Raw genomic sequence first — 57671 nt, forward strand, 5'->3', positions numbered from 1 at the left:
GATTTCAGTCGTTTCAACGATTTCGACTTGGTTTTCATCTTGTAAGTACTGACGGATTTTTTGTCCATCACCAAAAAGCATAAATTCAAGATCAGGGTAAAGTTTTTTTGCTTCGTTGACCCCTTTTACAATATTTTCAGGTGCAAAATCGCCACCCATTGCATCAATCGCTATTTTCATGATTTCCTCATTTCTTTTATCTTAACTTACATCAATTATACCAAAGATTTGGTTTTTTAGTGATGACTGCGAAGTGAGAAGACAAAGAATAATAAAAAAATAGTCAGAGACTACTTTTCGTTGATGATTTTTTCCATTTGAACGAGAACAGCATCGTCATCATTGCTTAAAATCACTTCGTCAGCAATGTCCAAAATATCTGGGAAAGCGTTACTGACAGCGTAAGCAGTACCAGCGTATTGCAACATCTCGTAGTCGTTCATTTGGTCACCGAAAACTGCAAGATTTTCAGGGTGCCATTCAAAATGCGCCAACAAATGTGCCAATCCAGATGCCTTACTGATCCCGTGTGAACCGATGTCAATGCTTGTAAAACCAGTTGTTGTCGCACGAGCAAAGGCCAGTTTTTCAGTGATAAATCGTTCGCATTCGGCTGTTTTTTCTTCCGGGAAATTAGTGGTTACTTTAATCATTTCATCATCAATGTCAGAAATGGCAGCCACTTTTTGCATATTTGCATAATATAATTTGGCTTTTTCCCAAAACGTATCACTAACTCCGTCAAGGCAATATGAGCCATTTATTCCAGAAATCAGGAAATCCATTTTCGGAGAATATTTCATTGACAAAAGCAAATCACAAACGGCTTGAACTTGTTCGTGTGAAAAAGTCTGTGCAAAAATCGTTTCGCCTTTGTAAGTTACAACGCCACCATTTTCAGCAACAAAGGCAATCCGTTCCTTGTAATCATGGAACAGCATATCCTCAAGTGCTAAAAGTTGGCGACCAGATGAGGCGCAAAAAATCCAGCCCCGTTCGTCAAAAGCGTCAAGAACGGCGGTTAATTTTTCATGGTTAAAACTTCGATCGGAACGTAAAAATGTTCCGTCCATGTCTGTTGCAAATAATTTTAATTGTTTTTTCATTTTTAAATTTCCCTTGCTGTCAGTTCTGACAGCTTATTGTGCGCTGAGTTTCACGAAATCCAGCGCTGTCAAGGCTTCTGTCACTTGCATTGCCTGAAGTCCGACTGCACGTGCTGCTTCAACATTTTCCAATTTATCATCGATAAAAAGACATTCATCGGCAGTAAGTCCTGACAAACGCAAAACTTCATGAAAAGCCTTGGTATCAGGCTTTCGCATACCAATTTCCCAAGAATAATAAATCTTAGTAAAATAACTTTTTAAAGGCTTGCCACATTGTTGAAGGCATTTGCTTTCAAACGCTTTGGTGTGAATGGAATCCGTGTTAGAAAAGAGATACAAGTTATAAGTATCTGCCAGTTTTTCAAGTCCAGTAATACGCTCTGTGTTAAAGTCGCAGAGCAGGGCACACCAAGCCTTTTCGATGTCCGAATTTGACAGCGACAAACCCGATTTTTCACGTAACAAATCAGCAAAAATTTCAAGCGAATAACTGCCTTGAGAATTATCTAATGTCTCCCAAAAATCACTAGAAAAGAGAAATTCATCAATATCAATGCCTAAATGTTTGAATGCCTGTTTTGTTTTTGACCAATCATTGTCCAAAATCACTCCGCCGAGGTCAAAGATTATATTTTTTATCATGATTTTCACATTTTCTACTTATCAAAAACTCTGTCAGTAGTGACAAAGCTGCAAAAGCAGGGCTATCAGTGCTGACAGAGTCAAATTTTCAACAGTTGATTAGAAAAATCAAATTTCATTTTCTAAATTGGAAGATTAGTCAGCCCAAAGTGCTTTAACTTTAGCTTGCACGTCATCGTTAGCCAAAAATTCATCATATGTTTCGCCGATACGGTCGATGACACCATTTTTAGAAAGTACAACGATGTGGTTGGCAATGGTATTGATGAATTCGTGGTCATGTGAGCTAAAGACGATTGAGCCTTTGAACGCTTTAAGACCGTCATTGAGTGCAGAAATTGATTCCAAGTCCAAGTGATTTGTTGGGTCGTCAAGAACAAGCACATTGGCACGTTGCAACATCATTTTAGACAACATGACACGCACTTTTTCTCCCCCTGACAAAACATTGACAGGTTTCAATGATTCTTCACCCTTGAAGAGCATGCGACCGAGGAAACCACGAAGGTAAGTATTATCGTCCTCTTCTTTAGTCAATACAAATTGACGGAGCCAGTCCAAGATACTTTCGCTGCTATCAAAATCACGCGTGTTATCTTTTGGCAGATACGAACGAGATGTCGTAATTCCCCATTTGATGTCGCCCGTATATTCAATATCGCCCATTAAAGCACGAATCAAGGCTGTTTGTTGAATGTCGTTTTGTCCAATAATGGCCGTCTTGTCGCCAGGCGCCAAGATGAACGAAATATTGTCAATTACTTTTTCGCCGTCAATTTCGACAGACAAATTATCGACACGAAGCAAATCATTTCCGACTTCACGTTCTTGATCAAATCCAACAAATGGATATTTACGTGATGATGGCACGAATTCTTCAACTTCGATTTTGTCGAGCATTTTCTTACGTGATGTCGCTTGTTTTGATTTAGACGCATTTGCAGAGAAACGAGCGATGAAGTCTTTCAATTCAGCGATTTTTTCTTCAGCTTTACGGTTTTGGTCATTTTGCAAGCGCAAAGCGAGTTCAGAAGATTGTTTCCAAAAATCGTAGTTCCCTGGGTAAAGTTTGATTTTACCATAGTCAAGGTCAGCCATATAAGTACAAACATTGTTGAGGAAGTGACGGTCATGGGATACAACGATGACCGTATTTTCAAAGTTAATCAAAAATTCTTCCAGCCAAGCAATCGCTTGAATATCAAGTCCGTTGGTTGGTTCGTCCAAAAGCAGAACATCAGGTTTACCAAACAAAGCTTTGGCAAGCAAGACTTTAACGTGTTCGCCAGAAGTCAAGTTCGCCATTACATCCAAGTGTTGTTCAACTTTGATGCCCAAATTTTGCAAGAGGCGAGCTGCTTCAGATTCAGCTTCGTAACCGCCCATTTCGCCAAATTCGGCTTCAAGCGTTGCAGCACGCATGAAATCATCGTCTGTTGCATCAGGGTTCATGTAGATAGCATTTTTTTCTTCAGCAATGGCGTGAAGTTTTTCGTTACCGCTCATAACGACATCAAGTGGTGTTTGGTCTTCATAGTCAAAGTGATTTTGACGCAAAACAGACATACGTTCGTTTGGTCCCATTGAAATATGACCTGTAGTAGGTTGGATTTCGCCGTCCAAAATCTTGAGGAATGTTGATTTACCAGCACCATTGGCACCAATTAAACCATAACAGTTGCCCGGTGTGAATTTGATGTTGACTTCGTCAAAAAGTTTGCGATCAGAAAATACAAGTGAAATATCAGATACAGTAAGCATTTATCATCCTTTTAATAAGATACAAAATAATTTAGCCAATAACTAAAAAATTTGTTCATATATGTGTAGTTACTTCTATTTTAACATAAAAGAAGCACTTAATAAAGCGGGTATCGCTTTGTCAGCTCTGACAGAGTAAAAAATTTTTTCAGTTTGGCTTTAGTCTTGTTTTAGTAACTTTTAAGTTGTTTGGTTTATACTGTATTTATTTCAAAATAAATTTTTCATAAAAACTCCTAATAAAAAATATCGACCTGAGCAGTCGATTTTTTTTTGACAATTTTAAAGCATAAGAAAAGCTCCGATGGAGAGTCGGAGCTTTTAGGAGTAATTTATGAAAAAGTTTATTTAGGAGTATGGAAACATTGTAGCTTAACATGCTGAAATGAAACTTAAATGAAAGAGATAAAAACGATAAAATTTTAAATAGTGTTTCACATGTAATACATAGACGCTTGTTCATAAAAATATTCGGGTAAAGTATCAAAGTGTGCGGTGTAATTTTGGCGGAACCGTCCATCTTCGCCGTACATTTTGATAAGGGTCAAATGAGCTTGAGGCGTAACCTCCTGCGACCAAAAATGTTGAAGCCAAGTCCGATGGAGTTTGATGGCTTCGAAGGCCAAAAAATTATCCTGCGTGTTATAGGCATCTTCAAGCATTTTGACAACTTTACTGTGCGTTTCTTTGGCCCAGTCATGCTCGTTTTGCCCTTGTTCTTGATACTTTTTATTGCTGTCATCGATGACAGTCGTTCCGTATTTCTGCCGAATTTCCTTGCCATACTTGGCTTCGTTCTCAGCAATTTCTTGTTTTTTCAATAATTCGAAATCATTATTGTTCATAAAATAATCACCTTCTTCCAGTTTGTTTTCAAGTTGATTGATCAACTGGGACAACTCATTTTGAGTGCGAATGAGCCGGCTCAAATGGTTTTCAAGCATCATTTTTTCATCCATTTTTTCATTGAGTAAGCCATCAATTTCCGAAATTGGTAAATTTAATTTCCGGAGATTGTTGATATAAAAAATCTTATTTAAGTCTAATTCGTCATATATTCGATAACCATTTATATCGCGCTTTGAGGAAAGTAAGCCCATTTTTTCCCAATGTCTTAATGTTTTAGAGGTTAGCCCAGTTAGTTTTGTTAGTTCATTTATTTTCATTTTTATGCCTCTGTCAGTACTGATGATATTATTATATACCTTTACCTAAGGTAAAGGTCAAGTGAAATATAGTTTTCTTTTATTTTATTTTCTAAAGCATAAATAAAACTAAATTTAAGATTTATAAACCTAAGATTTTCTTGTAAAATAGAAGTGTGCTAAAATGTGAACATAAGTTATTAAAGGAAAGATATGATGAAAGAAGAAAAATTTAATCACCTTAAAACGCTATTTGAAGATGAAGATGAAGATGAAGAAAAAATCATAAAAGCAACAGAGGGAATTGAAGCATTGCTTGACCTTATTGGCGAGGACAAGGATCGTGAAGGCCTTCAAGATACACCCTATCGCTTTTTGAAAGCTTTTGCTGAGTACACACAAGGATACAAAATTGATCCAAAAACTTACCTTGAGACTCAATTTGAAGCTGAATCACACGATGTTGTTGTTGTTCGTGATATTCCGTTTGAATCAGCCTGCGAACATCATTTGGCACGTTTTCATGGTGTGGCACACGTGGCTTACATTCCGAGCGAAAAAATCACAGGACTTTCTAAATTTCCACGCATGATTAACGGATATGCTCGCCGTTTGCAAGTTCAAGAACGCCTGACAGCGCAAGTTGCGGATGCCATTTATGACGTGCTTAATCCTGAGGCCTGTGCGGTCGTTATTGAAGCAAGTCACAGTTGCATGACTGCCAGAGGGGCGATGGCACATGGTTCGTCAACAAAGACCTTTGCTGTCCGCGGTGACAAGAATTTGCTTGATTATCTAAAATAAGGAGAATGGTTTGAAAGTAACGATGGTTATGGTTTCCAGTATTGATGGCGTTGTTTCTCGCCATTCAGAAGAAAGCGTCAAAGCTTGGACTTCAGAGGAAGACCAGCGCCATCTTGCGGTGCTTGTCAATCATTGCGATGCAGTGATTACGGGGAGAAAATCGTTTACCAAAAAGATTGCACCTGTGCCATATTATGTGTTTTCAAGGCAACAAAAATCAAGTCCGAAAGACAACCAAAATCAAGTCTTTTATACACAAGAGAAACCAAGTCAGCTCCTAGTTCGGTTAGAAAAAGCCATTGACAATGTTCTTTTACTGGGAGGTCCTGAAATAAACAGCTTGTTCTTGAAAGAAAATTTAGTTGATGAGTTGATTTTAACGCTTGAACCAAAATTATTTGGAGCGGGAAAACACCTTGTTCAAGAAGAAATCGAGCAAGATTTGGAACTTGTAGAAGTGCAGCAGTTAAATAGCCAAGGCACACTTCTCGTAAAATATAAAATTAAAAAAACTGTTGAGTAACAGTTTTTTTTATTATTAAATGGCTCCAGCTTTTTCAAAACCGACCAACAAGCCACCTTTTTCAGCATAATAGCTACAAAGTCCACGTGTTGGATAAATTTCAATATCAATATTCTCAAATTTTGAAAGCAACAAATCTTTCAAAGTGCGTGCTGCATTTTCATTGCAGACATGTCCGATTTTGACTTTTCCGCCCACAAAACCAAGTTTTCTCATATTTTCAGTGATACTAGCCAGTGCTTTTTTCTCGCCACGGCATTTATCTAATGGTTCAAGGTCGCCTTTGTCGCTCGCTTTTCCAACGACACGAATACCGAGCAAACCAGCTGCTTTAGCTGAGAAAGGACTCACACGACCGTTGTTGGCCAAGTTTTTCATTGATGCCAACATAAAAATCAAACCTGTTTTTTCTTTATAAGCAGCGATGTGCTTATTGATTTCATCAAATGTCTTACCTAGATTGACTTGTTCTTTGATTTTCTCAATGATGAGTTGCAATTCAGGCCCGGCAGAAAGTGAATCAATGACTGAAACATGACGGTCTGGATATTCTTCTTCATAGTCTTCTTTTGCAATTCGAGCAGAATTAAAGCTACCAGATAAGGCGCTCGTAATGGAAACACAAAAAACATTTTCAGCATCTGAAAAAGAATCTTTCCAATCAGAAGGAGAAGGACAAGCGGTACGAGACTTCCCACTATAATTTTGCAAGTCTTCAACCATTTCAGCAACGTCCAAATTGGCGTCGTCAATATACTCTTTTTCGTCGGTGTTAATTTTGAGAGGTGCTGACGCAAAAGGAATGCCTTCGAATTCGTTCAGGTCTGCAGCCGAGTCGGCGATAATTTTAAATTTCATGTTTGTACCCTTTTTAAAAGGTTCTTTCATTTGTTTTGAACGATAATTCTGTTCTCTTTTATTTTAACATACAAATCATTATATTTGTAAAATAATTTAATAAAAATCGTATTTCATTTAAATTTTTTTTGAAATAAAAAACATCGCTCAAAAGTGCGATGTTTTAATTATCATAAATGTGAAAACTTATTTTACTTCTTTGAAAACAACGTGTTTGCGAAGTTTTGGAGAGTATTTTTTAAGTTCAAGTTTGTCAGGTGTGTTACGTTTGTTCTTTTGTGTAAGGTAAAGACGTTCGCCTGATTCTTTGTGTTCAAGAATTACGTGTGTGCGTACTCCAGCTGCCATATTGAGTTACTTCCTTTCCTATTAAATTTTACTTAGCGTCGCGGACTTGACGGCCTTTGTAGTAGCCTTTCAATGAAACGCGGTGTGAGCGACTGTAGTCGCCTGTTGCTTCGTCAAATTTAACAGTTGGAGCTGTCAATTTGTAGTGTGTACGACGACGATTTTTCTTTGCTGATGAAGTGTGACGTGCAGGTACTGCCATGAGTTTTTGTCCTCCGTAGAATTTTTTTGCGTTTTTAACTAATGTCAAAAACATACTTAACTATAATAACATAAGATTTTTTATTATGCAAGAATTGTAAAGTAAAAATACTTGACAAATTTTGCTATTCAAAAGAAATCTTGATATGCTTGCATTTAAAGCGATGTAAAAGTTGTTTGACGTTCAAAATAGGAGAACTGCAACTTGTTTTATGGTAGAATGAACTTCAATAATCATTGAACTTCAGTGGCTCAGTTCGAAAGAATCAAAGTGCGGGCGGAAGCTATTTTTGTAAGTTGAATAAATCAGTATTCAACAAAAAAGAGCAACCAATCAAACAGGGCAATGTTACAGAAAAAATTTTTTAAGAAGAATGGCTCAAGTCTATTCTTTGTAGAAAGTATTGAGGTTTATTATGAAAAACTGGCAAAAACTAATCCTTGTTTTCCTAATCGCAGCAAGCGCGTTGATTTCGTCGTTTGGATTAGGACAAGACGCTATAGCTCAACTTATTGTTACTGTTGCAGGGGGAATTCTCGCGATTTCGATGTTTATTGAAATGGTGAAAACCTTGCGTAGTGGTTCATACGGGGTTGATTTGTTGGCAATCACAGCCATTATTGCAACTTTATGGGTTGGCGAATACTGGGCATCACTCATCATTATATTGATGTTGGTTGGTGGTGAAACGCTTGAAGACTACGCTGCAGGGCGCGCGCACAGAGAGTTGTCCGCCTTGTTGCAAAAATCTCCCGAAGTTGCACACGTCAAAATCGGCGATAAATTAGTAGAACACGCCATTGATGATGTCGAAGTAGGCTCTGTTCTTTTGATTAAGCCAATGGAAGTTGTTCCTATTGATGGTGTTTTGGTTTCTGAAGCGGCTATTTTGGATGAGTCATCGGTTACTGGTGAAACCAAGCCAAACGAACTTGTCAGAGGTGACGAAGTCATGTCTGGTGCAATCAATGGCAGTTCTAGTATCGAGATTAGAACAAATGTTGTCGCTAGCGAATCACAATTTCAAAAAATCATCAATTTGGTTCTTGAAGCTGAAAAAACACCTGCTAATTTCGTGCGCTTGGCTGACCGTTACGCAGTTCCTTTTACCATCGTGGCTTATATCATTGCGGGTATCGCTTATGCGGTCTCAGGCGACCCTGTGCGCGTTGCAGAGGTTCTCGTTGTTGCAAGTCCATGTCCATTGATTTTGGCTGCTCCAATCGCTTTCGTATCTGGTATGAGTCGGTCATCAAAAAATGGTTTCCTGATTAAAAATGGTACGGTCATTGAAAAACTGGCAACAGCGAAGGCTATTTTCTTTGATAAGACAGGAACGATTACTGACGGAAAAATTCAAGTGGATGCGATTGAACCTTTTGGTGAAATGACAGAAAAAGAACTGCTTGAAATTGTCTATACGCTTGAAAAATCAAGCGGTCATGTCTTGGCAAAAGCGATTTCTAGCTATGCTCAAGACCGCGATGTTGCAACATTGCCCCTGTCAGAGCTGACAGAAGTTGTGGGAATGGGTGTGACAGGACAAATCAATGGGCAAGAAGTCAAAATTGGTCGTAAAGCATTTGTTGGCGCACCTGATGGCTTACAATTTGAAACAGCCTTTTATGTCAGCCGTGACGGAGAATATTTGGGGGCTGTTACCTTCTCTGACAAAATCCGTCCTGAAGCCAAAACTGTTATGACCACTTTAAATGAGCTTGGCCTTCAAAAATTGACCATGTTAACGGGCGATAATGAACGCGTTGCTGAAAAAGTGGCCAAAGAAGTTGGCATTTCTAATGTCTATGCAAGCTTGCTTCCTGGCGAAAAATTAGAGCATATTAAAGCGTCTGCTGAACACCCTGTTATCATGGTTGGTGACGGCGTGAACGATGCACCAGCATTGACTTTGGCTGACGTCGGAATTTCCGTAGGTTCAGGAAATTCAACAGTAGCGAGTGAAGCAGCCGATATTGTCCTTTTGAGAAATGATTTGTCGAGTGTGACAAGAGCTATTAGTATCAGTCGTGATACGATGAGAATTGCTCGCCAAGCTGTATTGATCGGGATTGTGATTTGTATTATCTTGATGGTTGTCGCAGCAACAGGGATTATTCCAGCGGTTATCGGGGCTTTGTTCCAAGAAGTCATCGATGTGGTCTCTATCTTGTACGCACTCAAAGCATTGCGTGATTAAAAAAGAAAAATCTCGTGAGAGATTTTTTTTATGAGAATATCTCATTAAACCGTCAGTAAAAGCTTGTTTTTTTCTAAAACCAAGAAGCATAAAATAGGAGAGGAACTATTTTATACTATTGCAAAGTCTTGTTTTTGCTTTAGTCTTGGAAATGAGAAAAAATGTTTAAAAAAGAATTCAACTGGAACAAAGTCCCAGCTATTGGTTTGTTATTTTGGTTGACAAAACTTGTCTCGACAGGGCAGGGAGAGTCAATTTCGGATTGGACATCAAAACTTTTTGGTCTCCAAAATATCGTTATTGGTGCTGCATTTACGCTGACTTGGTCCTCTATCCTGTTTGCTTTTTTCCTCTATAAACAAATGCGTTCGGAACGTTATCGGCCTTTCTACTATTGGATGAGTGTTGCGCTACTTGCTGTGTTTGGAACAGTTGTTTCAGACGGTTTGACGGCTGTATCAGGGCTATCACACTTATTTTCAACAATACTATTCGCTATCCTTATGCTCCTTTCCTTCTATTTTTGGCATAAAGAGACGGGTTCTCTGTCCATTCATCAAATCAAAACTTTTAAAGCCGAATTCTTTTATTGGTTGACGGTAGCCTTTAGTTTTGCTTTGGGGACAGCCATGGGAGATTGGTTGGCAGACGGAAATACTGGCGTCAACCCGGACCCTTACGGATTAGGCTTTGGCTTGCTCAATACAGGTTTGATTTTAGGTGCGGTTTTCTTGATTATCTTGGCTTATCGCATGCTTGTCAGACCAGCAGAAAGTTCATTTTCTGAAATCTTGACCTTTTGGCTTGCTTATATCTTGACACGTCCGATTGGGGCAAGTTTTGCGGATTATTTTGGCTATGATTGGAAGTCAGGTATGCTTGGAAATTGGGGCATGTCAATCATCTGGTTAGTTATTTTTATCATTTTGATGACAATAATTGCTTTTCAATATCGCCGTCAGAATGGGCTTCGTGGCCAATCTGAAGCTTAAAAGTCCAAAAAATATCAATTATGTTAACATTTTTCATGGCAATTATTTCAATTCTTTATTATAATTAAGCTATGAATAAGATTGATATGATGGATACATTGAAAAAATGGGGACGAACTTGGCCTTTTTGGCTAGTGATTTACTTGGTTTTATCCAATTCTGTCGCCGTAATTCTGACAACAAAATGGGACGTAGATCATTGGATTGGCTTGCTTTTAGGGAACCTTGTTTTAGTTGCCACATTTTTGTTTTTACTTGCATTTTATCGACTGACGAAAAAACTTTCTTTTTCATCTGCTGAGTTAAAAAATCAAGCAGGATTGGTTCAAGAAGAAACGAATGAAAAAATTGCTCGCTATTATCGCTGGAGCTTTTGGTTTTTAGGACTTTTGATGTTCCTTGTACCATTACTTTTTATCATTCACGTTCCAGACTCAGCACATAATTGGGATTATTTTGTTATTTTCAATGGAACGTCTGCCTTGCAGGGTTCATCATTTGAAAATCTCCCAATGGGTGTGGGGGCGCTAGGCTATTTCTTACGCTATCCCAATAATCAATTTTTTGCGATTTTATTTAACCATGCTTTCGCGGGGCTGACAGACGTTTCTGTCAAAGCTGTTGTCGTTACTTTAGTTTCGTCAGCGCTGACAAGTTCAGCCTTACTTGCGACTTCCTTGATGGTTAAAAATTTACAAGGAAAAAAACTGGCGCTTTTATTTAACGTAGCAGCAGCTGGTTTTTTGCCATTCTACGTTTATGGTGCGCAACTTTATACAGACAGTATGACCTTGCCCTTTGTCTGTTTCGGACTTTTATTCTTTATCTATGCCATCAAATCTTCGTCAGTGCTGACGAAGATTGCTTGGTTCGCACTAGCGTCGCTCTTCCTCGTTTTTGGTTATGAATTTAAGCCGACCGTTGCCATTATTTTCATTGCAGGCTTGCTTTATTTGATTGTCAATAAAAACTGGAAAAATCTGTTGATTGCCTTGCCTTTATTTCTTGTCATTTTTGCTGGAGGTAAGGAAGTGGTCAAGCTGACAGTTGCAACTGAGCCGGCTTTTTCTGAAGCGGCCAATGAGCGTTATAACTTACCAATGATGCACTGGGTTGCCATGTCTTGGGACCCAAGCAACACAACAGGTGGATTTAAACGAGAAATCAGAGAATACTCTGAAAGTTTCACAACTTATGAAGCAAAGAAAAAAGCAGATACGGATTTGTTTTTGAACAACATGAAAGAGATGGGCCTCCCTGGAGTCCTACGTCAAATCGGACGAAAATTGGTTTATACATGGCTTAATCCCGATTTAAGAAGTGAGTTTTATACTTATCGACATGAAAACCCAATCATCAATCGTTATTTTGATTATTTGCCCGCTCAAAAGGCTGGAAATATCACGGGTTGGGTCTTGTTAAAAGCAGCGCATGTACCATATTGGATTGCTTTGGTTGTTTTTATGTGGAAGGCGTTGTTTAATCTGTTGTTTAAAGCGAAGAATTGGAAGAGTTTGTGGTTTATTCCAGCATTATCACTTTTCGGTTTGTTTGTATTTTTGGTTTTGTGGGAAGCCAATTCACGTTATTTGTATAATTTTGCACCGTTAATGATTGCTGTCGCAACCTTAGGTTTTGCAAAATGGTCAACAAAAGGAGAAATAAAATGAGTACAGTACTCTACATGGTTGTTCCTTGTTACAACGAAGAACTTGTTCTTGATGAAACATCTTCACGTCTTAAAAAGAAATACCAATCACTAATTTCCTCAGGGAAAATTTCAGAAAAAAGTCGCGTTGTCTATGTAAACGACGGTTCAAAAGATAAAACATGGGAAAAAATCATGGAAAAACATGACGAAGATGTCATGTTTAGTGGAATCAATCTCTCACGCAACCGTGGCCATCAAAATGCACTGTTGGCAGGCCTGATGACTGTCAAAAATATGGCAGATTGCGTCATTTCAATGGATGCTGATTTGCAAGATGACATTGACACGATCGATGCCATGCTTGAAAAATACGAAGAAGGCTATGATGTTGTTTATGGTGTGCGTGACAATCGTGACACTGATACTTTCTTTAAACGTAATACCGCAGGTGTCTTTTACAAGGTCATGCAAAGTTTAGGTAGCCAAAGCGTGCCAAACCACGCCGATTTCCGTTTGATGAGTGAACGTGCTTTGGACGGATTGGAACAGTTCCAAGAAGTGAATTTATTTTTGCGTGGAATGGTTCCAATGGTAGGCTACAAGTCAACAAACGTCTATTATAAACGTGGGGAACGTTTTGCTGGAGAAAGCAAATATCCTCTCAAGAAAATGTTGAGCTTTGCCATTGATGGTATCACTTCAACATCAGCAACACCCATGCGTATGATTTTTTGGACGGGCTTCGTTGTTTTTGCCTTGTCAATTATTATTGGAATTTATGTTATTGTGAGTCACTCTATTCAAGGGCGCACGGTTCTTGGTTGGTCATCAACAATGGCTGCCATTATCGGCTTTGGTGGATTGAACTTGCTTGCGCTTGGTATTATTGGGGAATATATCGGAAAAATATTCCTTGAAGTTAAACAACGTCCACGATTTATTATCGAAAATTTTGTTAACGATAAATAATCTGAAAATTTATCATAAAACTATCAGAGAAAATCTATCGTTCGCAAAATCAGTTTTTGCTAAAATGAAAGATAGTTAAACGAGAATAGGGAGTGATTGTAAATGAAACGACAGGTTTTGATTGTTGAAGACGAACGGAGTATTTCAAGCTATGTCAAAAAAGAATTGATGTTTGAAGACTATGATGTTCAAACGGCTTTTGACGGCGTTGAAGCCTTGGAAAAATTTGAAAATGCCAATCCAGCAATTGACGTTGTTTTACTTGATTGGATGATTCCTAAAATTGATGGCCTGGGCGTTTTGAGACGGATGAAAAAAATTCAACCCAATACCCCGATTATTTTCTTGACGGCGCGTGATTATGTCGGAGACAAAGTTGCGGGGCTTGATGCTGGGGCTGACGATTACATCACGAAACCTTTTGAGATTGAAGAACTCCTTGCTCGCCTGCGTTTGATTTTTAGAAAATGGTCTGCTGAACGCGCAACAATTTATCGCGTCGACTATTTGTCACTTGATACGACAGCTCATGTCGTGACTGCGAATGGAAAGCCAATCAGTTTGACTCAACGTGAATATGCCTTGCTTTTATTTTTCATGCAACATCGTGGCGAAGCGATTTCTCGTGCCGATTTGCTTGATGAAGTTTGGGGGATGAATTTTGATGGGCAAGATAATACAGTGGATGCTTATGTCCGTTATCTGAGATCGAAAATTGATGAGCCAGATACAGCGTCATTGATTGAAACGGTACGTGGCGTTGGCTATCGAATGCGGTAAAAAAAATATGAATAAAAAAAGAGTGAAACAAGAAAAACAACGGACAAACGCGAGTTACTTGACTCGAATTTTTGTTCGTATTTTTTTAGTGATAACCATTTTGAATGTGGGAATTGTTGCTGGCGTTGTAACCATCAGTGGCTTGCGTGTCCGAGAATCAGAAGGCGCAGCATTGATTTCTTCAGTTCAAGAAGCTGCAGTCAATGGAAATATCAACTGGAAAGAATTCGAACAAGCGCATGATGAAGGTCGCTGGAGTGATTTTATAAGAGTCACTTGGACTTCTGGCAAAGTTGACGAAAGTCATGGTACAAGTGAATTTATCAAAGGTATTGAAAAAATTCATCTTGATTATTTTTATCTGTCTGACAAAGGTGTTTATTGGCATGACAAGCTGAAAACAGACAAGGTAACTGTCGAATTATGGCTTAGTGTCGAAGAAGTGATTGAATCTGTATTGCAGACCATCTTTGCCATTATTGTGGTCATGTTTGTCAGCTTGGCCGCTGGCATCTATGTCATTCGAAGTTTTGCCAAAAAATTGAGCCGACCGCTTGCAGAATTATCAGAAGCCGCCGCAAACAATAACGGAAAACCATTACCAGTGCCTGAAAATCCAGTTGAAATTAATCAACTGGCGAAAAATTTCAATCAGTTGCTCAATCGACTCAATCTGAAAATCTTGCAAGAACAGCAGTTTGTCTCGGACGCTTCACATGAGTTGAGAACACCAGTTGCTGCCATTCGTGGTCATGCCACCTTGCTCAAACGGCGCTGGAAAGAACACCCAGAGATTATCGACGAATCACTTGATTATATCGACGAAGAATCTCAGCGCATGAAGGTAATGATTGAAGAACTACTCACCATTTCGAGAGGAAATCATATGAAAATTGAAAAGGAAAAAATAAATCTTTCAGACTATATTGTTCAGTTGATTTCTGAGATTCAGCCCGCAATTACTCAAGATATTACTTTATCCGTAACGGAAAATCTATTTGTCAGTGCTGACAAACAGGCACTGCGTCATATTTTGGTTGCATTTATCGAAAATGCCGGTAAATATTCACCAACAGATGAAAAAATCACCGTCAAATTAAAAAAATCTGGCGAGTCAGTTGATTTGTCCGTAGCAGATAAGGGCTTGGGGATTGCTAAAGATGAAAAAGAGAAAGTTTTTGAGCGCTTCTATCGCGTTGACAAATCTCGATCGAGTGAAATTCCAGGCACAGGCTTAGGACTTTCAATCGCCAAACAATACGCTGAGATGATGGATGCATGGATTTTTATCTCGGACAATGTGCCAAACGGAAGCATTTTTCACTTGGTTTTGTCGGAGGAGGAATAAATGGCCAATAAAATCATAAGAATAGGACTTCTGGTTTGTCTTGCAATGGCAAGTTTTGGAATGCTTTTTGTTTCCATGACAGAAACTGGTTTCATCGAACCTATTTCAGTTCTTTTCCTAATGATATTCCTTTATTTTGCCTTTCGTTTTTTGTATCAAAAGTTGTCAGCTCTGACAAGAAGACAACTTAAAATCATCTGTATCGTCTTTTTGATTTTATCTGCCTGTTTGGCGACGGCGATCATTGCTACGGTTCGCATTCAAGTTTTTGGCGATATTTGGCACTCGCAAATTATGGCGGGAAAACTGGTTGACAACAATTTTGAATGGGATCAATGGATTTTACAATATCCTCAGCTTGTTCCGTTGACAGCACTTTACAGTTGGTTTATGCGACTTGGTGCTTGGCTTGGTATTGGCTTTTACCCGATTTTCTTTACCTATAATATTTTGCTTCTGGTTGGCGTTCTCATTTTGATTGTGCGCTTGTTGTGGCGAAGAAGTCCTGTTTTAGGTGCCTTTGCAAGTATATTATGCCTTATCAGTCCATTTTTCTACAGTTTCATCATTCAAGTTGGTTACACCGACGGTGCCAGTATCTTTGCATTGCTGCTTTTAGTTGATCTTTTTGACCAAGCCGAGCAGATGAGTATTTGGAAATTGGGACTTTCGACTCTTGTTTTTGCTTATGCTTATCTGATGCGACCCAATGTCATTATTTTACTGGTCGCACTTGTCATCATTGCTGGCTTTTCATTCAAGAAGAATAAAGTCCTATTTCATAAGGCCAGTCGGTTATTTTTAGCTTGTCTGATTGGGATTGTGATTGCCATGTCGGCAACCAAAGCACTGGATTCAGCTTATCATTACAATCCACAAAATAAGGATGCCTTCCCGACGGTACACTGGATTTATATGGGACTAAATGAAAACTCAGTCGGAAAATATAATCGAGCAGATCGTTATTATACACTCAATCATACTGGCTATGCTACCGCCAAAGAAGCGGACATCGCGGGGATTGAAAGGCGGATTGAACAATATAATCCATGGACTTTAGCCAAGCAGTGGGTCAGTAAATATTTGATTCTCTGGGAGAGCGGAAGCTTTCAAACGTTAGTTGATTATCAGGGCTCTTATATTTTTGCACCTGCTTGGTTATTGGAGTATAATGGGGTCATCATTTTATGTTTACAAATGTATTCCAAAGCACTCATTGGCTTGCTACTGTTGGCAATTTTCGCTGATTTGTGGCGGAAGAAGCAACTTAAAATGGACACCGAAATGCTGTCATTGCTGACGGTATTTGGGATTAGCTTGTTCCATGCTTTGATTTGGGAAGTGAAAAGTCGTTATCAGTTCATGACAATCGGCCTCTTACTTTTTGTTGGAATTCTGGCTTTGAGCAGGCAGTTTGAGCGTCAGCCCAACCCTGTCATTGCTGACAGAGCAAAAAAAATTGGTCTGTTGAGTTTTCCGGTGCTGCTATTCGTTTCGTCAGCACTGATGATTCAATATAGTGGACAAAAAGCACCTATTCAAATTACAGGGAATAATAATGGCAGCAATTATAATCAAAGTCTGCCAAGAATTACCATTCCAGCTCACCAGTCCTTGCGGCAATCGGTGCAGCTTAATGCTAGGGCATTGACGATGGACATGTCACTTGCGCCAACGGCTAACGTGACGCTTAACATTTATTATGATAATGCTGGAGATAAGGATTTGATTATTTCACGTCCCATAACGCCGCTCCAAACTTACTTAACATTGGACAATCTTTCTGCCGATGGTATAGCTTCAGGAAATTATATCATTGAGGTCTCAAATCGACAGGATTATCCTGTTTCGATGACAGGGCAAAGTAAAGTGTATGTCTCACTTTATCCCTCGCTCATCGAGCAGAAAAAGCAAACCAGCTCATTTGTTTTCCATTTTTATGGAGACCAAATTGACGGCTCATATAACAAAGCTTTCATCATTACTTATGTGATTTTGTCAGTTCTGGGCGTATTATTTTTGCTTTTAAAGAAAGGAAAATTAAGTTGAAACGTTCAACACACAAAAAAACAAACGCAAAAGCGTTTTACACCTTAGGAACAATTACTCTCATTTTGTTCTTACTTTTGACCATTCTCGTCAAAACAAGTGGCATTCACAGCGGACTTCTCTTTGACTCAAGCGTTCAAAGTTTTGCTTATCATTTGCAAAGTTCAGCCGTTCTCGTCACGTTTTTTAGCCATTTTACTAACCTTTTTGGTGATAAAATCGGTGTCGTCGTTGCCGCAGTCATCTGCCTCTTCTTATTTTTCCTTGTCAAAGAAAAAATCGGTGCCATCTGGCTTGGCTTATTAGTTGTTGCGAGCGTTTTGTTTAACACTGTCCTCAAGTCTGTCATTGGGCGTGTACGCCCTGACACTAACCGTTTGACTGGGTTTGCCAATGAAGCGGGATTTAGCTTTGCCAGCGGACATTCCACATTTACAGCGGTTTTATTTGCTAGTCTGTTCTTGATTTTTGTCGTTAAAATGACAAGTAGTGCGTCACGTTTTGGCTGGGGCTTGCTTGCACTTATCATGATTTTACTCGTCATGTTTTCTCGTATTTTTGTTGGGGTGCATTATCCAACAGATACTGTCGGTGGTTTTCTTGAAGGAATAACTTTTGTACTCTTTACGTATCCAAGTTATGTCAAATACCACGCCAGAAAATATGCTTGGAAAATATTAAACTAAAAAAAATCCGTCAGTTCTGACGGTTTTTTTTGAGCTGTAAAATCAATTGTTCAAGCTCATCAAGACTATCAAAATTGATTGTCAGTGAGCCTTTATAAACTTTATTGGACTTTATTTTTACGGTATTTCCGATTATTTTCTTTAATTCTTCTTCCGTTGCTTTGATGAAAATATTCTTGTCAATGCTGACATTTTTCTTAATGACTGCCGGTTCGGATTTTTTTGGTGGATAAATCAAATGCTCTAGCTGACGCACACTCATCTTTTCATTGATTACGAGTAGGGCTAAACGCTTTTGTTCAATGGGGTTTTTCTCAGCCAAGAGTGTCCGCGCATGAGCCAATGACAACTTTCCGTCCTCAACCAAGCCCAGCAACTCTTGTGGCAAGGACAAAATGCGAATGGCGTTGGACACGTAAGAACGTGATTTTCCAAGCCGCTGTCCCACTTCCTCGTGTGTCATCTGCAACTTTTTAACCAATATGTCCAAGCTTCGAGCTTCTTCAACAGGATTGAGATTTTCTCGTTGTAAATTTTCCAAAATTGATAAAGTCATCATTTTTTCATCGGAGTAAGCTCTGACAATGGCGGGAATCGTTTCCATTCCTGCCATTTTTGACGCCAAAAATCGTCGTTCTCCGGCCAATAACTCATAACCAACAAGGGCTGATTTTCTGACCACAATCGGCTGTAAAACACCATTTTCTTTGATTGAATGTGACAACTCTTGCAATTTATTTTCGTCAAAAACCAAACGTGGCTGATAAGGATTTTTCATGATTTCAGAAAGTTTCAGTTGTTCAATTTTTTCTTCCACGTTTTTGCTCCTCAATCCAGTGTTTTCGCATGTTTAAGGCTTTTTCATATTTGCCCATGTCATCAGGTTTGAAATAATCAGCAGTTTTGATTTTATCAGGCAGATACTGCTGATCAACCCAGTGATTTGGGAAACTGTGCGCGTACTGATAAGTAACCGATCGTCCAAGTTCTTTTGCACCAGCATAATGTCCGTCTTGCAAGTGGGCAGGAATAGGCAGATTGCCATATTTTCCTAAGTCTGCGATTGCTTCGTCCATCGCGACATAAGCTGCATTTGATTTTGGAGAAAGTGCCAGATCGATGACAATATTAGCGAGCGGAATTCGTGCCTCGGGAAAGCCCAGCTTTTCGCAGGCCTGTAAAGCAAGCATGGTGTGAACAGCAGCGTCAGGATTGGCTAAACCAATATCCTCGTAAGCCATGACAGTCAATCGTCTAGCTAATGACGGCAAATCTCCTCCTTCAATCAATCGAGCGGCATAGTGTAAACTTGCGTTGACATCAGAACCTCGAATTGATTTCTGCAAGGCAGAAAGTAAGTCATAATGCGCATCGCCATCTTTATCAAAAGTTGCAGCTTTACGTTGTAAAGAGTTTTCCATGTCATCTAGTGTAATGTGATGCTCTTGTGAGGATAAAACCGCCAGTTCAAGCGCATTAAAGGTACTTCTAAGGTCTCCATTTGTCGAATGCACAAGAAAATAAAGCGCATCTTCATCGATTTTTACATCAAAATCAAAACCACGTTCATGGTCTGACAGTGCTAGAGTAACCGCCTGTTCCAAATCTACCGGCTCCAGTGCTTTCAACTCAAAAATTTGGACACGGGAGCGAATGGCGGGAACAACTGAAAAATAAGGATTTTCAGTCGTTGCACCAATTAAAATGATTTGTCCATTTTCTAAAAGAGGAAGTAGGAAGTCTTGTTTGGGCTTGTCTAAGCGATGAATTTCATCGAGCAATAAAACAAGTTGACCAGAAAATTCGGCTTCAGCAGCGATTTCTTGAAGTCGTTTTTTTGTATCCGTGGTGGCGTTGAAAGTCCTGAATGAAGCATTCATCGTCCCAGCAATAGCTGACGCAATCGAGGTTTTTCCAACACCAGGAGGGCCATATAAAATCATGCTCGAAAGAAGACTCGTTTCAACCATTCGACGAATAATTTTTCCTTTTCCTACCAAATGTGTTTGACCAATGATTTCATCAATGTTTCGAGGTCGCATTCTTCGTGCAAGATTTTGTCCCATTTTTTCTCCATTTCAGCAAAGTTTACAACACTGTAAACCAAGTTTACAACAAATTTTTATCTAGATAATAGACGAAACTGTAGTCATCAACATAGTTGCCATTGATATAGAATTCCTTTTTCAAGTGAGCTTCTTCAATAAAACCAAGATTTCGGTAAAGCTGAAGAGCTTCAGGGTTTGACCCCATGACTTGAATGGTAATTTTCTTAAATTTTTCAGATTTGGCAATATCAAAAAAATGTTTAATCAAACTTGAGGCGACACCTTTATGTCGGGCTTCTTTGACGGTCATGACACCAAAAGTAGCAACGTGCTTACCGTACTTTGAGCGGTGGCGCACTGAATAATCAAGAAAGCCGAGGATTTTATCATCTTCAACGGCGAGTAAGTAAGACTCACCGTCTAATATCTTTTTCATGACCTTTTCGACAGTCGAGTCCATAACGTGAGGCGTTGAAGCAAGTGTCCAGTTTTCGTTTTCTAGTTTTGCGACTTCAGCAAAATCACGTGGCTCAATTTTTCTAATTTCCATTTAAAATCACCTTTTTTAACTTTGTTAATCCCAATAATATAATGAATTTTGATATAATAATTTTAACATAATTAGGCAAAGGTTGGCATCTTTTATGAGTCCAATAGACTAGAGACCTAAAAAAGGAGAAAAAATGGCGAAATACGGCTTTTTGGATGTCTTGCAAGACGAATTAGAAAAAAGATTTACTTACAACTTCGAAATGAACTGGGACAAACGCAATTTTGCAGTTGAAGTAAGCTTTTTGTTGGAAGTTGAAAACACTGCGGGAGTTGCACTAACGGATGTGGAAGGCGTTGAGTCTGCTGAAAATATCGAATATGAAGATACGGTCATTTTTTACAATCCTGACAAATCACACTTCGATGAAGAGGACTATTTGGCTGCAATTCCTTATACAGATAAAGGCTTGTCAGCTGAATTCTTAGCTTACTTTGCAGAATTTTTGCAAGATACCGCAGACCAAGGCTTGGATGACTTGATGGATTTCTTGGCTGATGAAACAGCTGAAGAATTCACTGTAAACTGGCAGGTTGACAAGTTTACACAAGGTCTGTCAGAGCTGACAGAGACGGAATTCTACAAATATCCACGCTACTAAAAACACCCAATGGCTTTTCGAAGCCATTTTTTTGAAGTGACTAAAATCAAAATGGAGAATGCTATGAACGAAAAACTGAAAAGTTTTTATGACCAGCACGATACACCTTGGATGCAACTGTTTTATCAACTTGTATATGCACAACTTCCTGACCTTGATGGACAAAAAATATTGGATTTTGGCGCTGGTTTTGGTTGGACTGCTAATTATCTGGCTGGAAAAGGTCAACACAAAAATCAACTTTTAGCGCTCGAACCAAATGCTGAAATGTTAGCAAATCATCTTTCTGAAAATGATTATGAAATGAGAATGGGCGGACTTTTATTGCTTGAAAAGCTACCAGACGCTACTTTTGACTTCATCGTCTGTCATAATGTGTTAGAGTATTGTCCTGACGAGCGTTCAAAAATTCTGTCAGAGCTGACACGTGTGCTAAAAAAGGTGGGACATTGTCAATCGTTAAGCATCATTTTACAGGTTCAATCATGCAACGCATTGTTTTTGAAAATGCACTTGATGAAGCATATGATTTGCTCGAGGGAAGCAAAAAGCATCACTCTGGTTTTGGAACGATTGATTATTATGATTTAGAAAAATTGGTTAAAAATCTCCCTCTCAAACTTGTTAAAAAATATGGGATTGGGGCTTTCAACCGGCTTCAGCCCAATGCGTTCAAGTTTTCAGATGACTGGAAAGAGAAGATGTTCAAACTCGAAATGGCTTGTGCGGAACGGTCTGAATATCGGGATATTGCCTTTTTTCATCATGATTTACTAATAAAAAAATAATGCGCGCCTAAAAATAGAAAAAAGCTACAAGCAAGTAGCTTTTTTGATATAATAAGAAGGTCTGTCAGAGCTGACAGCATGCAAATCATCAAGTGCTCTGACAAAAAAGTTAAAACTGGAAAGAATTAGATTAAAATGAGTATTTTAGAAGTAAGCAATTTGAGCCACGGTTTTGGCGATCGTGCCATTTTTGAGGATGTTAATTTCCGCCTTTTACAAGGGGAACATATCGGTTTTGTCGGTGCAAATGGTGAAGGAAAATCAACATTCATGTCAATCATCACAGGAACTCTGCAACCTGATGAAGGTAAAGTGACCTGGTCAAAGAAGCACCGTGTGGGTTACATGGATCAGCATGCGGCACTTGGCAAAGGAAAAACGACACGTGAAGCACTGGCTGAAGCCTTCCAATATCTGTTTGATGTCGAGGCTCAAATCAACGATGCCTACATGAAGATGGCTGAGATGGATGCTGACGAAATGACAAAGGCGCTCGAAGAAGTGGGTGAACTTCAAGAAGAATTGGACAACGGCGACTTTTATTTGATTGATGCCAAAGTTGAAGAAACAGCTCGTGGGCTTGGTTTGACTGATTTGCTTGACAAAGATGTTGCCGAACTTTCAGGTGGACAGCGGACGAAAATCTTGCTCGGAAAACTCTTGCTTGAGAAACCAGATATTCTTTTGCTCGATGAACCAACCAACTACCTTGACGAAGAACACATTTTCTGGCTGAAAAATTACCTCAAAAATTACGACAATGCCTTCATTTTGATTTCTCATGATGTGCCATTTATGGACGAAGTGGTCAATGTGATTTATCATGTAAATCAACTTCAAATTACACGTTATTCAATGTCTTATCACGAATTTGAACGTGTATTTGAAGAAAAGAAGAAACAACTCGAAGCCTTACATGATGCACAAGTTGCAGAAGCAGAAAAATTGAAAGATTTCATTGCACGTAAGAAAGCCAATGTGGCAACAAGTGGCCAAGCCAAAGCACGTGAGAAAAAACTTGCGAAAATGGAATTTGTCGAAACAATCACTGAAAAACCAAAACCACATTTTGACTTTAAATTCAGCCGAAATCCAAGCCGTTTGGTTTTTGAAGCCAATGACTTGGTCATTGGATATTCAGAAGAAAATCCACTTTCATCAGCCATCAATTTTAAACTTGAAAGCCGCCAAAAAATCGCATTTGTCGGTTCAAACGGGATTGGTAAATCAACCCTGCTCAAGAGTCTAATGGGCTTAATTCCAGCGCTTGATGGAGAAGTTGAACGTGGGAATTTCCAAGATATTGCTTATTATGAGCAAGAAGTCAAAGAACCAAGTACAAAAACGGTTCTCGATGATTTGTGGGACGAGTATCCCTCTTGGAACCAGGCCGAATTGCGTGCAGCACTTGCCCGCGTTGGCTTGACAAGCAAGCAGATTGAAAGCCGTGTTCATGTCCTTTCAGGTGGAGAACAAGCAAAATTGCGTTTTGCTAAACTCATGAATACTGAATCTAACATTCTTATTCTTGATGAACCAACAAATCACCTTGACGTTGACGCAAAAGATGAACTCAAACGCGCCCTTCAAGCTTATCAAGGAACAATTTTGATGGTTTCACATGAACCTGAATTTTACGAAGGCTTGGTTGATGAAATCGTCAACTGTGAAGAATGGACAACTAAGATTTTATAATGCTACTGCGATTTTTAGGAGTTGAAATACGATAAAATGTAAAGCTGAGGTCAAATGGAAGATGAAAGAAAAGCTATTGCCGTGGGAAAATCCGAATCAAGATTATCGACGAACCCTAATTAAACGGCATTCAGAGCGGCGTTATCGTACATTGCAACTGGCTAAAACTTTGCGAATTATGCTGACGAAATTCAAGACGCTCAATATTGAACGCTATAATTCAGAAATCATCACGCAAATTAGTTTTTTAGAAGGCAATTCTGATGTTTTAGATGATGAAGATTTTTCTGAAGCAAAAAAATTTGTCTCCAAAATGAAGCGAAATCTTACGAAAGCTGAGAAAGAAAAGGAACAAAAATGAACAACTGGAATAGTATCACAGTGAAAATCCCGTGGATTGCTCAAGAAGCAGTTTCTGAAGTGCTGATTGCAGCAGGTGCTGCGGGTGTGGAAATAAAGGACAGCTCTGATTATTTGACACATGAAGACCATTTTGGCGAAATTTTGCCAGAAGTGACTGCGTCCGACGAGATTGAAATGACAGCCTACTATCCAGAAAATCTTGCCTTGTCAGAGCTGACAGCTGAATTAAAACATCGGTTAGACAATGTGACAGCCATTTTCTCAGTCACTTATGAACTGACGACGAATAATTTAGCAGAAGAGGACTGGGCAGACAGTTGGAAAAAATATTTTGCACCAGCTCGTGTCACGCATGATTTGACGATTGTGCCAAGCTGGACAACGGATTATGAAGCTTTACCAAATGAGAAAATTATTAAGTTGGATCCAGGAATGGCTTTTGGAACGGGAACTCATCCCACAACAAAAATGTCACTTTATGCCTTGGAGCAAATTTTGCGTGGGGGCGAAACGGTGCTTGACGTAGGAACGGGTTCAGGCGTGCTTTCAGTCGCTTCAGCATACCTAGGTGCTAAAAAGATTTATGCTTATGATATTGATGAAGTCGCAGTAAAAGTAGCACTTGAAAACATTCAACTCAATCCAGGACATGAAGAAATTCAGGTGTCGGCAAATAATCTTTTGCAAAATGTGGAACAAGAAGCAGATGTCGTTGTGGCCAATATTTTAGCAGATATTTTGGTATTGATGACTGAAGATGCATTTCGTCTTGTCAAACAAGAAGGCTATTTGATTATGAGTGGTATCATCGCTGACAAAGCTGATATGGTTATTGAGTCAGCAGAAAATGCAGGATTTTTCCTTGAAACAAGAATGATTCAAGGTGAATGGAACTGTGTCATTTTCAAAAAGACAGACAATCGCGAAGGCGTGATAGGCGGTTAATATGGCAAATCAATATTTTGTATTTAGACAAATGCCTGAAGTTGACACCGAGTTTACAGTAGAAAATGAGACAGCAGTGCATCACATTTTTACTGTTATGCGTGCAGAACGTGGAGAAAAGCTCCAGTTTGCCTTTGATGAAGGTAAAGTGGGAATTGTTGAAGTAGTTGACCCTGTCAATCATACTGTCAAATTAGTTGACAGTACTGTAAATCCAACTGAACTCCCCGTCCATGTAACAGTGGCTGTAGGTTTTCCCAAAGGCGATAAACTTGACTTTATCACAGAAAAAACAACCGAACTAGGTGCTTCTGAGATTTGGGCTGCACCTTTTCAATGGTCTGTTGCCAAGTGGGATTCGAAAAAGCTGGCAAAAAAACAAGAAAAACTTGAAAAAATTGCAAGAGGGGCAGCGGAACAATCCAGACGCCAACTTATTCCAAGTGTAAACTTGTTTGACAAGCTGTCAGAGCTGACAGACACATTTTCAGAATTTGATCATGTTTTGATTGCTTATGAGGAATCAGCAAAAGCAGGCGAGCGTTCTATTTTGGGACAAACACTTGCTTCAATGACTGCTGGTCAACGTATTTTGATTATTTTTGGTCCAGAGGGTGGAATTTCGGCTAACGAAATAGAACTTTTTGAACAAAATGGCGGTCAAAAAATTGGACTTGGACCACGAATAATGCGGGCGGAAACAGCTCCATTGTACGCATTGTCAGCTATTTCAACTTATTTTGAGTTACTAAAATAAATAAGACATTAAAAATCAGGAAAAAATTCTGATTTTTTTCTTTTTAAAATGACTATAAATCAGTGCTTTTGGGCGGATTTGTGATAGAATAGGGTAAATAAAATTAAGGAGGAAAGGCTGAATACAAGCTGTAAAGCTCAAAAATACCTCAAGAACTAGTATTCAGTCATTATGAAAAATGCCTTCAGAACCCGTATTAACTGGCGCTCAAGTAGTTTCCATGACAGAAAAGTACATGAACGAAAAGGATGTTTTGCTTGTAAGAAAAGCACTCGATTGCGCAGCGATTGCTCATGCTGACCAATATCGTGCTTCAGGCGAAGCCTATATCGTTCACCCTACTCAGGTTGCAGGAATTTTGGCGAAATTACAGCTTGATGCTGTAACTGTTTCGTGCGGTTTTTTACATGATGTCGTGGAAGATACCAACTTTTTGTCGAGTGATTTGCGTGAACTTTTTGGGGATGAAATTGCTGATATTGTCGAAGGTGTTACTAAAATTGGTAAAGTCGAATATCTTTCGCGTGAGAAACAACAAGCTGAAACACACAGAAAACTATTGATGGCAATGTCTAAAGACATTCGTGTTATCTTGGTAAAATTGGCTGACCGTTTGCACAATATGCGCACGCTGAAACATTTGCGTCCAGACAAACAAAAACGTATTTCACGTGAAACAATGGACATCTATGCTCCTTTGGCTGATAAACTCGGGATTGCCAATATCAAATGGGAACTTGAAGATTTGAGTTTCCGTTATCTTGAAGAGCAAGAATTTTATCGCATTCGTGGCTTGATGAATGAAAAGCGTGCTGACCGTGAACATTTGGTCAATGAAGTCATTGATAAGTTAAATGATCGCTTGGAAAATGCTGGTGTGACAGGGGACGAAATTTATGGTCGTCCAAAACACATTTATTCGATTTATCGAAAAATGCACGACAAGAAGAAACGTTTTGATGAAATTTATGATTTGATCGCCATTCGTTGTATCACCGAAACAACAAGTGATGTTTATACGACTTTAGGTTATATTCATGACCTTTGGAAACCAATGCCAGGGCGGTTTAAAGATTATATTGCTAATCCTAAAGCAAATGGTTATCAATCTGTTCATACGACGGTTTATGGGCCTAAAGGGCCGATTGAATTCCAAATTCGGACCATGGAAATGCATCAAATCGCTGAATATGGGGTTGCAGCTCACTGGGCATACAAACAAGGAGTCAAATCAAAAGTTGATGTTCATGAAATCTCTGAAACATTGAATTGGATTCATGAAATGGTTGAACTCCGTAAAGATACGGGAGATTCAGCCGAAGATTTCGTTAAAGCTGTTCAGGAAGATCTCTTATCAGATAAAAAAATATACGTGTTTGCTCCTGATGGCGCAGTTCAAGAATTGCCTGCTGGTTCAGGGCCGATTGACTTTGCCTACAATATTCATACTCAAGTTGGTGATCATGCAACAGGTGCCAAAATCAATGGACGAATGCAACCATTGACTTATGTTTTGAAGACGGGTGATCGGGTTGAAATCATCACAAGCAAGTCAAGTTTCGGGCCAAGTCGCGACTGGGTAAAAATTGTCAAGACAAATAAAGCACGGAATAAAATTAAACAATTCTTCAAAAATCAAGACAAAGAAAATTCCGTCAATAAAGGACGTGAATTACTCCAAGATACACTTGAAGAAATGGGCTTTGTTCCAAATCAGTATTTGGATAAAAAGCATTTTGATGAACTTTTCAATAAAACCAGCTATCGTAACCCAGATGCTTTATATGCTGCGATTGGTTTTGGAGAAATCTCTCCTACAACGATTGCCAATCGTTTGACAGAAGATGAACGTCGTAAAGTTGAACGTGAACGTCAAAAAGTTGAGTCAGAACAACTGATGAATGGCGAAGTGAAGCGCGAAGGCAAGAATGTCATGAAAATCCGTCATGACGGTGGAGTGAGTGTGGCTGGAATTGACAGCTTGCTTGTCCGCATCGCTAAATGCTGTAATCCTGTACCAGGTGACGACATTATTGGTTACATTACCAAAGGACGTGGCGTAAGCATTCACCGGTCTGACTGTCAAAATGTTCGCAATCAAGAGGATTTTGAACATCGACTTGTTGAAGTTGAATGGGACGATGAAGATACAAATCAAAAAGAATATATCGCAAACATTGATGTTTATGGCTTCAACCGCCCAGGATTACTCAATGATGTCATGCAAGTCTTGTCAAATGCGACAAAAAATTTGATTTCCATTAACGCTCAACCAACAAAAGACCGTAAAATGGCTAATATTCATATTGCTTTGGGCATTAAGAACCTGTCAGAGCTGACACAAATTGCTGACAAAATCAAGATGACACCAGATGTCTATTCAGTTAAAAGAACAAATGCATAAAAACCTGTCAGTATTGACAGGTTTTTATTGTAGTGTTCAATATTCAAAAAATATAATTTTTGAGAGAACAGCGTCTTTGTCGCTTTTTTGCTATAATAAACTTATGAAAATAGTAATCCAACGTGTAAAAACAGCCTCTGTCAGTATTGACGGAGCCATCTATAATGAAATCAAACAAGGCTTTCTTCTTTTAGTCGGCATTGAGGATGCAGATACTGATTTTGACCTTGATTATGCCATCCGAAAAATCACTCAAATGAGAATTTTCTCAGATTCAGATGATAAAATGAACCTTTCTATCCAAGATATTCAAGGGGAAATCTTATCTATTTCTCAGTTTACGCTTTATGCAGAAACGAAAAAAGGCAACCGTCCAAGTTTTAGCTCGGCGGGTAAACCTGATTTTGCGAAAAAAATGTATCAAAATTTCAACGAAAAATTAACTGCAATCGTTCCAACGAAAGCAGGAATCTTTGCGGCAGATATGCAGATTGAACTTGTCAATGATGGCCCAGTTACAATCATCTTGGATACAAAAGATGCTAGAAAATAAATCACTATTTACAGAAAAAATGAAATGATAAATGAGGAAATCTGATGATAAAGAATATTATTTTTGACCTGGGCGGAGTGATTATTGACTTAGGTTTTGATGAGATGACACGCAAATTTGAAGCGCTTGGCGTTGAAAATTTTTCAGATTATTTTAATTTTAATGCGCAAAATGCTTATTTTATTGACTTAGAACTCGGCAAAATCACGCCGGAAGAATTTTACGAAAAACTCCGTCAACAGAGTCAAACACAACTTTCTGATGCCCAAATTAAAGCGAGTTGGAATTTGATTTTGAAGGAATTTAATCCAGAACGAATGGCATTGCTTGAAAATTTGGCAAAAAAATATCCCCTTTACTTATTTTCAAACACGAATGCGATTCATGCGGAATGTTTTGAAGCCCGTTGTCTGTCAACTTTTGGTAAACCGTTGAGCGCTTATTTTGTTGATGTTCATTATTCACATGACTTGCATTTGAGAAAACCTTCTACGCAAGCGTTCGAACAGGTTTTGAAAAATTCAAATCTGAAAGCGGAGGAAACATTATTCATCGACGATAACGCGGATAACATCGCTGGTGCCAAGCAAGTTGGTCTTCACACCTATCATTTGAAGCCTTCTGAAACAATTTTGGACCTTGATTTTGAAAAAATGATGCAAGGAAATGTAAAATAGTATAATAAATTCTTGCATTTATATGCAAAAAGCGTTATAATCATTAAAAAGTTCGGAAAAAAAGGGAGAGAAAAATCAGATGCAAACAACATATCAATCAGTCTTTTATTTTTGGCAAAGATAGTTGTGTGTAGCTGAAGCTAGATACAACTTTTGTGTATCCTAGCCAATGATTTTTCAGAAAGCTAGGTCAAATTAGACCTAGCTTTTATTTTCGAGTTTTTAATTTTATCTTCGACAAAACTAATCAACCTAGACTCCAAGCAGGGTTTTGTCATGTCTTAGACAAAGATAAGAAAACTAATAGAAATGAGGAATTTTAATTGGAAAATTCTGATAAAAAATTAAAGTCTGCCTTAAAAACCAGACACGTTGTCATGCTCTCACTTGGGGGAGCCATTGGCTCTGGACTCTTTTTGGGATCAGGTCAAGCCATTGCTGCTGCAGGACCTGCAGTCTTAATCTCTTATGTCTTAGCTGGTTTGATTTTGTTTGTCGTGATGTATGGCGTTGGCCGTATGGTCATGCATGAAGATGTTCATGGTTCAGGAATGTCAGGTATTATTAGACCTTTTGTCGGAGAGCGGATGGCTCACTTTACCGACTGGGTTTATTGGGCAACTTGGATGGCGGTATTGATTGCTGAAGAAGCAGGGGTAGCTACTTTCCTTGCCATGCTCATTCCGGGTGTTCCACTGTGGGTCTTTTCTTTGATTGTAGCGGTTCTTGGGACTGCCATCAATCTTTATTCTGTCAAGGCTTTTGCCGAAACGGAATACTGGCTCGCATTTATCAAAGTTGCAGTTATCATTATCTTGATTGCTCTTGGTTTGGTTCTTCTCGTCATGAATGACAGCCATCTTGGCTTTACAGCTTCAGAAGCACATCGTGCTTCAACAAGCGTGGCACCAAGTTTTGCACCGAATGGGCTGAAAGGAATTATACAGTCTCTCTTGATTGTTATTTTCTCATTTGGAGGGTCTGAACTCGTTGCTGTAACGGTTGCTGAAACGGAAAATCCTAAAGAAGCTCTTCCAAAAGCAATTCGTGGTGTGTTATTCCGTATTATTTCATTTTACGTGATACCAATTTTCCTCTTTTTGCAACTTTTGCCATGGACAGAAGTTTCTGATCCCAATGCAGCAAGTCCTTTTGCAACAATTTTCAATAAAATTGGTATTCCAAACGCAGATAAAATCGTTATAGTAATCATCATCATTGCCATCTTCTCAGCAGTCAACTCTGCTATTTATGCAACTTCTCGTTCATTGTATTCTCGAATGGAAGGTTCAAATGGTAAGATTGGAAAAAGTTTGAGCAAATTGAATAAAAATCAGGTTCCTGTACGTTCGATTTTGGTCAGCTCTGCCATTTTATTTGTCGGCGTAATATTATCAGCGATTTTTGGCTCTGGTTTCTGGAATTTTGTGGCAGGCTCAATCTCATACACAATCACGATTGTTTGGATTATGTTGCTGGTTGCAGCCTTGATGATGTACTTTAAGTTCAAGGAAACAGGAAATTTATTCCTTAAAATTATTACTTCACTTGTTTTAGTCATCTTAATTGCGGTTTTAATTTCTCAAATCATAACAAATCCGAAAAATCTTTTCATCTTTGCCTTTATTATTTGTCTGCTTTCTTTCTTTAGTTATCGCAAATCAAAATAAAAAAATAGCATGAAGTGTTTAACTTTGTGCTTTTTATATGCTATAATCATATCAGTTTAAAAAATAGGAGAAGCTATGTTTTACGCATTTTTACGCGGATTAGTTCAATTTTTGCTGTTTATTTTCAACGGCAATGCACATTATCACAATCTTGACCGTATTCCTAACCGCGAGGAAAATTATATTTTAGTTGCGCCACATCGCATGGCGCTTGAGCCTGTTTATTTTGCCTTTGCCACACGTCCAAAGCAATTTATTTTCATGGCCAAAAAGGAATTATTCAAAAATAGATTTGCAGCTTGGTGGATTAGACACTGTGGTGCTTTTCCTGTTGACCGTCATAAACCAGACCCAAAAGTTTTGAAATATGCCGTTAAGCAACTGAAAGAATCAGACAAGTCGTTGATTATGTTTCCTTCTGGAAGCCGTCATTCGTCAGAGCTTAAAGGTGGGGTCGCTGTAATTGGGAAAATGGCGAAAGTCCGTTTGGTTCCAGCAGTTTATCAAGGTCCAACAAATATGAAAGGCATTTTTAAACGCCAACGTGTTGATGTCAATTTTGGTGAACCAATTGACATTTCTGACATCAAAAAAGCGAATGCCGAAGGTATTGAAGAAATCAATCGCCGTATGGAAGAAGCCTTTGCAAAAATCGACAAAGAAATCAATCCAAACTATAATTATGAAGTAAAATAAAAGCTGTCAGCACTGACAGCTTTTTAATTGTCCAAAAATCATTGCTGGCTTAATTTATCAGTATTTTTATCGTCTAAAAAGTCTGTCAGTTCTGACAATTTAGCTAAATTAAAGAGAACAAATCATTAGGAAAGCATTTTCTAGATTGAAATATAGCTATGAAAATGCTAAAATAACAATAACTGTAAATGTGGGCTTTTGACTCAAAGCCACGCATGTTAACGAAAGAGAATATATGGCTAATAATTTTATTAAAAAAATTGTCGAAAATGACAAGAAAGAATTGCGTAAGCTTGATCGCATGGCGAAAAAAGTTGAAAGTTTTGCTGATGAAATGGAACATCTCTCGGACGAACAACTCAAAGCGAAAACGCCTGAATTGAAAGCACGTGTGCAAGCTGGTGAAAGCTTGGACGATTTACTATACGAAGCTTTTGCGGTTTGTCGTGAAGGCGCCCGTCGTGTCCTCGGACTTTATCCATTCCATGTGCAAATCATGGGGGGGATTGTTCTGCACAATGGTGACGTTCCCGAAATGCGTACCGGTGAAGGTAAAACCTTGACAGCCACAATGCCTGTTTACCTTAATGCACTGTCAGCTCAAGGGGCACACGTTGTTACAGTTAACGAATACTTGGCAACACGTGACATGACCGAAATGGGTGAACTTTATAACTGGCTTGGTTTGACTGTTGGTCTGAATTTGAATTCAAAATCACCAGAAGAAAAACGCGAAGCTTATAATTGCGACATCACATATTCGACATCTGCAGAACTCGGTTTTGACTATTTACGTGATAACATGGTAACACGTAAAGAAGACATGGTTCAACGTCCATTGAACTACGCATTGGTCGATGAAGTTGACTCGATTTTGGTCGATGAAGCGCGGACACCTTTGATTATTTCTGGTCAAGCTGAAAGTTCTTCTGCCCTTTATTATCGTGCAGACCAATTTACTAAAACATTGACAGGTCAAGACTTAAACATTGTTACCAGCGATTACGAAGAAGGCGACGATTATAAGATTGACTTGCAATCAAAGACCATTTCATTGACTGAAGAAGGAATCGACAAGGCCGAAAAATTCTTCCAAATCGAAAACCTTTATGACATGGAAAATGTTGCTTTGACTCACTTTGTGGACAATGCGCTCCGTGCCAACTATATCATGCTTCACGACATTGACTATATGGTTGATGAAAATCAAGAAGTTTTGATTATCGACCAATTTACAGGACGTACCATGCCAGGACGTCGTTATTCTGACGGACTTCACCAAGCAATCGAAGCAAAAGAAGCGGTGCCAATCCAAGACGAATCTAAAACAATGGCATCAATCACAATTCAAAACTACTTCCGTATGTACAAGAAACTGTCAGGGATGACAGGGACTGCCAAAACGGAAGAAGAAGAATTCCGTGAAATTTATAACATTCAAATCACACCAATTCCAACGAACCGTCCAATTCAACGTTTAGACCACCCAGATTTGCTTTATCCAACATTGGAAACAAAATTCAATGCTGTTCTTGAAGACATCAAACGTCGTCACGCCGAAGGACAGCCTTTGCTGATTGGTACAGTTGCCGTTGAAACATCAGAACTGATTTCTAAAAAATTGGTTGCGGCTAAAATTCCGCATGAAGTTTTGAATGCTAAAAACCACTATCGTGAAGCGCAAATCATCATGAATGCGGGCCAACAAGGTGCAGTTACGATTGCGACAAATATGGCTGGTCGTGGGACGGACATTAAGCTTGGTGCAGGCGTTATTGACCATCCAGATCCCGAATTCCGTGGACTCGCTGTAATCGGTACAGAACGCCACGAAAGTCGTCGTATTGATAACCAACTTCGTGGACGTGCCGGCCGTCAAGGTGACCCAGGTGTATCACAATTCTACCTTTCACTTGAAGATGAATTGATGAAACGTTTCGGTTCAGAACGTGTTTCAATGTTCCTTGATAAAATGCGTATTTCTGGCGATGACGCAGTCATCAAATCAGGTTTGATTACACGTCAAATCGAAAGCTCACAAAAACGTGTCGAAGGAAATAACTACGACAGTCGTAAACAAGTCTTGCAATACGATGATGTTATCCGCGAACAACGTGAAGTGATTTATAAACAACGTCACGATGTTATCGTTGCTGACAAAGATTTGACACCAGAACTGATGGGAATGTTCCAACGTACTGTTGAACGTCAAGTTGACGGTCATGTTTTGAATGATTTGAAGAAAGAAGAAACACTTCTAAACCTTCTTCAAACAGCTCAAAATACCATGTTGCCTGAAGAAAGTCTTAGTCTTGCAGATTTAACTGATAAATCAGCACAAGAAATTAAAACTTTACTTTTCGAAAAAATCAAAGCACAATACGCAGCTCAAATGGAACGCTTGGCAGATCCAGAACGTCAATTAGAATTCCAACGTGCCGTTATCTTGCGTGTGGTTGATAATAACTGGTCTGAACATATTGATGCGCTTGACCAAATGCGTCAATCTGTTGGACTTCGTGGTTATGCCCAAAATAATCCAATTGTTGAGTATCAAGAAGAAGCATACAACATGTTTAAAAACATGATTGGTGCCATTGAATTTGAAGTTACTCGTTTGATGATGAAAGCTCAAATCCACCCACAAACAGCTCAAACAGCTCAAGAAGGCCCTCGGTCAGCTGTGACAGCCTCAACGTCAAACATGACAAACAATGCGACTGGTGAAAATCCATTTGCAAACGTTGGCCGTAACGACTTGTGCCCATGTGGTTCAGGCAAGAAATTCAAGAATTGCCACGGACGCGCTCATATTGCATAAGAAAATAAAAGGATCACTGACAGCATTTGTTGTCAGTGATTTTTTCTTTTGTCAGCTCTGACAAAATTTTTGACAAGACTGACTTTAAGTTGTAAAATATTCTATAAAATTAAAAAAATATTGTATTCTTTGCATGGACAATATTCTGAGAAGAGGAAATGAATGGTATTCAAAGAATTAAGCCCTAAAATTGATATTGACGCAGTGAAAAAGCTTGGGCACTTGAGCGATGCGGAAAATCAGCTTAAACAAAAACGTGACCAAGAATTAGAAGCGATTATCAAAGGTGATGATGACCGCCTTTTGTTGATTATTGGGCCATGTTCGTCAGATAATGAAGAAGCTGTCTTGGAATATGCGCGTCGTCTCGCAGCATTGCAAGAAGAAGTTAAAGATAAAATCTTTATGGTCATGCGTGTTTATACAGCCAAGCCAAGAACCAACGGGGACGGCTATAAAGGGCTTATTCATGAACCAGATGCCGATGGTCGTGTTGATTTGATCAATGGTATCAAAATGGTGCGTGATTTGCATTATAAGGTCATCACACAAACAGGCTTGACGACCGCAGATGAAATGCTTTATCCAGAAAATCTCCCTTTGATTGATGACCTGGTGTCTTACATCGCGGTTGGTGCTCGTTCAGTTGAAGATCAACAGCACCGATTTGTTGCTTCAGGCTGTGATGCACCAGTTGGAATGAAAAATCCAACTTCAGGAAATTTGAAAGTCATGTTCAATGGCATTTATGCGGCTCAACAAGAGCAAGATTTCCTTTATCGTCGTGCAGAAGTTAAAACTTCAGGAAATCCATTGGCGCACGCCATTTTACGTGGTGGTTTAGATGAAAATGGGAAAAATCATCCCAATTATTATACAGATGATTTGCTAGATACTATTGCATTGTACGAAAAAATGAATTTGAAAAATCCATTTATTGTTATTGACACTAATCATGATAACTCAGGCAAGAAATTCATGGAACAAGTTCGGATTGTTCGTCAAACCTTAATCAATCGTGATTGGGACGAAAAAATCAGAAAATATGTTCGTGGCTTTATGATTGAGTCTTACCTTGAAGATGGCCGTCAAGACAAGCCAGAAACATTTGGTCAATCAATCACTGATCCTTGTTTAGGTTGGGATAAAACAGTGGATTTGATCCAAGAGATTTACAAAAATGAACAGAAAGTTCAAGGAAAATAAAGATGTCATTTAAAGAAATTAGCCCTAAAATTGATATTGATGCCATAAAAAAGCTTGGTCATCTCAATCAAGAACAGCTTGAACGAAAAGTAGCGCGTGATAAAGAGCTTGAGGCTATTATCAAAGGGGAAGACCAACGGCTTTTGTTGGTTATTGGCCCATGTTCGTCAGATAATGAAGCCGCTGTGCTTGATTATGCGCACCGTTTGGCAGCATTGCAAGAAAAAGTCAAAGAACGGATTTTCATTGTCATGCGTGTTTATACAGCCAAGCCAAGAACGAACGGCGATGGCTATAAGGGTATGTTACACGAACCAGATGAAGATGGTCACACAGACCTTATCAACGGCATCAAAATGGTACGTGACTTGCATTATAAAGTTATCACACAAACAGGTTTGACAACCGCAGATGAGATGTTGTACCCAGAAAATGTGCGTTTGGTTGATGATCTCGTTTCTTATCACGCCGTTGGCGCCCGTTCGGTTGAAGACCAACAGCACCGCTTTACAGCGTCTGGTATTGATGCGCCTGTGGGCATGAAAAATCCAACTTCAGGAAATCTGAAAGTTATGTTCAACAGTATTTATGCGGCTCAACAAAGTCAACATTTCTTGTTTGCGCGCGCAGAAGTTGAAACTACTGGAAACCCATTGGCTCACGCTGTTTTACGTGGTGGACTTGATGAAAATGGTAAAAATCATCCGAATTACTATACAGATAATTTGTTAGATACGATTGATTTGTATAAAAAAATGAATTTGAAAAATCCGTTCATTATGATTGATACCAATCATGATAATTCAGGTAAAAAATTCATGGAACAAATCCGGATTGTCCGCCAGACCCTCATCAATCGTGAATGGAACGATGAAGTGAAAAAATACGTGCGTGGCTTCATGATTGAGTCTTATCTTGAAGATGGCCGACAAGACAAACCTGAAGTCTATGGCAAATCAATTACTGACCCTTGTTTAGGTTGGGATAAAACGGTCCAGTTGCTTCAAGAGATTTATGATGCTTTGGAATAAAATTAAGGAAAGACCTCAAGGTCTTTTTTTGTATTTTATAAAATTATAGTAGGCGATTTTGAAAACACTTTAATTTTTTTGAAATTTTTTTTAACATAAGCTTAAGGTGCATGAAATAAGGCTTTGTCACAAATTAAAAGCTTGTTTTTTTTCGCCCAAATAAACAGAAAACATTGCAAACTAATTCACTTTATGGTACAATTTGTAAAGTGATAGGTATATATCTGATATAAGATACTATCAGTAAATGAAAAACACAAGGAGAACCATTAAAATGGCATCTAAAGAATTCCACATCGTTGCAGAAACTGGTATTCATGCACGTCCTGCTACATTGCTCGTACAAACAGCTTCAAAATTCACTTCAGAAATCGCTTTGGAATACAAAGGTAAATCTGTAAACCTTAAATCAATCATGGGTGTTATGTCACTCGGTGTTGGTCAAGGCGCTGACGTTACTATTTCAGCTGAAGGTGCAGACGCAGATGACGCTATTGCAACTATTGCTGATACAATGACAAAAGAAGGACTTGCTGAATAAGATGACAACTATGCTAAAAGGTATCGCTGCATCATCTGGTGTAGCAGTAGCAAAGGCATACTTGCTTGTTCAACCAGATTTATCTTTCGAGACAAAATCTGTTGAAGATTCAGAATCTGAGAAAGCTCGCCTAGATGCAGCATTGACTGCCTCAATTGACGAGCTTTCTTTGATTAAGAGTAAAGCAGTAGCTAGCCTTGGAGAAGAAGCAGCATCAGTATTTGATGCACATATGATGGTTCTTTCAGACCCAGAAATGACAGGTCAAATTAAGACTGTCATTGCTGACAAGAAAGTAAATGCAGAAGCAGCCCTCAAAGAAGTGACTGACATGTTCATCGCTATCTTTGAAGGAATGGACGACAACAAATACATGCAAGAACGTGCAGCCGACATCAAAGACGTTACTAAACGTGTGATGGCTAACCTTCTTGGTGTTAAATTGCCTAGTCCAGCTTTGATTAACGAAGAAGTTATCATTGTTGCCGAAGACTTGACACCATCAGAAACAGCACAACTTGACAAGAAGTTTGTTAAAGCCTTTGTTACAAACATTGGTGGGAAAACATCTCACTCTGCTATCATGGCAAACACACTTGAAATCCCTGCTGTTCTTGGAACTAAAAATATTACTGAACTCGTTTCAGACGGCCAAATGCTTGCTGCAAATGGTTTGACTGGTGACGTAATCGTTGACCCAACTGACGAACAAGCAGCTGAATTTGTAGCTGCTGGTGAAGCATACGCTGCTAAAAAAGCAGAATGGGCTGCGCTTAAAGACGCTGAAACTGTCACTGCTGACGGAAAACATTTCGAATTGGCAGCAAACATCGGTGCTCCTAAAGACGTTGAAGGTGTTAATGACAATGGTGCAGAAGCTGTCGGACTTTACCGTACAGAATTCTTGTACATGGAATCAGATCACTTCCCAACGGAAGAAGAACAATACGCAGCTTATAAAGCTGTTCTTGAAGGCATGAATGGTAAACCAGTTGTTGTTCGTACAATGGACATCGGTGGAGACAAGACATTGCCTTACTTCGACCTTCCTGAAGAAATGAACCCATTCCTTGGATGGCGTGCACTTCGTATCAGTTTGACTGCTGGTAAAGGTGAAGAAATGTTCCGTACACAATTACGTGCGCTTTTGCGTGCCTCTGTACACGGTCGTCTTCGCATCATGTTCCCAATGGTTGCACTCGTTACTGAATTCCGTGCTGCTAAAGCGATCTATGAAGAAGAAAAAGCTAAACTCATCGCCGAAGGCGTTGCAGTTGCAGAAGGTATCGAAGTTGGTATCATGATTGAAATCCCTGCAGCCGCAGTTTTGGCAGACCAATTTGCCAAAGAAGTTGATTTCTTCTCAATCGGTACAAACGACCTTATCCAATACTCTATGGCTTCAGACCGTATGAATGAACGCGTATCATACCTCTACCAACCATACAACCCATCACTTTTGCGTTTGATTAACCACGTTGTTAAATCAGCACACGCCGAAGGTAAATGGGCTGGTATGTGTGGAGCAATGGCGGGTGACCAAAAAGCTGTTCCACTTCTTATGGGTATCGGACTTGACGAATTCTCAATGTCAGCAACTTCAGTTCTTGAAACACGCTCATTGATGAAACGTTTGGATTCTAAACACATGGAAGAACTTGCTAACAAAGCACTCACAGAAGCTGCTACAATGGAAGAAGTTCTCGCCCTCGTTGACGAATACACTAAATAAAAATATAGAAAAACTGCTTACACAAAATTGCGTATCGCAGTTTTTTTCTGTCTTTTAAAAAAAAGAGTATAATGAAATCGAAAAGAGGGCGCAATGAAAAAATTAAGTTTACTACAACTATGGATTGGGCTAGAGTTGCTAATAGCACTCGTCCTGCTCCTCGTTTTGCCTCAGCAGATTCATTTGAATTTTTGGTGGCTGATGACCAACCAAAATAAAACAGGTGCCAGCTGGAATATTTTTGCCTTACCTGTGCTTCTAATTATCGTTCAAATCCTTCAAAATGCTGTGGATAAGTATGATTTGCGGCTGTCAGGGTTGATGAAACTTTTGACTTTGCTTGCGATTTTATCCACAAGTTTTCTCCTTTTACAAGTTCCTTTTGTCCAATAAACTTATCCACTGTGGAAAAATAAAAAGCACATCGAAAGATGTGCTTTGTTGATAAGTCTTAGAAAATTAGAAAGGAAGTCCTTTTGTGAATTTACCCATCTTGTCTTCAGTCATTTTTTCGATTTGACCAAGTGCATCGTTGACAGCAGCGATGGTCATTTCTTGCAATGTTTCTGGATCTTCAGGGTCAATCACGTCAGCGCTAAAGTTGATTTTGCGCATTTTTTTGTCTCCTGTAAATTCAACTGTAACAAGATCTTGAGCTGATTTACCAGAGAAAACAGTTGCATCGATTTCTTCTTTAGATGCTGCCATTTGTTTTTGGAGTTTTTGCGCTTGACGCATCATATTTTGCATGTTCATCATGATGAAATATACCTCTTTATTTTAGTATTCGCTTTATATTTTATCATATTTTCTTCGTCAGTGCTGACAGAATTACATTATTTCTTTGGATTGTCTTTTTTATTTAGTTCATTTAAGGCATGGATTTCTCCAGCCGTTTTTTCTTCATGGCTTATATGACGACTTGCGCCACGATTGAGCAAGAACATGAGAACTAATAAGATTAAAACTATTATCAATAGTAACACAAATAACCTCCGCTTTTTAATCTATACCTATTTTCTCATTTTTATCTTATATTTCAAAATGATTTGATGGCGTGGAAAAACAAAAAAATGCTGAACAATCAGCATTTTTTAAATAGTGCGGTGGAAGGGACTTGAACCCTTACAGCCTAAAGCGGCCACAGGATCCTTAATCCTGCGCGTCTGCCAATTCCGCCACCACCGCAAAGCAGTACTTATATATCATACCACTTCTGAGTATCATTTGCAAGTTTTAGCTGCTTTATTGGACGGGATTATATTTGTCCATAAAGGCACTGACAGTGTTTCGGTAAAGTGTTGGGTCAGTTTCAAAAGAACGGGCGTGTTGGGCTCCCTTGACCACCAGTAGTTCTTTTGGTGTACCAGATTTGACTGCGTCATAATTTTCATAAACCATTTTTGTTGGCACATAAGTGTCTTTACTTCCGTGAATCAACAAAATAGGAAGTTTATCTTTTTTGAGGGCATCCGTTGATTTCGCATCTTGGAAATACCAGCCTTGTCTTATTTTATTTTCTAATGAAACACCATAAACGAGCGGAAATGCGGGGATATTATACGAGGCTTGTGCTTGATAAGTAATTTCTTCCCAGACACCACTGTATCCACAGTCCTCAATGATATTTTTTACTGAAGAAGGCAGATTACTTTGATCACTTGCCATCATTACTGTTGCTGCACCCATCGATAATCCAAAGAGAGTGATATTGCTGCTTGGTTCTTCTTTAGTTAAGAGATTTGCCCAAGCAATGACGTCTTCCTTGTCATAATAGCCATAACTGATGAATTTGCCACCAGAAGCGCCAGCACCGCGATTGTCAGGCATAAGCACATTGTAGCCAAGCTGATGAAACAATTCGCCATATTGTCGCATGTTGCTTTTGTCTTGGCGGAAGCCATGAACAACAATCACTGTTTTATTTGTCGCCACTTTAGCTGGGACATACCAGGCATCCAGTTTAATGCCATCGGTTGTAATCGTACGTTTTGTTTTGGTCAATTTATCAAAGTCAAGAACGAGCGGATAATTCTTGCTTGTTTTAGCCACTTGACTGACAGGTTTGTCATTTCTGATGGCGGCCACATTATAGAAATAAAGCGTTGCACCAGTGTCAATAACAACGAGTAAAAGAAAGATTCCAATAATCCATTTGATTAACTTATTTTTCATGTCTTCATTATACTCCAAAATCTAAAAAATGTGCTAGTTTTACACAGCAAATAAAAAACAAAAAAATAAAACCTCCAACAAGAGTGTTGGAGGAAAAAGGAGGACATTCAAAATAATTCGATAAAATACTTCAAGGAGTCAAGGGGATTTGAACCCCTGCACCGCTTATCACGGTTCGACGGATTTCGAGTCCGTTGCATTACCACTCTGCCATGGCTCCAATGCTTTGTAAATATATTATAGCACAGTTCAAAAAAATTGGTTAATATTATAGATGACATGAATTTATATTAAAATGATGAATAAATATTAAATATTTGACTTTATTATAATTATGCATTACAATGCATATATATAGAAAAAACAAAGGAATAAATCAAATGGAAAACAAAAAAGTTGTCTTAGCATACTCTGGCGGATTGGATACGAGCGTTGCGATTAAATGGTTGGCAGATAAGGGCTTTGATGTCGTTGCGGCATGCATGGACGTTGGAGAAGGAAAAGACTTGAATTTTATTCATGACAAGGCTTTGCAAGTTGGCGCAAGTCAATCCATTGTTTTGGATTGTAAAAAAGAATTTTCAGAAATTTTTGTCGGGGCGGCACTCAAAGGTAATTTGATGTATGAAAATAAATACCCTTTGGTTTCAGCTTTATCTCGTCCATTGATTGCTAAAAAACTGGTTGAGGTGGCTAAAGAAACAGGCGCGTCTGCGATTGCACATGGTTGCACAGGAAAAGGAAATGACCAAGTCCGCTTTGAAGTCGCTATTCATGCGCTCGCACCGGAGCTTGAAGTGATTGCACCCGTCCGCGAATGGCACTGGGCACGTGAAGAAGAAATCAATTATGCTGTAGAAAACAATATTCCAATTCCAGCTAACTTGGATAATCCATACTCAATCGACATGAACCTTTGGGGACGTGCCATTGAAGCAGGTGTGCTTGAAAATCCATGGAATACCTGTCCAGAAGATGCCTTCTTTATGACCCAATCTGTTGAAGCTGCACCAGATGAAGCCGAATTTATCGAAATCGAATTTGAAAATGGACTTCCAGTTGCCTTAGATGGCAAAAAAATGCCATTGGATCAGTTGATCAAGCAAGCGAATATTCTTGCAGGTAAACATGGCGTTGGTCGAATTGACCACATTGAAAATCGATTAGTAGGAATTAAGTCACGCGAATTCTATGAATGCCCAGGTGCGATAACTTTACTTAAAGCACATAAAGACTTGGAAGATTTGACTTTTGTTCGCGAATTGGCACATTTCAAGCCAGTGATTGAAAATGAATTATCAAATTTGATTTACAATGGGCTTTGGTTCAATCCAGCGACACAAGCATTAATTGCCTATCTTGACGAAACTCAAAAAGTAGTCAACGGCATTGTCAAGGTAAAACTATACAAAGGAAATGCAACACCAGTTGGCCGTAAATCATCAAACTCTTTATACGATGAAAAATTGGCAACTTACACCGTAGCAGATGAATTCGATCAAGCAGCAGCTGTCGGATTTATCAAGCTTTGGGGTCTTCCAACGCAAGTCAATGCACAAGTCAATAAATAAGAAACTTCAATTAAGGTAAACAGTGAGTTGCTATTGAAAAATGAGAAGGGCTAAGAATTCTGTGATTTTAGTCATTCTATAAAATGAGCTGTGCGTCAGCTCTAACCAACTAAAACAAATTTAGTTGATTCGGTATAATAATGGATGAGCGAGGTCAGAGAGCCCCGCTACCGTTTTTTTTAGACAATTTAATCATAACGAGGTAAAAATGGTAGAAAAACTTTGGGGCGGTCGTTTTGAACAAGCCCTTGATAAACAAACTGAAGAATTTGGTGCCTCTATAAAATTTGAACAAAGATTGGCTCCGTTTGATTTGCAAGGCTCACTTGCCCATGTTAAAATGCTTGGGCAAACGGGAATTGTCAGTAAAGATGAAGCTGAAAAAATTGCAAGTGGCTTGAAAGTGGTAGAAGAAAAACTGGTTGATGGTGCAATCGAATTTAAGATGGAAAATGAAGATATTCATATGAACATGGAGTCTTATTTACACGAAGCGATTGGACCTGTTGCTGGGAAATTGCACACTGCACGTTCTCGAAATGATCAAGTTGCAACGGATATGCACTTATATCTCAAGTCAGTCTTGAATGACGTTCTGTCAGAGCTGACAGCACTTCGTCAGACACTTGTAAACTTAGCTGTCAACCAAGTTGACACGATTATGCCAGGTTATACGCATTTGCAGCATGCACAACCCATCAGTTTTGGACAACACTTGATGGCATATTATCAAATGTTTACAAGGGATTATGAACGTTTTGAGTTCAATGTCAAGCATACGGATATGAACCCATTAGGCAGCGCAGCGCTTGCAGGAACAACTTTTCCGATTGACAGAAAGTTGACAACAAGTTTACTCGGCTTTGCAAAACCATACGCTAATAGCATGGACGCAGTTTCTGATCGTGATTTTATCTTGGAATTTCTTTCAAATGGAAGTCTCTTGATGATGCACTTGTCTCGTTTTTGTGAAGAAATACTCTTGTGGTGCTCAAATGAATTTAAGTTTGTCAGCTTGTCAGACGCCTATTCAACCGGATCGTCTATCATGCCACAAAAGAAAAATCCAGATATGGCAGAACTTATTCGCGGAAAAACAGGACGCGTTTACGGGAATCTGTTTGGACTTCTGACGGTCATGAAAGGTTTACCATTGGCTTACAATAAAGATTTACAGGAAGATAAAGAAGGCATGTTTGACACAGCGGATACGATTTTGACCGCTTTGTCAGTGATGACAGGAATGTTGTCAACCATGACTGTCAACGCAGAAATCATGGAAAAATCAACGCAAGAAGACTTTTCAAACGCGACAGAGTTGGCAGATTATTTGGCGAGCAAAGGGCTTCCATTCCGTCAGGCTCATGAAATTGTCGGCAAATTAGTGCTTGATTGTACGAAAAAAGGCATATATTTGCAGGACGTCAGTTTGGCTGAGTACAAAGCCTTGTCAGAGCTGATAGAAGCGGATATTTATGATGATTTACAATCCAAAACAGCAGTCGCAAGACGAACGTCTTTAGGCGGCACTGGATTTGAGTCAGTCAAGTCTCAAATTCAAGCAGCGCAAGCAGATCTTGATAAATAAACATCGTGTGAGTGGACTTTTGTCTGCTCATTTTATTTTTTAGCGGGTCGAATTGACAATTTACTAACTTCTGTAGTGGATTTGTTATCAAAAATAGATTGAAAAATAGTCCAAATAGTTTTATACTTAAGGTATTATTCAAAAATTAAAATTTGTTTGCTATTGATTTTACATCAAACGAAAGAAAGATTAAAATGACTAGAATTGCATTAACTCAAGAAAAAATAGTCCTTGCGACGATTGATTTAGCAGAGAAGATTGGCCTATCAAATGTTAGTTTTCCAAGATTAGCAGAATATTTTGATATCAAGGCGCCATCGCTTTATAATCATTTCAAAAACATGGAAGAAGTGCGTGTGGCGACGGCTGTTTATGTCCACCGTATTCTTAATCATGAATTGACACAATCCATGATTGCTAAAAATCCCGTTGATGCTTTGCGGGCTTATGCAGAAAGCTACAAGGCGTTTGCGGATGAATACTCAGCGGTTTACGAATTGATTAACATGATTCGTCAAACAAAAAATGAGGAATTGGTAAGTCTTTCTGATGAAAATATTAAATTACTTATCAGAAGTTTAGAAAATCTTAATTTGCCAAAAGACGAAATACTGAATAAGAGCAGAATGTTCCGTTCATCATTGCACGGTTTTATTACCTTGTCCCAACTTGGCTACTTTATAAATGGGGCAGCTACAAAAGAAGAATCGTTTGATTATATGGTTAACGAATTGATTTCGCCACTTAAAATGGACAAATCAGAATAAGAAAGCACTTGATATTAAACCGTTTTCATTTTAGCTAGTGACATTTGGCTAACTTTATGATAAAATTGAATACGGTAATTTCAGGATGGAGGAGAGTGGCTTGGCTATAAAAAAAGAATATCGTGTAAAGCGCTCAAAGGATTTTGACCAAATCTTTACAGCAAAACATAGCTTCGCCAATCGTAAGTTTGTTGTCTATACACTGAATACAGAACAAAAACATTATCGAGTAGGGATTTCGGTCAGCAAAAAGCTGGGACATGCGGTTGTACGCAATCGAGTTAAAAGATTGATTCGACATGCTGTTGCAGAGTTTTCACCAAATATTGAAAAGGTGGATTTTGTCATTATTGCAAGATCCGGTGTTCAAGACTTAACCTTTGAAGAAGTAAAGAAAAATCTCAAACATGTTTTGAAATTATCAAATATCTACGTAGATGGAGAAATTGATTGAAAAAGAAAATCGCTTTGCTCTCAATGGCTGCTAGTTCATTGCTTCTCCTTACAGCTTGTGGAACAACTGCTGTAACGAGTTCATCGACTAACCTTTGGGAACAAATTGTATATGGCTTTGCGCAAGTGATTCGATTCTTGTCTCTTGGCGGATTAACTGGTGTTGGTATTATCTTATTCACAATTATTATTCGTGCAGTATTGCTGCCTTTGATGAATATTCAGATTAAATCTAGTCAAAAGATGCAAGAAGTTCAACCTGAAATTAAGAAAATTCAGTTGAAATATCCGGGTAAAGACCGTGAATCACGGATGCTTGTGCAAGAAGAAACGCAAAAACTTTATGCAGAAAACAAGATTAATCCATACATGGGTTGTCTGCCTTTACTTATCCAAATGCCTGTACTTTGGGCATTGTATCAAGCATTATCAAGAGTAGATTTCCTTAAACATGGAACATTCTTGTGGTTTGATATTGGAGCAAAAGATCCAACCTTCATTTTACCAATCTTAGCAGCCTTGTTTACATTCTTGAGTTCTTATCTCATGATGAAATCAAATCCTGAAAAGAACATGATGACGACATCAATGACCTACCTTATGCCAGTCATGATTTTCATTTTTGCTGTTAACATTGCATCTGGTATCGCCCTTTACTGGGTTGTTTCCAACGCCTTCCAAGTTTTCCAAACAATGTTGATTGCAAATCCATGGAAGATTATTGCAGCGCGAGAATCAAAAGTTCAAGCTCAAAGAGACAAAGAAAAAGCACGCGAACGTGCAATGAAAAAAGCTAAAAAGAAAAAATAAAAGTTTTTTTGAGATTAAGCAAAGATGTTTCGAAAATTTTAATTCATTTTTGTAAGTAAATAAAAAAATTTCGATGGACAGGTCCATTGGCTTTTGGTTCAATGGGCAAAAATAATATACAGGAGTAGTTAATTATGGCTATTTTTACTGGTGAAACAGTCGATGACGCGATTGAGCGTGGACTGAATAGATTAGGAATTAAACGTGAAAACTCACATGTTCACGTTGTGCAAAAAGAAAAGAAGGGCTTCTTGGGCTTTGGAAAAAAACGTGCCAAAGTAGAAATCGAAGCCATTCAAGAAGAAACCGTACGTAAAGCCGATCATTTGGCTGAACGTGGGGTTGTAAACGCTGATTTAGGTGTTCCCAAAGCAAAATCTGCGATGGATGCAACGCTTGAATTGAGCCAAATCGTCAAGGCGGTTCGTGCTGCTGAACGCGAAAAAAATGGTGAAATCACAGAAGCTGAACGCAATGCAATTATTGAGTCAGCTAAGAAAACAGTTGTTCAAAACACTCAAACGAGCGAATTGTCAAATGTTGTTGAAGCTGTGAAAGAAGAAATTCAACAAGCAGATAGCCCTAAACCAGCAGCACCAAAAACAGTTAAAAAATCTGAAAATGATTCTGAAATCATTTCTAAAATTTCAAATTATTTGATTGCCATTACTGATGGTATGGGGATTGAGACAGGTGTTGCTGTCAGCACTGACGGAAATCTGACGGTCTTCAATTTGAATTCAGACCATGATGCTTTACTTATCGGTAAGCATGGCAAGATTTTGCAAAGTTTGCAAGTCCTTGCTAAAGCTTATGCGAACAGCATTTTGAATACCCGTATGAACATCGCTGTTAACGTTGGTGATTATCACGAAAAGCGCAAAGCTTACATTGTAAGCCTTGCTCATCGTGCCGCTGAACGCGCCCGTGGTGGCGAAACAGTCTATATCAACGACTTGCAATCAAACGAACGTAAAATCGTTCATACCATCATTTCACAAGAACATGGTGTGGCCAGCCATTCGGAAGGTCAAGAATTTAATCGCTATATTGTTGTGACTAAAGGAATTTAAACTTGACAAATGATTGCTGATAGTGTAAACTTGTAAGGTATGCTTTTTTAGGAAAGCGAAAATCAAGAATGAAAGGAACACCGCATCATCGGTGGAGCTACTTTCAACTCGAGTCTAGCCATTTTTGGTGATGATGAGTGTTTAAGTGAAGTAGCCCAGGGACTAAATAATGAAACGTACTTACCAACCACATAAAAAACCTCGTAAGACTACTCACGGATTCCGTGCTCGTATGGCAACTAAAAATGGCCGTCGTGTCCTCGCAGCTCGTCGTCGCAAAGGACGTGCTTCACTTACAGTTTAATCAAGATTAATTCTCGATTAAAGCTACGGATAAAAAATCCGTTGTAAAAATGTAAATGACAAAAACCAGCTTAAGCTGGTTTTTTTGTCTTTCAAAATCTAAATTTTTCAATAGTTAACCGTTTTCAAAAACTGTGCTATAATAAAGCTAGAAAAAATAAGGAGAATTAGTTTTGAAAAAAATTCAAATTGGCGACATGCTTGCCTCTCAAATTGTATTGGGTGTCATGCGCATCAACGAAGCAGGAAAAAATCCTGTTGAAGCACTTGAAACAGCTTATGCTGGTGGCATCAATTTCTTTGATAATGCCGACATTTATGGCCGTGACGAATGCGAAACGATTTTTGGAAATGCGCTCAAGGAAAGTTCAATTCGACGTGATGACATTTATATCCAAACAAAAGTTGGAATTGTTCCCGGAGTTGCATTTGATTTTAGCAAAAAACATATCATAGAAGCGGTTGAGGGCTCGATGAAACGCCTTGATGTTGATTTCCTTGACTCATTGCTTCTCCACCGTCCAGACACTCTGATGGAGCCAGAAGAGGTTGCTGAAGCATTTACAGAACTTGAGACATCTGGAAAAGTGCGTCATTTTGGTGTATCCAACCAAAATGGTGGACAAATTGAACTGCTTAAAAGCGCGGTAAAACAACCTTTGCTCATGAATCAACTTCAATTTGGTGTCATGCACACGGGAATGGTTGATGCAGGTTTGCACGTTAATATGGCAGACGCAGGTTCTGTCAGCCATGACAACGGCTTGCTAGAATACAGCAGACTCAACAAAATGACCATTCAAGCATGGAGTCCTTTCCAATATGGCTATTTTGACGGACCTTTCGTTGGCAATGAAAAATTCCCTGAGTTAAACGCAAAATTGCAAGAATTAGCTGATAAATATGGCGTTACGCCAACAGGAATCGCGATTGCGTGGATTAGTCGCCACCCTGCAGCGATTCAAACAGTCATTGGTACAATCACACCAAGTCGCATTAAAGAAGTATGCGACGCGAGTGACGTTGTTTTGACACGCGAAGAATGGTACAGTCTTTACATGGCGGCTGGCAATATTTTACCTTGATGATTTTCTAAGATAATCTTTAAATTTTTGTAATTTTATCAGGGAAATGAATTGAAAAAATAAAGAAAATAGCTTATAATAGAGCTACGTCTGAGAGTAAAAAGACCTTACATTTCTGTTATTATTCTGTCAGCCCTGACAGAAAAAATGACAGCAATATAACATCAAAAGGAGGTGTCTTATGGGATTTACAGATGAAACTGTTCGCTTTGAATTTGGAGATTCGGACAAAAAAGAAATTAGTGAAACGCTTGTAGATGTTTATGATGTGTTGAAAGCCAAGGGTTACAACCCAATCAATCAAATCGTAGGTTATGTTTTGTCAGGTGACCCTGCGTACATTCCTCGCCATGATGATGCGCGTAACAAAATTCGCCGTTTTGACCGTGATGATATTGTTGAAGAACTCATCAAAGATTATCTGAAAGCACATGGTGTAAGACTCTGATGTTTGAAAGAATATTAGGGCTTGATGTTGGTACAAAAACTGTTGGAGTTTCTGTGAGTGATTTGCTTGGCGTAACTGCTCAGCCAGTTGAAACAATTAAAGTTGATACTGAAAATGGCGAACTTGGATTTGCGCGCTTAGGCGAATTGATCAAAGAATATAAGCCAGTGAAGATTGTTTTAGGACTTCCCAAACACATGAATGGAGACGAAGGCATCCGTGCTGAAGCCTCACGTGATTACGGAACGAAAGTCAATACTGAATTTTCAGTTGCAGTTGATTATCAAGACGAGCGATTAACGACAGCTCAGGCGGAAAAAGTCTTGATTGCAGGCGGTGTTCATCGCAAAGATCGGAAAAAATCGATTGATAAACTAGCAGCTGTTTTGATTTTGCAGAACTATCTTGACTCACATAAATTTTAGTCCCCCTAAAGGATTGAAAGCAAACAAAAGAACCAAAAGAGGAATACAATGGCACATACACACGACCATGAACACGATCACGAACATGATGAAGACCGCTTCATTACTTTGGTAAATGACGATGGTAGCGAAAGTCTTGGCGAGATTTTATTGGAAATTGATGGACAAGAAGAATTTGGTAAAAACTACGTTCTCGTAATGCCTGTTGATGCTGATGAAGATGAAAATGGAGAAGTTGAAATCTTGGCTTATTCATTTGTTCAAGACGAAAATGGAACTGACGGACAACTTTTCCCAATCGATGAAAATTCTGACGAAGAATGGGATTTGATTGAAGAAGTATTCGACAATTTCATGGAACAACAAGAAGAAGAATAAATATTCATAAAAAGCCATCAAACGATGGTTTTTTTCTAGGTCTTTAGACTGATTTTTCGCCTTTAAGCCCAGCTTGAGCCTGAGTCAAGAAACACTTAAGCCGTGTATTCTATAATCATTTCAACATCAAGCGTACTTGATGAAAAGAAAGAAGAAAATACTATGACAATAAAATCAATCCTCGTAGCAAGCACACTCTCAATCGGCTTATTGGCCGGTGGCGCAACACTCGTTGCCAATGCTGCAGCACCTACCGCAACGACACAAGCAGCGACTTCAGCAGCCGCTACCTCATCTACTTCAGCTACATCAAATGCTGCAAACTCAAGCACTAGCGCAGCACCACAAGGACAACCCCAAGGCAATGGTCAAGGACAACCTTCAGGCGCTATGCCAGACCGTGGTGCCAATCCAAATGACACAACCATTACAGGAGCCAATGCCGACAAAGCAACTGCCGCGGTCGTGGCTAAATACGCAGGCTTCAAAGTTGATTTGGTTCAACAAGATAAAGATGGCAGTTATGATGTTCACGGAACATTGAACGGCTCAAAAGTCATGTACAATGTAACCACTGGTTTCGTGGTTGAATAATTATAGAAAAGCTCATTAGAAATGGGCTTTTTTCTTGTTTTTGATGATAAAACTTATAAATTAAAAGCCAAATAATTTAAAAAATATAATAAAAAGTCAGAAAATTTTCCGACTTTATTGAGTAGAATGATTTTTTTTGATATAATTTTTATATTAAAACTACATTTGATATTTTTGTCAATTGTGTTGGAGGATAAATGTCAAAAGAATATGGTTCACGTACCGAACGACGACTTCGCGAGGCAGTACAACATAATAGTAAGCAAGATGAAGAGCTAGTATCGGATAAGAGGACAACGATTGAAGAAGAGAAAGATGAGGCAAAAGGGGGCGTTATCAAACGTACTCCGCGAGCTGAATTGGAACATCAATCAGAACATTTTAAAATAAATTCTTGGCTTTCGTATTTTTTGACAGCAGGATTTGGCTTAATTTTCAGCTTTACTTTTTATAGCTTCCCATTAACAAACAATTTTGCGACGCCTTTGCAATCGGAATATCTGTATTCAGGTTTTGCGATGAATCAAGGCTTGACTCCTTACAATGATTTCTTTGGAGCGGGTGGTCCTCTTTTTTATTTGTTAAATTATCTTGGTAATTTCACGGGCAGTTCAATTATCCTTTATTTCATTGAACTGATTGCATTGATTGCAAGTGGCATTTTAACCTATCGTTTGGTTGCACGTCAAACATTTAGCAGTTCGGCAGGCTTGATTATTGCAGGCTTCACAATGGCGATTGTAGCAGGTTTGGGACGTGGCGGTGCTGCACCCACACTTTTGGCTTTTCCATTTGCTGTTTGGGCTGTTGATTTTCTTGACACTTACTTTCATGAAGATGAGAAAGATGGCAAATTTGTTGTTTTTGGACTTTTTGCCGCCATTGTTTTCATGATTTCACCGATGATGTCTATTTTCTTCATTGTGTCAGCTGTGGCTTTGTTAGTCTTTAACCTTTCACACTTGAAAATCGGACGTGGAATTTATCAATTTTTATCTGTTCTTTTTGGGCTACTTGTGATTATTTATTCAGTGTCATTTTATACCTTAAATGATCAGACCATTTATACTTCTTTAGAACAATCTGTCTTAATTCCACTGACGCAATTTGGAATGACTGGAGATGTCCTATTGACCATTGCTAAAGCCATTGTATTAGTTTTGGTTTTTGGGATTGTAACGGGATTTGTTCATGGTATTGTTCAGATTAAAGAAGCAAGCAGTGCAACTATTTGGTATGTGATGCTATTGGTTGGTGCCGTTCTTGTCGGCTTACTAGTCTTTATTGCACCAGAATTTGATAGTACGAATTTATTGGCTATCGTGCCATTTTTGATGGTTTTCCAAGGTAGAAGCCTTGTGAGTGCCATCGATGATAAGCGTAATTTATTATTGGCTTATCTGCAAAACAAACTTTTTGCACCAATCTTGGCGGTTGTTTTCGTTTTTGCTTCACCTTTTGTTTACCATTGGATGAACCAAACCACCTTCTCATCTGAGAAAGCTGTGGTACAATATGTACAGGAAAATACAACGACGGATGATCATGTCTATGTTGTTTCTGAAGATAAGAATATCAATCTCTTGTCAGAACGAACAGCAACGATTGACAATGTGCCAAGCTATTATCCTAAAAAATTCAAGCAAACTTATGATTTGAATGTTGCCAACTTGAAAGATAAACTGGTTATTATTCAAGCGGGACAAAAGGTGCCAAGCAGTTTGTCGGCTACTTTAAGTAAAAATTACAAGTCCATTGGATCAAATACGGGCGAATTTACAATTTATCAATTAAAATAAAATGTAAAAAGCATGGATTGTGTCCAATAAGGAGGAAAAAGAATGCGAAATTTTGAAAAATCACATAAACTTGAACATGTGAGTTACGATATTCGTGGCCCAGTCCTTGATGAAGCACAAAAAATGCGAGCCAACGGAGAAAAAATTCTACGTTTGAACACGGGAAATCCAGCTGAATTTGGCTTTTTAGCACCTGATGAAGTCATTCGTGATTTGATCCAAAATGCAGTTGATAGTGAAGGTTATTCAGACTCGAAGGGGATTTTTTCTGCTCGTAAGGCAATCATGCAATATTGCCAACTTAAAGGTTTTCCGAATGTTGATATTGATGATATTTATACTGGGAATGGTGTTTCAGAGCTGATTGTGATGGCAATGCAAGGCCTTTTGGACACGGGAGATGAAGTGCTTATTCCGATGCCAGATTATCCTTTATGGACAGCAGCCGTCAGCCTTGCAGGTGGAACAGCTGTGCATTATGTTTGTGATGAACAAGCAGGCTGGTTCCCCGATGCTGATGACATCAAATCAAAAATCACTTCGAACACAAAAGCTATTGTTCTTATCAATCCAAATAATCCAACTGGTGCGCTATATTCGAAAGAATTACTGCTTGATATTGTACAAATTGCGCGTGAAAATGACTTAATTATCTTTTCTGACGAAATTTATGATAGACTAGTAATGGACGATTTAGTTCATGTGCCAATTGCTAGTTTAGCACCTGACTTGTTTGTTGTAACCATGAATGGTTTATCGAAATCACATCGCATTGCGGGTTTCCGCGTGGGTTGGATGGTTTTATCAGGCAACAAGTCACATGTTAAAGGCTATATTGAGGGATTAGATATGCTGTCGTCAATGCGTTTGTGTTCAAATGTATTGGCTCAATCAGTTGTTCAAACCTCATTGGGAGGTGTTCAATCTGTCGATAAATTATTGCTTCCAGGTGGTCGGATTTACGAGCAAAGGAACTTTATTTATAAGGCAATCAATGACATTCCTGGACTTTCAGCGATGAAACCGCAAGCGGCATTTTATATGTTTCCAAAAATTGACCGTGAAATGTATCGAATTGACGATGATGAACAATTTGTACTTGATTTCTTGAAACAAGAAAAGATCTTACTTGTTCATGGTCGTGGATTTAACTGGAATCAGCCGGATCATTTCCGAATTGTTTATCTGCCTCGTGTGGATGAACTTGCGGAAATTCAAGAAAAAATGGAACGTTTCTTGAGACAATACAAACGCTAAACGGAGAACTAGCAAGAAATTGCTAGTTTTTGTTGGGTTGAGAAAATTCTCAACACTCTAAAAATTACTTGTTGCAAAAAATAAGTGATAATTTTCAGACAATTTATATTGTATTTTATTTTATAATGTGTTATAATTATCATGAAAAATTTTGAACAATTTATCCAAATATAGGAGAAAAAATTGACTACATTACTTGAAAAAACACGTAAAATCACAGCGATCTTACAAGACGGAGTGACTGATTTACAGCAAGAACTCCCTTATAACAGCATGACTGAACGTCTGGCTAATGTAATTGACTGCAATGCCTGTGTGATTAACACCAAAGGTGAATTGCTTGGTTATTCTTTACCATATAACACAAACAATGACCGCGTTGACCAATTTTTCAGCGACCGCAAGTTGCCTGAAGAATACGTTCGTGGTGCCGTTCGTATTTATGACACAATGGCAAACGTTGCTGTTGATAAACCATTGGCAATCTTCCCTGAAGAACTTTTGTCAGAATACCCAGATGGTGTAACAACACTTGCACCAATCTATGGTTCTGGTATGCGTCTTGGTACATTTATCATGTGGCGTGATAACGAACCATTCAACGAAGATGACTTGGTTTTGACTGAACTTGCAACAACTGTTATCGGTGTTCAACTTTCAAATCTTAAACTTGAACAAATGGAAACAAATATCCGTAAAGATGCGATGGCAACGATGGCTGTTAATACTTTGTCTTACTCTGAAATGAAAGCTGTCAAAGCAATCATTGAAGAATTGGACGGCGAAGAAGGACACGTTATTGCTTCTGTCATTGCTGACAAGATCGGAATTACACGTTCTGTTATCGTTAATGCCCTCCGTAAGCTTGAATCTGCCGGTGTTATCGAATCTCGTTCACTTGGTATGAAAGGGACTTACCTTAAAGTCCTCAACAACGGTTTGTTTGACAAACTTGCTGGACGCAATTTCTAAAATGCTTAAATCTGAAAATCCTGCCTTGAAATGACAGGATTTTTTATTTTCCTCTTGCTTATTATTGACAAAAAGAGTAAAATACGTGAAAAAGAGCGCTACCACTCGGTTGTCCATTCCGGTTATGGCGCTAAAGTGACTCAACGAGCTGTCAGTGCTGACAGAATTCAGGAGGTGTGAAAATGAACAAATTTGTTGTGAAAGTTTGGCATTTGTTGTTTTTCTTTTTATTGACGCTTGCGTTTATGTTCTTTGACAGCACGATTAGCGATCGTAAGTTGACCATGACTTATGACTATAGAAAAAGTGGCGAAAATTATTTTGCCTTGCTTGGCGAAAGCCCAGCGACAAACATTTTACTTGGTCTTTTGCTGATTATTGCGCTAGTTGCCTGCTTTCGTCAATGGAAAAAACGCAGTGCAATCGCCTTTGCTTTTCTGATTTCTTTTAGCCTGATTCGCGTTTTGCTGCCTTTAATGACTTATTTTGATAATTTTATAAAAGTAGGACAACTTTCGAATTTCTTTTCAGGAGGACAATTTCAGTTATTCTTTTATGCCTTTAACATTGGTTTTTGGCTGGTTGGGCTATCGGGAATTCTATTTTCTCTTCTGCTTTTAAAATTTAGTTTTCAGGAAAAATGATAAAACAGCTAAGGCTGTTTTTTTGTTATGTTATTATGACATGAAACGTGATAAAATAGAATTCATATTGCACTAACTAGTCATTTGGACTTGCTCCTAAACCATTTATCCGTTTTGCCTAGTGGCACAAACCATTTGTCCGTTTTACCTAGTCGCTGAAGCGACTGGCAAAAAGGCTAAAGCGACTGATAAAAAGGTTAGGAACAAGGAAGTCTAAAATCTGAGCGATTTTAGATTAGGTATAGTATATAATTTTAGAATAGAGTGGTAACGCATGAGTAAAAAATATTTTTCAGCTGTTTTAACTCTTTGGCTTTTGACATATCTCTTGCCTTTTAACTATGGCATCAGTTTAACAACCATGTCGGAGGCGAGTTTTTCTGGCATTCAATGGATAGTGGCGCATTGGATATTATTTGTATCGCTTGCTTTACTCATCGTGCTACATTATTGGGTGAAAGAGAAAGCAATGTCGCTAGTTATTTCGGCTGCCATGGTTTTTATGATTTTGTTCTTGCTGACCTTGCCTTTCCATTTTAATCTCTTTGGAATGGGGCTGACAGAAATAAAATCAACCTTCAAGACGATTTTTGGCTTACTTAGATATGGCTATTATGTCAATGTGGTCTTTGGTTTAGGGCTTATTTTTGTCATCGTCAAAGAAAAAATCGGCAAAAAAGTGAAATGATACTGGTATCAGTACTGACAGCATACAAAAATGCTGTTTTTTGTTATAATAGACAGTGAAATACTCTAAAATTGGTTTATTGTGACCAATTTGGAAAAAAATCACTCATCGCTCTTTTAGAGGGCTGAAAGGTCAAAAAATATATGAGTCAAATTACAACAGAAGAAGTCAAGCACGTTGCGGGCTTGGCGAAACTTGAATTTGCTGAAAGCGAGATTACTGACTTTACAGAAACGCTTGGCAAAATTATTGACATGGTTGAGATGCTCGAAGAAGTGGACACGAACGGTGTGGCATTCACAATGAATGTGGCTGACAACGAAAGCCGAATGCGTGAAGACGTCGCAGTTGCTGGCTTTGACCGTGAAAAATTGCTTGAAAATGTACCAACGCATGAAAATGGCTTTATCAAAGTGCCTGCAATGCTTGCTGATGGAGGAGATGCCTGATGTCATTTAATGATAAATCAATCAAGGAGTTACACCAACTTCTTGTTAACAAAGAAATCTCAGCAGTAGAGTTGACAAAATCAACACTGGCTGACATCAATGCGCGTGAAGCTGATATGGGAGCTTTCCTCAATATTACGCAAACAGAAGCACTTGCACAAGCTGAAGCAATCGATGCACGTGGCGTTAATGCGTCAGTACTGACAGATGGTATTCCGCTTGCTGTCAAAGATAATATTGTCACAAAAGACATCGAAACAACCTCTGCAAGTAAAATTTTGCGTGGTTGGGTGCCACCATACAATGCCACAGCTGTTGAAAAACTTTATGACAAGGGCATGATTGTTGTCGGAAAAACCAACATGGACGAATTTGCCATGGGTGGTTCTGGTGAAAATTCATCAGTAAAACCAACACACAATGCTTGGGATTTGACTAAAGTGCCTGGTGGGTCATCATCTGGTTCAGCCGCCGCCGTTGCTTCAGGTCAAGTACGTTTGTCTCTCGGTTCAGATACAGGGGGCTCAATTCGTCAACCTGCAAGTTTCAACGGTATTGTTGGTATGAAACCTACGTACGGTCGTGTTTCTCGCTGGGGCTTGATTGCCTTTGCAAGTTCACTTGACCAAATCGGAACTTTTTCTCAAACTGTTGAAGAAAATGCAGAACTTTTACAAGTGATTTCTGGCTTTGATGCAAAAGACAGTACCTCTTCACAAGTTGAAATTCCTGATTATACGTCAAAAATCGGTCAAGATATTAAAGGCATGAAAATCGCTCTGCCAAAAGAATATTTTGGTGAAGGTATTGACGAAAAAGTAAAAGAACAAGTCCTTGCTGCTGCGAAACACCTCGAAAAACTTGGTGCAATCGTTGAAGAAGTAAGCTTGCCACATAGTAAATATGGCGTTGCTGCATACTATATCATCGGTTCATCCGAAGCAAGTTCAAACCTCCAACGTTTTGACGGCATTCGTTTTGGATATCGTGCCGAAGAAATCAAAAATCTTGAAGATTTGTTTGTAAAATCTCGTTCTGAAGGTTTTGGAG

At 38.8% G+C, this 57671-nt stretch carries 61 protein-coding genes and 2 tRNA genes (2 of these 63 cut by a window edge); 47 read left to right on the top strand and 16 right to left on the bottom strand.

Translation table 11 applies throughout. From position 1 onward, the window contains the following. The 5 genes from plsX to GHI45_RS03910 form a co-directional block, all read right to left on the bottom strand. Positions 1 to 180: the 5' portion of a phosphate acyltransferase PlsX gene (gene plsX / locus GHI45_RS03890; RefSeq protein WP_147779520.1), read on the bottom strand. Its footprint begins 816 nt before the window's first position; 180 of the gene's 996 nt are visible here — the first part of the coding sequence; it begins with the start codon at positions 178 to 180; the stop codon falls past the left edge of the window. A gap of 110 nt (positions 181 to 290) precedes the next feature. Further along, positions 291 to 1106 carry a Cof-type HAD-IIB family hydrolase gene (locus tag GHI45_RS03895; RefSeq protein ID WP_147779521.1) on the bottom strand — a complete coding sequence of 272 codons (816 nt, stop codon included), beginning with the start codon at positions 1104 to 1106 and terminating at the stop codon, positions 291 to 293. 33 nt (positions 1107 to 1139) lie between these two features. Further along, positions 1140 to 1751: an HAD family phosphatase gene (locus GHI45_RS03900; protein WP_147779522.1), complete on the bottom strand. Its 612-nt coding sequence runs from the start codon at positions 1749 to 1751 to the stop codon at positions 1140 to 1142. 135 nt (positions 1752 to 1886) lie between these two features. After that, a complete protein-coding gene (locus tag GHI45_RS03905; RefSeq protein WP_147779523.1) occupies positions 1887 to 3512 on the bottom strand; it encodes an ABC-F family ATP-binding cassette domain-containing protein in 1626 nt (541 codons plus the stop codon). 434 nt (positions 3513 to 3946) lie between these two features. Further along, a complete protein-coding gene (locus GHI45_RS03910) occupies positions 3947 to 4678 on the bottom strand; it encodes a MerR family transcriptional regulator (RefSeq protein WP_147779524.1) in 732 nt (243 codons plus the stop codon). 195 nt (positions 4679 to 4873) lie between these two features. On the opposite strand from GHI45_RS03910, the gene folE reads away from it, so the two are divergent. Both folE and GHI45_RS03920 read left to right on the top strand, forming a co-directional pair. Then, entirely contained in the window at positions 4874 to 5461 is a 588-nt protein-coding gene (folE, locus tag GHI45_RS03915) for a GTP cyclohydrolase I FolE (RefSeq protein WP_222705831.1), read from the top strand. A gap of 10 nt (positions 5462 to 5471) precedes the next feature. Then, complete coding sequence (locus GHI45_RS03920; RefSeq protein ID WP_147779526.1) at positions 5472 to 5984, top strand: dihydrofolate reductase family protein; 513 nt, start codon at positions 5472 to 5474, stop codon at positions 5982 to 5984. Between the two features lie 15 nt (positions 5985 to 5999). On the opposite strand, the gene GHI45_RS03925 is transcribed toward GHI45_RS03920, so the two are convergent. The 3 genes from GHI45_RS03925 to rpmF all read right to left on the bottom strand — a co-directional run bounded on the left by GHI45_RS03925 (position 6000) and on the right by rpmF (position 7392). After that, positions 6000 to 6842, bottom strand: coding sequence for a DegV family protein (locus GHI45_RS03925; RefSeq protein WP_147779527.1), 843 nt, complete (start codon positions 6840 to 6842; stop codon positions 6000 to 6002). A gap of 186 nt (positions 6843 to 7028) precedes the next feature. Beyond that, positions 7029 to 7190: a 50S ribosomal protein L33 gene (rpmG, locus tag GHI45_RS03930; RefSeq protein WP_054639691.1), complete on the bottom strand. Its 162-nt coding sequence runs from the start codon at positions 7188 to 7190 to the stop codon at positions 7029 to 7031. A 28-nt stretch (positions 7191 to 7218) separates the two neighbouring features. Continuing rightward, positions 7219 to 7392, bottom strand: a complete 174-nt coding sequence (gene rpmF / locus GHI45_RS03935; RefSeq protein ID WP_054639723.1) for a 50S ribosomal protein L32 — start codon at positions 7390 to 7392, stop codon at positions 7219 to 7221. A gap of 415 nt (positions 7393 to 7807) precedes the next feature. On the opposite strand from rpmF, the gene GHI45_RS03940 reads away from it, so the two are divergent. The 8 genes from GHI45_RS03940 to GHI45_RS03975 all read left to right on the top strand — a co-directional run bounded on the left by GHI45_RS03940 (position 7808) and on the right by GHI45_RS03975 (position 18064). Continuing rightward, positions 7808 to 9589 (top strand): heavy metal translocating P-type ATPase, encoded by a 1782-nt coding sequence (locus tag GHI45_RS03940; RefSeq protein WP_147779528.1) that lies wholly within the window; start codon positions 7808 to 7810, stop codon positions 9587 to 9589. A 161-nt stretch (positions 9590 to 9750) separates the two neighbouring features. Continuing rightward, positions 9751 to 10581 carry a hypothetical protein gene (locus GHI45_RS03945; RefSeq protein WP_147779529.1) on the top strand — a complete coding sequence of 277 codons (831 nt, stop codon included), beginning with the start codon at positions 9751 to 9753 and terminating at the stop codon, positions 10579 to 10581. A gap of 71 nt (positions 10582 to 10652) precedes the next feature. Then, entirely contained in the window at positions 10653 to 12251 is a 1599-nt protein-coding gene (locus GHI45_RS03950; protein ID WP_228386010.1) for a glycosyltransferase family 39 protein, read from the top strand. Next, positions 12248 to 13201, top strand: a complete 954-nt coding sequence (locus tag GHI45_RS03955; RefSeq protein ID WP_147779530.1) for a glycosyltransferase family 2 protein — start codon at positions 12248 to 12250, stop codon at positions 13199 to 13201. The genes GHI45_RS03950 and GHI45_RS03955 overlap by 4 nt, the downstream gene beginning before the upstream one ends. Before the next feature lie 102 nt (positions 13202 to 13303). Next, positions 13304 to 13981 (top strand): response regulator transcription factor, encoded by a 678-nt coding sequence (locus GHI45_RS03960; protein WP_147779531.1) that lies wholly within the window; start codon positions 13304 to 13306, stop codon positions 13979 to 13981. 7 nt (positions 13982 to 13988) lie between these two features. Next, positions 13989 to 15329: a HAMP domain-containing sensor histidine kinase gene (locus tag GHI45_RS03965; protein ID WP_153497400.1), complete on the top strand. Its 1341-nt coding sequence runs from the start codon at positions 13989 to 13991 to the stop codon at positions 15327 to 15329. Continuing rightward, positions 15330 to 17378 (top strand): hypothetical protein, encoded by a 2049-nt coding sequence (locus GHI45_RS03970; protein ID WP_187230065.1) that lies wholly within the window; start codon positions 15330 to 15332, stop codon positions 17376 to 17378. Continuing rightward, on the top strand, positions 17375 to 18064 hold the full coding sequence (locus GHI45_RS03975) for a phosphatase PAP2 family protein (RefSeq protein WP_147779532.1): 690 nt from the start codon (positions 17375 to 17377) through the stop codon (positions 18062 to 18064). Before GHI45_RS03970 ends, GHI45_RS03975 begins: the two co-directional genes overlap by 4 nt. Before the next feature lie 10 nt (positions 18065 to 18074). Here GHI45_RS03975 and GHI45_RS03980 read toward each other — a convergent pair whose 3' ends face one another. Genes GHI45_RS03980 through GHI45_RS03990 form a run of 3 tightly spaced genes read right to left on the bottom strand, consistent with a single transcriptional unit; the run spans position 18075 to position 20662 of the window. Continuing rightward, positions 18075 to 18881, bottom strand: coding sequence for a ParB/RepB/Spo0J family partition protein (locus tag GHI45_RS03980; protein WP_147779533.1), 807 nt, complete (start codon positions 18879 to 18881; stop codon positions 18075 to 18077). Continuing rightward, the gene (locus GHI45_RS03985; RefSeq protein WP_147779534.1) at positions 18865 to 20130 is read right to left on the bottom strand and encodes a replication-associated recombination protein A; all 1266 of its coding nucleotides are present in this window, start codon (positions 20128 to 20130) and stop codon (positions 18865 to 18867) included. Before GHI45_RS03985 ends, GHI45_RS03980 begins: the two co-directional genes overlap by 17 nt. A gap of 43 nt (positions 20131 to 20173) precedes the next feature. Beyond that, a complete protein-coding gene (locus GHI45_RS03990) occupies positions 20174 to 20662 on the bottom strand; it encodes a GNAT family N-acetyltransferase (protein ID WP_147779535.1) in 489 nt (162 codons plus the stop codon). A gap of 133 nt (positions 20663 to 20795) precedes the next feature. On the opposite strand from GHI45_RS03990, the gene GHI45_RS03995 reads away from it, so the two are divergent. The 18 genes from GHI45_RS03995 (at position 20796) to GHI45_RS04075 (ending at position 39535) form a co-directional block, all read left to right on the top strand. Next, positions 20796 to 21263, top strand: coding sequence for a DUF3013 family protein (locus tag GHI45_RS03995; RefSeq protein WP_147779536.1), 468 nt, complete (start codon positions 20796 to 20798; stop codon positions 21261 to 21263). A 63-nt stretch (positions 21264 to 21326) separates the two neighbouring features. After that, complete coding sequence (locus tag GHI45_RS04000) at positions 21327 to 21854, top strand: bifunctional 2-polyprenyl-6-hydroxyphenol methylase/3-demethylubiquinol 3-O-methyltransferase UbiG (protein ID WP_228386012.1); 528 nt, start codon at positions 21327 to 21329, stop codon at positions 21852 to 21854. 5 nt (positions 21855 to 21859) lie between these two features. Then, the gene (locus tag GHI45_RS11385; RefSeq protein WP_228386013.1) at positions 21860 to 22051 is read left to right on the top strand and encodes a hypothetical protein; all 192 of its coding nucleotides are present in this window, start codon (positions 21860 to 21862) and stop codon (positions 22049 to 22051) included. A 135-nt stretch (positions 22052 to 22186) separates the two neighbouring features. Next, the gene (locus tag GHI45_RS04005; RefSeq protein WP_147779537.1) at positions 22187 to 23746 is read left to right on the top strand and encodes an ABC-F family ATP-binding cassette domain-containing protein; all 1560 of its coding nucleotides are present in this window, start codon (positions 22187 to 22189) and stop codon (positions 23744 to 23746) included. Between the two features lie 61 nt (positions 23747 to 23807). Then, positions 23808 to 24107, top strand: coding sequence for a hypothetical protein (locus GHI45_RS04010; protein ID WP_147779538.1), 300 nt, complete (start codon positions 23808 to 23810; stop codon positions 24105 to 24107). Continuing rightward, positions 24104 to 25054 carry a 50S ribosomal protein L11 methyltransferase gene (prmA, locus tag GHI45_RS04015; protein WP_147779539.1) on the top strand — a complete coding sequence of 317 codons (951 nt, stop codon included), beginning with the start codon at positions 24104 to 24106 and terminating at the stop codon, positions 25052 to 25054. The genes GHI45_RS04010 and prmA overlap by 4 nt, the downstream gene beginning before the upstream one ends. Before the next feature lies 1 nt (position 25055). Next, positions 25056 to 25811, top strand: coding sequence for a 16S rRNA (uracil(1498)-N(3))-methyltransferase (locus GHI45_RS04020; protein ID WP_147779540.1), 756 nt, complete (start codon positions 25056 to 25058; stop codon positions 25809 to 25811). 178 nt (positions 25812 to 25989) lie between these two features. After that, entirely contained in the window at positions 25990 to 28215 is a 2226-nt protein-coding gene (locus tag GHI45_RS04025) for a bifunctional (p)ppGpp synthetase/guanosine-3',5'-bis(diphosphate) 3'-pyrophosphohydrolase (protein WP_147779541.1), read from the top strand. A gap of 103 nt (positions 28216 to 28318) precedes the next feature. Then, on the top strand, positions 28319 to 28768 hold the full coding sequence (gene dtd, locus GHI45_RS04030; RefSeq protein ID WP_147779542.1) for a D-aminoacyl-tRNA deacylase: 450 nt from the start codon (positions 28319 to 28321) through the stop codon (positions 28766 to 28768). 41 nt (positions 28769 to 28809) lie between these two features. After that, a complete protein-coding gene (locus GHI45_RS04035; protein ID WP_147779543.1) occupies positions 28810 to 29445 on the top strand; it encodes an HAD family phosphatase in 636 nt (211 codons plus the stop codon). Positions 29446 to 29768: 323 nt separating this feature from the next. After that, positions 29769 to 31115 carry an amino acid permease gene (locus tag GHI45_RS04040; RefSeq protein ID WP_147779544.1) on the top strand — a complete coding sequence of 449 codons (1347 nt, stop codon included), beginning with the start codon at positions 29769 to 29771 and terminating at the stop codon, positions 31113 to 31115. Between the two features lie 75 nt (positions 31116 to 31190). Continuing rightward, a complete protein-coding gene (locus tag GHI45_RS04045) occupies positions 31191 to 31811 on the top strand; it encodes a 1-acyl-sn-glycerol-3-phosphate acyltransferase (RefSeq protein WP_147779545.1) in 621 nt (206 codons plus the stop codon). Positions 31812 to 32046: 235 nt separating this feature from the next. Next, the gene (secA, locus tag GHI45_RS04050) at positions 32047 to 34632 is read left to right on the top strand and encodes a preprotein translocase subunit SecA (RefSeq protein ID WP_147779546.1); all 2586 of its coding nucleotides are present in this window, start codon (positions 32047 to 32049) and stop codon (positions 34630 to 34632) included. Between the two features lie 162 nt (positions 34633 to 34794). Beyond that, the gene (locus tag GHI45_RS04055; protein WP_147779547.1) at positions 34795 to 35838 is read left to right on the top strand and encodes a 3-deoxy-7-phosphoheptulonate synthase; all 1044 of its coding nucleotides are present in this window, start codon (positions 34795 to 34797) and stop codon (positions 35836 to 35838) included. 2 nt (positions 35839 to 35840) lie between these two features. Then, positions 35841 to 36869, top strand: coding sequence for a 3-deoxy-7-phosphoheptulonate synthase (locus GHI45_RS04060; RefSeq protein ID WP_147779548.1), 1029 nt, complete (start codon positions 35841 to 35843; stop codon positions 36867 to 36869). A gap of 274 nt (positions 36870 to 37143) precedes the next feature. Further along, the gene (locus GHI45_RS04065) at positions 37144 to 37410 is read left to right on the top strand and encodes a phosphocarrier protein HPr (protein WP_147779549.1); all 267 of its coding nucleotides are present in this window, start codon (positions 37144 to 37146) and stop codon (positions 37408 to 37410) included. 1 nt (position 37411) lies between these two features. After that, positions 37412 to 39142, top strand: coding sequence for a phosphoenolpyruvate--protein phosphotransferase (gene ptsP / locus GHI45_RS04070; RefSeq protein ID WP_147779550.1), 1731 nt, complete (start codon positions 37412 to 37414; stop codon positions 39140 to 39142). A 93-nt stretch (positions 39143 to 39235) separates the two neighbouring features. After that, entirely contained in the window at positions 39236 to 39535 is a 300-nt protein-coding gene (locus GHI45_RS04075) for a hypothetical protein (protein ID WP_147779551.1), read from the top strand. A 66-nt stretch (positions 39536 to 39601) separates the two neighbouring features. Here GHI45_RS04075 and GHI45_RS04080 read toward each other — a convergent pair whose 3' ends face one another. The 5 genes from GHI45_RS04080 to GHI45_RS04100 all read right to left on the bottom strand — a co-directional run bounded on the left by GHI45_RS04080 (position 39602) and on the right by GHI45_RS04100 (position 41537). Then, on the bottom strand, positions 39602 to 39901 hold the full coding sequence (locus GHI45_RS04080; protein WP_147779552.1) for a YbaB/EbfC family nucleoid-associated protein: 300 nt from the start codon (positions 39899 to 39901) through the stop codon (positions 39602 to 39604). A gap of 77 nt (positions 39902 to 39978) precedes the next feature. Then, on the bottom strand, positions 39979 to 40128 hold the full coding sequence (locus GHI45_RS04085) for a hypothetical protein (protein WP_153497401.1): 150 nt from the start codon (positions 40126 to 40128) through the stop codon (positions 39979 to 39981). 116 nt (positions 40129 to 40244) lie between these two features. Beyond that, positions 40245 to 40330 (bottom strand) — tRNA-Leu (locus GHI45_RS04090). A gap of 57 nt (positions 40331 to 40387) precedes the next feature. Continuing rightward, positions 40388 to 41317 (bottom strand): alpha/beta hydrolase, encoded by a 930-nt coding sequence (locus GHI45_RS04095; RefSeq protein ID WP_147779553.1) that lies wholly within the window; start codon positions 41315 to 41317, stop codon positions 40388 to 40390. A 133-nt stretch (positions 41318 to 41450) separates the two neighbouring features. Continuing rightward, positions 41451 to 41537: transfer RNA gene (locus GHI45_RS04100), tRNA-Ser, on the bottom strand. 160 nt (positions 41538 to 41697) lie between these two features. On the opposite strand from GHI45_RS04100, the gene GHI45_RS04105 reads away from it, so the two are divergent. The 19 genes from GHI45_RS04105 to gatA form a co-directional block, all read left to right on the top strand. After that, on the top strand, positions 41698 to 42888 hold the full coding sequence (locus GHI45_RS04105) for an argininosuccinate synthase (RefSeq protein ID WP_147779554.1): 1191 nt from the start codon (positions 41698 to 41700) through the stop codon (positions 42886 to 42888). Positions 42889 to 43096: 208 nt separating this feature from the next. Continuing rightward, positions 43097 to 44476 carry an argininosuccinate lyase gene (gene argH / locus GHI45_RS04110; RefSeq protein ID WP_147779555.1) on the top strand — a complete coding sequence of 460 codons (1380 nt, stop codon included), beginning with the start codon at positions 43097 to 43099 and terminating at the stop codon, positions 44474 to 44476. Positions 44477 to 44670: 194 nt separating this feature from the next. Then, a complete protein-coding gene (locus GHI45_RS04115; protein ID WP_147779556.1) occupies positions 44671 to 45243 on the top strand; it encodes a TetR/AcrR family transcriptional regulator in 573 nt (190 codons plus the stop codon). An 85-nt stretch (positions 45244 to 45328) separates the two neighbouring features. Next, entirely contained in the window at positions 45329 to 45697 is a 369-nt protein-coding gene (gene rnpA / locus GHI45_RS04120) for a ribonuclease P protein component (protein ID WP_187230066.1), read from the top strand. Then, entirely contained in the window at positions 45694 to 46506 is an 813-nt protein-coding gene (locus GHI45_RS04125; protein ID WP_147779558.1) for a YidC/Oxa1 family membrane protein insertase, read from the top strand. Before rnpA ends, GHI45_RS04125 begins: the two co-directional genes overlap by 4 nt. Before the next feature lie 134 nt (positions 46507 to 46640). Then, positions 46641 to 47579, top strand: a complete 939-nt coding sequence (gene jag / locus GHI45_RS04130; protein WP_147779559.1) for an RNA-binding cell elongation regulator Jag/EloR — start codon at positions 46641 to 46643, stop codon at positions 47577 to 47579. A 169-nt stretch (positions 47580 to 47748) separates the two neighbouring features. After that, positions 47749 to 47883 carry a 50S ribosomal protein L34 gene (gene rpmH / locus GHI45_RS04135; protein WP_003135255.1) on the top strand — a complete coding sequence of 45 codons (135 nt, stop codon included), beginning with the start codon at positions 47749 to 47751 and terminating at the stop codon, positions 47881 to 47883. 172 nt (positions 47884 to 48055) lie between these two features. Beyond that, the gene (locus GHI45_RS04140; RefSeq protein ID WP_147779560.1) at positions 48056 to 48967 is read left to right on the top strand and encodes an aldo/keto reductase family oxidoreductase; all 912 of its coding nucleotides are present in this window, start codon (positions 48056 to 48058) and stop codon (positions 48965 to 48967) included. Between the two features lie 181 nt (positions 48968 to 49148). Further along, complete coding sequence (locus tag GHI45_RS04145) at positions 49149 to 49415, top strand: IreB family regulatory phosphoprotein (RefSeq protein WP_147779561.1); 267 nt, start codon at positions 49149 to 49151, stop codon at positions 49413 to 49415. Then, positions 49415 to 49840, top strand: a complete 426-nt coding sequence (gene ruvX, locus GHI45_RS04150) for a Holliday junction resolvase RuvX (protein ID WP_147779562.1) — start codon at positions 49415 to 49417, stop codon at positions 49838 to 49840. Before GHI45_RS04145 ends, ruvX begins: the two co-directional genes overlap by 1 nt. 48 nt (positions 49841 to 49888) lie before the next feature. Next, entirely contained in the window at positions 49889 to 50218 is a 330-nt protein-coding gene (locus tag GHI45_RS04155; RefSeq protein ID WP_147779563.1) for a DUF1292 domain-containing protein, read from the top strand. A 102-nt stretch (positions 50219 to 50320) separates the two neighbouring features. Continuing rightward, on the top strand, positions 50321 to 50812 hold the full coding sequence (locus GHI45_RS04160) for a hypothetical protein (protein ID WP_147779564.1): 492 nt from the start codon (positions 50321 to 50323) through the stop codon (positions 50810 to 50812). Between the two features lie 197 nt (positions 50813 to 51009). After that, entirely contained in the window at positions 51010 to 52611 is a 1602-nt protein-coding gene (locus GHI45_RS04165) for a glycosyltransferase (protein WP_147779565.1), read from the top strand. A 42-nt stretch (positions 52612 to 52653) separates the two neighbouring features. Beyond that, a complete protein-coding gene (locus GHI45_RS04170; protein WP_147779566.1) occupies positions 52654 to 53868 on the top strand; it encodes a pyridoxal phosphate-dependent aminotransferase in 1215 nt (404 codons plus the stop codon). Between the two features lie 183 nt (positions 53869 to 54051). After that, positions 54052 to 54840 carry a GTP-sensing pleiotropic transcriptional regulator CodY gene (gene codY, locus GHI45_RS04175; protein ID WP_147779567.1) on the top strand — a complete coding sequence of 263 codons (789 nt, stop codon included), beginning with the start codon at positions 54052 to 54054 and terminating at the stop codon, positions 54838 to 54840. 182 nt (positions 54841 to 55022) lie between these two features. After that, positions 55023 to 55484, top strand: coding sequence for a hypothetical protein (locus tag GHI45_RS04180; protein WP_147779568.1), 462 nt, complete (start codon positions 55023 to 55025; stop codon positions 55482 to 55484). Between the two features lie 274 nt (positions 55485 to 55758). Further along, complete coding sequence (locus GHI45_RS04185; protein WP_147779569.1) at positions 55759 to 56172, top strand: hypothetical protein; 414 nt, start codon at positions 55759 to 55761, stop codon at positions 56170 to 56172. 143 nt (positions 56173 to 56315) lie between these two features. Next, positions 56316 to 56621: an Asp-tRNA(Asn)/Glu-tRNA(Gln) amidotransferase subunit GatC gene (gene gatC, locus GHI45_RS04190; RefSeq protein ID WP_147779570.1), complete on the top strand. Its 306-nt coding sequence runs from the start codon at positions 56316 to 56318 to the stop codon at positions 56619 to 56621. Beyond that, positions 56621 to 57671: the 5' portion of an Asp-tRNA(Asn)/Glu-tRNA(Gln) amidotransferase subunit GatA gene (gene gatA, locus GHI45_RS04195; RefSeq protein WP_147779571.1), read on the top strand. 416 nt of this gene lie beyond the right edge of the window; the window shows 1051 of its 1467 coding nt (coding positions 1-1051); the start codon lies at positions 56621 to 56623; its stop codon lies beyond the right edge, outside the window. The genes gatC and gatA overlap by 1 nt, the downstream gene beginning before the upstream one ends.

Origin of the sequence: Lactococcus sp. dk101 (assembly GCF_009601055.1) — a bacterium.
In the GTDB taxonomy this organism is placed as follows: Bacteria; Bacillota; Bacilli; order Lactobacillales; family Streptococcaceae; genus Lactococcus.

Coding starts and splice junctions, on each gene's coding strand:
- GHI45_RS03895 (WP_147779521.1), bottom strand. CDS start 1,106: ATGAAAAAACAATTAAAATTATTTGCAACAGACATGGACGGAACATTT.
- GHI45_RS03900 (WP_147779522.1), bottom strand. CDS start 1,751: ATGATAAAAAATATAATCTTTGACCTCGGCGGAGTGATTTTGGACAAT.
- GHI45_RS03905 (WP_147779523.1), bottom strand. CDS start 3,512: ATGCTTACTGTATCTGATATTTCACTTGTATTTTCTGATCGCAAACTT.
- GHI45_RS03910 (WP_147779524.1), bottom strand. CDS start 4,678: ATGAAAATAAATGAACTAACAAAACTAACTGGGCTAACCTCTAAAACA.
- folE (WP_222705831.1), top strand. CDS start 4,874: ATGAAAGAAGAAAAATTTAATCACCTTAAAACGCTATTTGAAGATGAA.
- GHI45_RS03925 (WP_147779527.1), bottom strand. CDS start 6,842: ATGAAATTTAAAATTATCGCCGACTCGGCTGCAGACCTGAACGAATTC.
- rpmG (WP_054639691.1), bottom strand. CDS start 7,190: ATGGCAGCTGGAGTACGCACACACGTAATTCTTGAACACAAAGAATCA.
- rpmF (WP_054639723.1), bottom strand. CDS start 7,392: ATGGCAGTACCTGCACGTCACACTTCATCAGCAAAGAAAAATCGTCGT.
- GHI45_RS03940 (WP_147779528.1), top strand. CDS start 7,808: ATGAAAAACTGGCAAAAACTAATCCTTGTTTTCCTAATCGCAGCAAGC.
- GHI45_RS03945 (WP_147779529.1), top strand. CDS start 9,751: ATGTTTAAAAAAGAATTCAACTGGAACAAAGTCCCAGCTATTGGTTTG.
- GHI45_RS03950 (WP_228386010.1), top strand. CDS start 10,653: ATGAATAAGATTGATATGATGGATACATTGAAAAAATGGGGACGAACT.
- GHI45_RS03955 (WP_147779530.1), top strand. CDS start 12,248: ATGAGTACAGTACTCTACATGGTTGTTCCTTGTTACAACGAAGAACTT.
- GHI45_RS03960 (WP_147779531.1), top strand. CDS start 13,304: ATGAAACGACAGGTTTTGATTGTTGAAGACGAACGGAGTATTTCAAGC.
- GHI45_RS03965 (WP_153497400.1), top strand. CDS start 13,989: ATGAATAAAAAAAGAGTGAAACAAGAAAAACAACGGACAAACGCGAGT.
- GHI45_RS03970 (WP_187230065.1), top strand. CDS start 15,330: ATGGCCAATAAAATCATAAGAATAGGACTTCTGGTTTGTCTTGCAATG.
- GHI45_RS03985 (WP_147779534.1), bottom strand. CDS start 20,130: ATGGGACAAAATCTTGCACGAAGAATGCGACCTCGAAACATTGATGAA.
- GHI45_RS03990 (WP_147779535.1), bottom strand. CDS start 20,662: ATGGAAATTAGAAAAATTGAGCCACGTGATTTTGCTGAAGTCGCAAAA.
- GHI45_RS03995 (WP_147779536.1), top strand. CDS start 20,796: ATGGCGAAATACGGCTTTTTGGATGTCTTGCAAGACGAATTAGAAAAA.
- GHI45_RS04000 (WP_228386012.1), top strand. CDS start 21,327: ATGAACGAAAAACTGAAAAGTTTTTATGACCAGCACGATACACCTTGG.
- GHI45_RS04005 (WP_147779537.1), top strand. CDS start 22,187: ATGAGTATTTTAGAAGTAAGCAATTTGAGCCACGGTTTTGGCGATCGT.
- GHI45_RS04010 (WP_147779538.1), top strand. CDS start 23,808: ATGAAAGAAAAGCTATTGCCGTGGGAAAATCCGAATCAAGATTATCGA.
- prmA (WP_147779539.1), top strand. CDS start 24,104: ATGAACAACTGGAATAGTATCACAGTGAAAATCCCGTGGATTGCTCAA.
- GHI45_RS04020 (WP_147779540.1), top strand. CDS start 25,056: ATGGCAAATCAATATTTTGTATTTAGACAAATGCCTGAAGTTGACACC.
- GHI45_RS04025 (WP_147779541.1), top strand. CDS start 25,990: ATGCCTTCAGAACCCGTATTAACTGGCGCTCAAGTAGTTTCCATGACA.
- dtd (WP_147779542.1), top strand. CDS start 28,319: ATGAAAATAGTAATCCAACGTGTAAAAACAGCCTCTGTCAGTATTGAC.
- GHI45_RS04045 (WP_147779545.1), top strand. CDS start 31,191: ATGTTTTACGCATTTTTACGCGGATTAGTTCAATTTTTGCTGTTTATT.
- secA (WP_147779546.1), top strand. CDS start 32,047: ATGGCTAATAATTTTATTAAAAAAATTGTCGAAAATGACAAGAAAGAA.
- GHI45_RS04055 (WP_147779547.1), top strand. CDS start 34,795: ATGGTATTCAAAGAATTAAGCCCTAAAATTGATATTGACGCAGTGAAA.
- GHI45_RS04060 (WP_147779548.1), top strand. CDS start 35,841: ATGTCATTTAAAGAAATTAGCCCTAAAATTGATATTGATGCCATAAAA.
- GHI45_RS04065 (WP_147779549.1), top strand. CDS start 37,144: ATGGCATCTAAAGAATTCCACATCGTTGCAGAAACTGGTATTCATGCA.
- ptsP (WP_147779550.1), top strand. CDS start 37,412: ATGACAACTATGCTAAAAGGTATCGCTGCATCATCTGGTGTAGCAGTA.
- GHI45_RS04075 (WP_147779551.1), top strand. CDS start 39,236: ATGAAAAAATTAAGTTTACTACAACTATGGATTGGGCTAGAGTTGCTA.
- GHI45_RS04080 (WP_147779552.1), bottom strand. CDS start 39,901: ATGATGAACATGCAAAATATGATGCGTCAAGCGCAAAAACTCCAAAAA.
- GHI45_RS04095 (WP_147779553.1), bottom strand. CDS start 41,317: ATGAAAAATAAGTTAATCAAATGGATTATTGGAATCTTTCTTTTACTC.
- GHI45_RS04105 (WP_147779554.1), top strand. CDS start 41,698: ATGGAAAACAAAAAAGTTGTCTTAGCATACTCTGGCGGATTGGATACG.
- argH (WP_147779555.1), top strand. CDS start 43,097: ATGGTAGAAAAACTTTGGGGCGGTCGTTTTGAACAAGCCCTTGATAAA.
- GHI45_RS04115 (WP_147779556.1), top strand. CDS start 44,671: ATGACTAGAATTGCATTAACTCAAGAAAAAATAGTCCTTGCGACGATT.
- rnpA (WP_187230066.1), top strand. CDS start 45,329: ATGGAGGAGAGTGGCTTGGCTATAAAAAAAGAATATCGTGTAAAGCGC.
- jag (WP_147779559.1), top strand. CDS start 46,641: ATGGCTATTTTTACTGGTGAAACAGTCGATGACGCGATTGAGCGTGGA.
- rpmH (WP_003135255.1), top strand. CDS start 47,749: ATGAAACGTACTTACCAACCACATAAAAAACCTCGTAAGACTACTCAC.
- GHI45_RS04145 (WP_147779561.1), top strand. CDS start 49,149: ATGGGATTTACAGATGAAACTGTTCGCTTTGAATTTGGAGATTCGGAC.
- ruvX (WP_147779562.1), top strand. CDS start 49,415: ATGTTTGAAAGAATATTAGGGCTTGATGTTGGTACAAAAACTGTTGGA.
- GHI45_RS04155 (WP_147779563.1), top strand. CDS start 49,889: ATGGCACATACACACGACCATGAACACGATCACGAACATGATGAAGAC.
- GHI45_RS04165 (WP_147779565.1), top strand. CDS start 51,010: ATGTCAAAAGAATATGGTTCACGTACCGAACGACGACTTCGCGAGGCA.
- GHI45_RS04170 (WP_147779566.1), top strand. CDS start 52,654: ATGCGAAATTTTGAAAAATCACATAAACTTGAACATGTGAGTTACGAT.
- GHI45_RS04180 (WP_147779568.1), top strand. CDS start 55,023: ATGAACAAATTTGTTGTGAAAGTTTGGCATTTGTTGTTTTTCTTTTTA.
- GHI45_RS04185 (WP_147779569.1), top strand. CDS start 55,759: ATGAGTAAAAAATATTTTTCAGCTGTTTTAACTCTTTGGCTTTTGACA.
- gatC (WP_147779570.1), top strand. CDS start 56,316: ATGAGTCAAATTACAACAGAAGAAGTCAAGCACGTTGCGGGCTTGGCG.